This is a genomic window from Sorangium sp. So ce887 (genome assembly GCF_051521455.1).
Classification (GTDB): Bacteria; Myxococcota_A; Polyangia; order Polyangiales; family Polyangiaceae; genus Sorangium.
Map to the genome: position 1 here is coordinate 2,767,387 of NZ_CP150354.1, position 57,209 is coordinate 2,824,595.

A 57,209-nucleotide genomic window follows, 5' to 3' on the forward strand; every position below is an offset into this window, starting at 1 on the left:
CACTTGCGCTTCAAGGCGGCAGATGTGGCTGAGTTCCTCCGTGCATGGGGCTATTCGGTGCCCCGGGAGCTCGCCAAGGCGACCTCCAAGTCGATGATGGCCATCGGGACCAAGGACACGATGGCCCACGTGGCGCGATCCCTGGGGGAAGGCGTGCCCATCCGGCACGCGAGCCACCCGTACGACGCGCTGATCTTCGCGGGGGCGGACCCCGCGGACGTGTACATCGTCGACGTTCGGGCGGTGTCCAGCGACGTGGACGTCACGTCTCTCTTCGAGGCGCTCCACCGAGCGAACTCCCAGGGGACGTTCGTCGCCTTGTCGGACGAGCCGATCAATCTGCCCTCGTTCGTGGGCAGGATCGGCCGCAACGACGCGCAGCAGCTGAAGGCGTTCCTGATGCCCGAAGCGGCCGCGCAGCCCGGAGCGCCGCTCCAGGCGGCCGGCGGGGCCTCGGAAGAGCCGCCGCGGAGCCTGGTCGCAGGCGGGTCCTCGCGCTGAGCGAGGGCCCCGGCCGTCCTACGCCAGCAGGAGAGGCTCGGCGAGGACGGCCGCGGCCGGGGATAGGTGACCCGCCAAAGGACGCAGCACTGCAGAGCGACCCGCTGAGGACAGAATCCCCCCCTCCCGCAGCACAACCCGGGGCCGGTTGAGGGGTCGCTCGCAACCCCGCTGTTGAGTCCGCTCCTGCGCTTTCTGGATGAGCTGGAAACGAAGAGCTCGAGGAGCGCGGCTCCTCGAACGGAAGCGGCTCAGCTTCCGGCGATGGTCATGGCCGAGACCCGGAAGGTCGGAGATGACGTCGCCGTCCGGAGATCCAGGTCGCTTCCGACGGCGTCGATCCGCTGCAAGAGCTCGTCGAGGTTCAGCGAGATCGTGACCTCGCTAACTGGGTAAGATATCTCACCATTTTCGATCCAGAAGCCGGAGGCACCCCGGGAGAAGTCGCCGGTCACGGCGTTGAAGCCGAAGCCCATCATCTCGGTGACGTACAGCCCGCGCGGCGTGGAGCGCACGATCTCGTCCGCCGGCGTGGAGGTGGGCTGCAGGATGAAGTTCGAGGTGGAGGGGCCCACGCCGCCGCCGCCGCCGCGCGAGGCGCTGCCGGTCGAGGGGCGCTTGAGCTTCCGGGCGCTGTAGCTGTCGCAGAGATAGGTCTTCAGGATGCCTTGCTCGACCACGACGTTGCGCCTGGCCAGGAGGCCCTCGCCGTCGAACGGACGCGAGCCGGGAGCGCGCGGGATCAGGGGATCGTCGACGACCGTGATGAGATCGCTGGCGACGCGCGTCCCCTCGCGGCCGACGAGGTAGCTCGACTTGCGCCAGACCGAGCTGCCCATGATGCAGCTGCCGAGCAGCCCGAGCATCGAGCGGGCGACGTCCGGGTCGAAGACGACGGGCGCCTCGCAGGTCGCCACCTTGCGGGCGCCGAGCTTGCGCAGCGTCCGGCGGGCTGCCTCGCGGCCGACGGCGTCCGGGGCGTCCAGGTCCGCGAGGTGGCGCCGGCCGGTGAAGTAGAAGCCGCGGCGCTTCTTGTCGCCGTTGTCGTCGGCGATCGGAGAGACGACGAGCTGCGCGTACGAGCCGGCGATGCCGCCGCGGAACCCGCCGGACAGGACGAGGGCGTAGGCGCCCGCGCTCCGCGAGAACGTCGCGCCCTCGCTGTTCGTGATGCGGGGGTCGGCGTCGCGCGCGGCCTGCTCGCCCCGGCGCGCGATGTCGATGGCCTGCGCGGCCGTGACCTCGCCGCCCGAGGGATCATAGAGATCGAGCGCGGGGAAGTTGCCCTTGGCGATGAGCTCCGGATCGGCGGGGCCGGCGAACTCGTCCTCCTGCGAGATGTCGGCGAGCTCCAGCGCGTCCGCGACGAACCGATCGATGCCGCGGGGCGTGAGGTCGGAGGTCGAGGTCAGCGCGACGCGCTGCTTCTTGATGATCCGCATGCCGAGGCCCTTGTGGACGGCCTCCTCGACGAGCTCGGGCTCGCCGAGGCGCACCTTGGTGGTGAGCTCGGAGCCGGAGCGGGCGATCGCCTCCGCGACGTCGGCGCCGCCTTTCCTGGCGCGGGTCACCACCTGCTCGGCCAGCTCCGTCAGTTCTGCGATCTGCTGATCCATGCGGGCTCGTTCGGACATGGGGCGACAGGGTGGTGGAGCGCGGTGGCTCCGTCAACGCGGTGACGCGGCCGGCCGCGCCACCGCTGTGGCTCCGTCGACGCGGTGACGCGGCCGGCCGCGCCCGCGGGATGCGTCTCAGCCCGGCCGGTTGGAGCGGCCGCCCTTGCCGAGGCCGAGCCGGCGCTGCGGGCGCATCGAGGCAGGCCGGGGCGGATCGACCGCGGGCGCCGGCTCGCTCCGGACGGCGCGGGGGCTCGGGCCGAGGGGGGGCTCGGCCTTCTGCCCGCCGCCCGGCGGCTCGCGCCGGAGGAGGGCGCTCACGGTGACCGCGAATCCGGCGGCGAGCATGGTGTGCATCCAGAGGAGCGCGTAGCCGAGCGGACCGCCGGCGACCGGGTGGACGCCGAAGTCGCCCTCGACCTGCCGGTAGGTGCCGTCGATCCCGAGGCGCCGGGACAGGGCGACAACGGCGATCAGGGCGATCGCGAGCGGCGCGCCGGCGAAGATGGCCAGCGCACGGACCGATCGCTGCGCGGTCGGCCTGCCGCCGGCGCTCGCGGCGAAGCGCTGCGCGGCGGCGAACCCGGCGGGCACCGAGGCGACGTCGAGGAGGAGCAGCACGAGGTCGACGGCGGACGGGATCCGGCGGGTGTCGACGAGGTACGCGAAGCTCCAGTCGGGCGCGAAGACGAGGAAGTAGGCGCAGACCGGGGCGAAGACGAGGACGGCGAACAGGAAGACGAGGGCGAGCGGCCGATCGCGCGGACCGGGCGCGAGCCGAGCCTCCGCCGCGCGCCGCGCGCCTGGGCGGTGAGGGGCTGCAGCGCTGAACCAGGCGAGCAGCGCGCCGAGAGCAAAGCCGACGAGGGGAGCGACGAAGGCGGGCACGCGGCGCGGAAAGTAGTCCTGTCGCCCCCTCTTGCGCAAAGAGACTGGAAGATTTTAGTGAGGCCCGCATCCGAGGAGCACGCGCGCGCCGAGCTTCCGGAGGCGTACAGGCGCTCGCCCGGCCAGCCAGGGGGGGACGGGCGGGACGGGCGGACGGGGCGGAACGTTTGCCCTGGCCGCGCCGCCGCGCTAAGCGGCTGCGCACATGGAGCCGCGCCTCGTCCGGGAGATGCTTGAGCGCGTTCGAACCGGCGAGCTCGCCGTCGAGGAGGCGCTGGAGGCGCTCCGAGGCCTGCCTTTCCGGGACCTGGGCGTCGCGACCGTCGATCACCACCGCGCGCTCCGGCAGGGCGTGCCCGAGGTGATCTTCGGCGAAGGGAAGACGCCGGAGCAGATCGCTCTGATCGCCCAGGAGATCGCGGGGGCCGGGCAGAACGTGCTCGTGACCCGGGTCGACGCCGCGAAGGGCGCGGCGGTGGCGTTGCTCTTGCCGGCGTTTCGCTATGTTCCCCTGGCGCGGACCGGCAGCATCGAGGTCGCGCCCAGACCGAAGCGCGCCGCCGGACCGGTCGCGGTCGTGACCGCGGGCACGAGCGATCTCCCGGTCGCCGAGGAGGCCATCGAGACGCTGCATGCCGTGGGGCTCGAAGCGAAGCGGCTGTACGACGTCGGGGTCGCGGGGCTGCATCGCTTCCTCCATCGCCTCGAGGAGCTGCGCAAGGCGTCCGCCGTGATCGTGGTCGCGGGCATGGAGGGCGCGCTGCCGAGCGTGGTCGGCGGGCTCGTGGCCGCCCCGGTCGTCGCGGTCCCGACCTCGGTCGGCTACGGCGCGGCGCTGGGCGGCTTCACCGCGCTCTTCTCCATGCTCACGTCGTGCGCCTCCGGCGTCGCCGTGGTCAACATCGACAGCGGCTTCGGCGCGGCGATGGTGGTGCATCGCATGTTGCCGAAGGAGTGAGCGCGGAACGAGCGCGACCGCGGGAGCGCCGCGGAGCGCAGGCGCCCGGCGAACGGAGCAGGCGAGATATGGGACACGGGCACGATCACGGGCACGACCATGCGCACGGGCACGATCACGCGCACGGCCATGCGCACGGACACGACCCTGCGCACGAGCATGATCACGCGCACGGACACGACCCTGCGCACCAGCACGAGCACGAGCACGAGCACGACCCTGCGCACGAGCACGGGCATGATCACCCGCGCACGCCGCTCCTCGAGGAAGGCGCGGGTGCGGGCAAGATCTTGTTCTTCGACGCGTTCAGCGGGATCGCGGGCGACATGACCATCGCCGCGCTGCTCGATCTCGGGGTGCCGCTCCTCGTCATCGAGCGCGCCGTCGCGGCGCTGCCCATCGAGGGATTCCACCTGCACCGTGGGCATGCCCACCGGAGCGGCATCGTGGCGACCTCGTTCGACGTGCACGTCGAGACGCCGCAGCCGGAGCGCACCTACGGATCCATCGACGCCATGCTCGCCGCAGCGCCGCTCGATCCGCCCGTCGCCGCGCTGGCGCGCCGGATCTTCCGGCGCCTCGGCGAGGCGGAGGCCGCCGTGCACCGGATCCGCCTGGAAGACGTGCACTTCCATGAGGTCGGCGCCGTCGATGCGATCGTCGATATCGTGGGCGCCGCCGCGGCCATCGCGCACATCGGGGCGGAGGTCGTCGGATCGCCGCTGCCCATGGGGCGCGGGTTCGTCAAGGCGCGGCACGGGATCCTCCCGCTGCCTCCGCCTGCCGCGGTCGCTTGCCTCCGTGGCGTCCCGACCTACGGCGTGGAGCTCGACGCCGAGCTGGTCACGCCCACCGGCGCGGCCATCATCGCCGCGCTGGCGACCCGGTTCGAGCGCTGGCCGACGTTCGCGCCCGACCGGATCGGCTTCGGCGCCGGCCAGCGAGAGCTGCCGGACCGCCCCAACCTGCTGCGGGTCGTCCTGGGAACGCGCTCTGGCGGGGAAGAGAGCCTCGGCAGCGCATCGCACGTGATCATCGAGGCGAACGTCGACGACCTCACGGGCGAGGTGGCAGGGCACGCGATCGAGGCGCTGTTCGCGGCAGGCGCGCTCGACGCGTGGGCGGCGCCGATCACGATGAAGAAAGGGCGGCCCGCGCTGACGATCGCGGCGCTCGCCGCCGCCCCCCAGGCCGATGCGGTCGCGACGGCGCTGCTCCGCGAGACGACCAGCATCGGGCTCCGGAAGATCCCGGTCGCCCGCACGGAGCGGCCACGGCGGATCACGACCGTGAAGACCGCTTACGGCGCCATCCGGGTGAAGATCAGCGAGGGGCCGTTCGGCCCGCCGCAGATCAAGCCGGAGTTCGACGACTGCGCCGCTGCGGCGAAGACGCACGGCGTGCCAGTGCGCGAGGTCCTCTCGGCGGCGCTCGCGGCCGCCAAGGGGTGACGCCGCCGGCCGCCGACGCCGCGGCCAGGCGGCGGACGCCGCCGGCCACCGAGCGGTGACGCGCCGCGCTCGCCGGGCTGGACGCGCGCAGGAGCGCTCAGTCCGGGCGCTCGATCGGCAGCGCCTCGGCTTCCCACAAGAGGAAGCCGCCCTCGAGGAATGCGACGGGGACGCCCTCCTGGGCGAGCTTCGTCGCCACATCCTTCGACTTGTCGCCGGAACGACAGTAGAGGACCGGCGCGCCGGCCAGCATGTGGAGCTCGGCGAGCCGGCCCTCGATCTCGTCCATCGGGATGTGCACCGCGCCGGGGATGTGGGCGCGGCCGTACGCGGGGCCCTCGCGCGTGTCGACGGCGACCACCTGACCCTCGCGGATCAGCTGCGCCAGCTCGACCGCCCGGATGGCGCCCTCGGCGCGCGGGAGGAACGGATCGAGGAGCTCGCGGAGCTGCTTGCGGTTGAGGACGCCCTGCTCGGCGGCCACCGGGCGGCCCCGGTGGAAGACCATGAACGTCGGGACGGACTGGATGCGCAGCGTGGTGGCGATGCGCTTCGACCGGTCGATGTCGACCTTGACCACCTTGGCCTTGCCTTCGAGCTCGCGCGCGATGGCGTCGACCTCCGGCGCGACCGTTTTGCACGGCCCGCACCAGGTGGCGGTGAAATCGATGAGCACGGGCAACTCGCTGCGGAGCACCTCGCGCTCGAACTCCTGCTCGCTGATCTCGGGAACAGCCATGGCGGGCGAATTCATAGCGGGCCTTTCCATCGAGATCGAGTGGCGCGAGGCCCTCGCCGCCGAGATCGCGGAGATGAGGCCGATTTCGGCGAAATCTCGGCGCTACCTCGGCGCCATCTCGGCGCAGGGCGCCCCCGGACGGCGGCGCCGCGGCCGCGGGCGCTCCGTCCAGCTGCCCGCGCCCTCAGCGCGGCATCCGCGCGCGCACGGTGCGCGCGTCGACGGCGTCGCGCAGCGCGTCGGCGATGAGGTAGGAGCCGCCGACCGTCGCCAGGAGCAGCAGCCCGGGGAACACGAGCAGCCGGATCTCGCTCGGGTGCCGCGCCGCCTGGCCCAGCGTCTCCCCCCACGACGCCACGCGGGTGGGCGCGCCCATCCCGAGGAACGAGATCGCCGCCTCGAGCAGGACCACGGACGCCACGCCGAGCACGGAGCTCACGATCGTGGGGCCGAGCGCGTTCGGGAGGATGTGGCGGTAGAAGACGCGCAGCCGGGTGCTGCCGAGCGCGCGCGCGGCCATCACGTACTCCTCGCTCGACGCCCGCAGCACCTCGGCGCGCACGAGGCGCGCGATCTCCGCCCAGCGGACGAAGGCGACCGCGAGCACCAGCGACAGCGCGGAGGGCTCGCGCTCGATGGCGCGCACGATCGCGACGACGAGGATCACCGGGAAGGTGTCGACCGTCTCGACGAGGCGGACGAGGCCGTCGTTCCAGACGCCGCGCAGCGTGCCGGCGAGCCCGCCGAGCACGACGCCGAGGAACATGCCCACGAGCACCGCGCTGAGCGACAGGCCGAGCGCGGTGCGCGCGCCGTAGATCAGCCGCGCGGCGAGATCGCGGCTCTCGAAGTCCGTGCCGAGCGGGTGGTCGAGCGAGGGCGACGCGTTCGGGCCGGCGTCGGTGCGCTGCTCCGGGCCATAGCGGATGAGCGGCCAGATCGCGACGCCCACCTCGAAGCGCACCCGGAGCTCGGCCTCGGTGAGCGACTCGAGCTCCGCGGCCTCGGTGACCGCGGGCAGGATCTCGGTGCCGTCCGATCCGAACCGGGCGATCGGCGCAGGGGCGGCGAGGAGCTCGGCGAAGATAGCGAGCAGCGCGAGCACGCCGAGCAGGACGGTGCCCGCGGCGACCCGCTTGCTGCCGACCATCCGGCGGAGGAACGCCGCGGCGTGGGTCACGCCCCGCTCCTCCGCGAGAGCACCGCCGGGCCGAGCCGCGGATCGACGAGCACGTAGGCGAGATCGGTCGCGATCACGCCGAGCGCCGCGATGCCGGCGGCGCCGATGGAGATGGCCATGAGCCAGCTCACGTCGCGCGCCTGCACGGCGAGCAGGGTGAGCTCGCCGAGCCCGTGGAGCTCGAAGACGCGCTCCACGACGAAGGCGCCGCCGAGCGCCATCGGCGGCTCCAGCACGGCGAGCGTCACGACCGGGAGCACGGCGTTGCGCAGGCCGTGGACGGTGATGGCGCGCGCGGTGCCGGCGCCGCGCGCCCGCGCGGCCCGGATGAAGTCCTGCGTGAGGACGGCGACGAGCGCGGCGCGCTGCTGCCGCGTCGGCGCGGCGATGAGCGAGAGCGCGATGAGGCACGTCGGCAGGAGCAGCGACCGCGCGCCGCCCGCGAGCAGCGCGGCGGCCACGGCCACGACGGCGGTCGGGAGGACGGCGAGGATGAGCACGGCGGCCGCGATGGCGGAGTCGCTCCGCCGGCCGCGCGAGGCCGCGCTCAGCGCGCCGAGCGGGACGGCCACGGCGTAGGCAAGGGCGATCGCCCCGAACACGAGCGTGAGCGTGACCGGCGCGCGCCGCGCGAGCTCGTCGAGCACCGGCTCGCCGGTCGCCGCGACGCCGAGGCGGTGCGTGACCGCGCCGAGCGCCCACTTGCCGTACCGGGTCTCGAGCACCGTCGCCGCGAGCCGCGCCGGGCCGGAGAACACCTCGAAGTCGCTGCGGTACACGTTCCAGAAGGACTTCCACCGCGTGACGCACGCGCGGGCCTCCGCGAGGTCCTCGCCCGGGGCGATGCGGTCGTCGATCTCCGCGATGTGGGCCGCGACCTCGACGAGGGCGCGCGCCTGATCGAGCGTCGCCGCGTCGCGCGGCGGCTGGAGCGCGGCGATCACCGGCTGCAGGGCGAACGTGTCGAGCTCGAGCAGCTCGGAGGCGCGCGACGCGGAGCCGTAGCGGACCAGGCGCCGCACCGCGCTGCGGACCGACGCGCTCCGGAACTCGATGCCGCGGTCGTCCCAGAACCGCGTCCAGAAGGCGACGGCGTGCGCCGGGTCGGCGGCCTCTTCGGCGCGCGGCAGGCCCATCCGCGCCGCGACCGGCCCGAGCGCGAGGGCGACGCGGGTGCGCGGCTCGGGCGCGAGCGCGTCGAGCGGCAGGATGTGCGGCAGCGCGGCGCCGCCGAGGCGCCGCAGCTCTTCGGCCGCGGCGGCCGCGCCGTCGCCGCCGGCCGCGATGGCCTGCGCGGCCGCGAGGGCGCGCAGGCGCACGTCGCGCGGATCCAGGTTGATGAAGCGCGGGAGATCGAGGAAGCGCTCACGGCGGAGCCGCGCGAGCTCCGCGCTGGAGAGCGAGCTGGCGAGGAGCGGATCGTCCGTGGGATCCGGGACGAAGGAGAGCACCAAGAAGGTCAGCAGCGAGACGCCGACGAGGATGGGGAGCGTCCAGAGGAGCCGGCGGAGCGCGTGGCGGAGCATGTCTCTCGCGCGGGGGTCAGCGCAGGATGGCGTCGAGCAGGTCGATGCGCATCCCGAACTTGTAGGGGGAGGCCTTGACCACCTCCGTCTTCTGGCCGGAGATCGTCTCGTCGTTGCCCTCCAGGTAGCCGCCGGCGTTGATGCCGATGACCTTGCCCTGGCCGTTGAAGATGGGGCTCCCGCTCATGCCGCTCGTGCTGCGGGCGTCGTGCTGGATCAGCCAGGCGTCGGCCGCGGCCGCGGGCCGCCCGTTCGCGCCGGTGATCCGGCCGATGTTGGCGGCCAGGAAGGTGGCGACGGGGTTCGCGGCGTCCGTGAGGCGCTCGGGGAAGCCGATCAGGTACACGTCGTCGCCCGCGCCGGCCGCGGCGAGCTCCTCCCGGGCGGCGAGCTCCAGGACGGCGGCGGCGCGCCCGGCGATGGACACGATCCCGATGTCCGGGGTGAGCTGGTCCGCGATCTCGCGGTACAGGGGGTGTGGCCGCATGCTGGTCACGGCGAAGCTTACCTGGCCCCGGCCCTCGTTCTCGAGCGCCACGATCGCGCCGCCGCGGCGCTTGGCCGCGGAGATGCAGTGCGCGTTCGTCACGAGGACGGAGGGCCGCACCGCGAACGCCGTGCAGAACCCCTCGCGCCCCGAGGCGAGCATGAAGATCCCCTTTCTGACGCGGTCGTGGAGGTTGCGCCCGAAGTTCGCGTTCGAGGGGTGAAGCGTGCCGAGGCGCCGCTCGATCTCCTTGCGCCGCGGGTCCTCCGGCGGGAGGCGCGCGAGCTCGGCGCGGAGCTGGCCGATCTCGTCGTGGGAGGAGCGGTTATAGACGATGAGCCCGGCGAGGCTCGCGAGCGCGACCACGAGGAGCAGGGCGAGGACGTAGGTCGTGCGGCGCTGGCCGGCGGTCGCGGCGCGCACCTCCTTGTGGAGCATGGCGTTGATCTCGACGGTGCCGCGGGGCTTCGCGCGCCCCGTGGCCGCCGAGACGGCCGAGGAGATCATCATGGCGATCGTCCGCTCGCCGACCCGCCGGGTGCCGGCCGGCGGCGCGGCGGCGACGTGCCCGGAGTGGGCCGCGGCGGGCGCGGGGTAGCCCGCGCCCGGTGCCGGGGAGGCCGCGGTGGGCGCGGGATACGCAGCGGCGCGCGAGGGATAGCCCGCCGCGGGCGCGGGATAGCCGGTGGGCGCGGGGTACGCAGCGGGCGCGGGATGGCCGGTGGGCGCGGGGTACGCAGCGGGCGCGGGATACGCGGCGGGCGCGGGGTGAGGCGGCGGCGCGTGCGCATGCGGCGATCCCGGCGCGTGTCGCTCGACGAGATCGAGCCGCACCCGCGGGCCCTTCGTGCCGAAGGTGAGCTCATCGCCCGAGGCGATCGGGTGCCGCTTGATCCGTTGCCCGCCCGCGTAGGTCCCGTTGCGGCTGTCGAGGTCGTAGAGCACCCAGCCCGCAGCCTCGAGGCGCGCCTCGGCGTGGTGGCTGCTCGCGTCGCGATCGTGGTTCGGGTCGAACACGACGTCGTTGTCCGGCGCGCGACCGAAGCGCACGACGCGCCTGTCATGGAGCTCCACGGACCCGGCGTTGCGCCCGAACGTGTGCACGACGCGCAGCATCACGGCGCGGGGACCCCCTTCAGCAGATCGATGCGCATCCCGATCCGGAACGGCGAGCTCTGCGTCACCGTCGTCTTGCGCCCGTCGATCGTCACGTCGTTCTCGTCGTCGATGTGCGCCGCATGGATGCCGATCACGTGCCCGTACTGGTTGAAGATGGGGCTCCCGCTGTTGCCCCCGCGCGTGACCGCATCGTGCTGGATGAGGACGGCGCGGTCCGGCGTCGTCGCCTCCTCGTCGATGCCGGTCACCCGCCCGATGCGGCCCTCCAGGAACGTCGCCGAGGGGCTCAGCGGGTCCATCAGGCGACCGGGGAAGCCGAGGACGTAAGCGTCGTCGCCCGGCCCGATGGCCCGCAGCTCGGCGTCGTTCGCGAGCTTCACCGTGTGCGACGCCCTGCCGTCGATGCGGAGCAGGGCGACGTCCGGCGAGCCGGCCCCCGCCTGCCCGGGCTTGTACGCAGGGTGGGCCGACATCGCGACGATGCGGAGGCGGGTCTTCCCCATCGAGTCGTTCTGCGTGGCGATCGAGGTGCCGCCGCGCGCGCGGCAGTCGCGGACGCAGTGCGCGTTCGTGGCGAGCAGATCGGGCGCGATGGCGAAGGCCGAGCAGCAACCGCCGATGCGGTTGTCCACCTTGTAGCCCATCACGTAGAGCGCCAGCCGGTTCTGCTCGAAGATCGCGCGGCCCGAGAGCACCTGCTCCGGGATCTCGCCCGACGGCCGCGCCGCGGGCGCGACCCCGAGCCCGACGTCGCGCGCGAGCGCGTCGGCCGCCCGGCGCGACCGGTACGCGACCACGCCCGCCACCCCCACGGCGACGAGCGCCGCGGCGACGCCGAGCCCGAGGAGCAGGTTGTGGCGCGCCACCCGGCGCTGCGCCTCGTCCGCCTTGGCGCGCACGAGCGCGAGCGCCTTCTCCTCGCGCTGCATCGCCTGCACGACGGCATCCCTGATGATGCGCTGCGCGGTCTCCACGTCGACGCGGCCGTCCGCGTCCGATCGTCGCGGGGCGGGCCCTTCCTGCGGGGCGGCCGGAGTCGGCCGGCCACGCTTGTCGTTGCTGCGCAGCATCGCGGTGGGGGGCGCGCGCACGTGCGCTGCGCGCGCCCTAACGGAGCAGGTAGTAGCCGGCGATGGTAACGCACGCGACGGCGCTCACGATCATCAAGATCACGAGCCACTGCGGCGCGCCGTCGGTCGGGATCATGATCGGCTCGTCGCCCTGGACGGGCGCGCGGGCCTTGCGCTCCTCCAGCGCTTCGTCCGGGGGAAGCGCCGCGATGACGGGGTCGTAGTCGTCGCCGTCATCGCCCAGATCGCCGTCTGCGCCGGTCAGCCACGACTTCGGTGAGGGGGGGCGCTGCGAGATCTTCTTCTCATCGAGCTCTTTCACCTTGCGCGCCGGCTCGGACGCGACGGCGTTCTGGGCCAGGAGGTGCTCGGGCAGCGAGTACTTCTGGTAGCGGAGCTCCTCGATGTCCACGAGGTCCGCCTCGGCGAGCCCGTCGCCGTCGAACTTCGCGACGACCACCGTGATGTTGTCGTGGCCGCCGGCCTGGTTGGCCCGATCCGTCAGCACCTTGCAGGCCTCGATCGGATCGTCGACGGTCCGCAGCACCTCGCGGATCTCCTCGTTCCGCACCATGCCCGAGAGCCCGTCGGAGCAGAGCATCAGCGTGTCGCCCCGCTTGAGCTCCACGAAGGTGAGGTCGACCTGCACCGAGTCCGCCGTGCCGAGCGCCTGGAGGATGATGTTGTTGTGCTCGAACGTCTCGGCCTCCTCCTCGGTGAGCTGGCCGGCCTCGATGAGCTGGTTCACGAGCGACTGATCGCGCGTCACCTGCACGAGCCGATCGCCGCGCAGGACGTACGCGCGGCTGTCGCCGACCTGGCCGAGGAACAGGTGATCGTCCATGAGCGCGGCGATGGTCGAGGTGGTCCCCATCCCCCGCCGGGTCCGATCGAGCTTCGCCTCGCTGAAGATCCTGAGGCCCGCGGCCTCGATCGACTGCACGAGCCGCGCCGCGAGCTCGTCGTGGTTCTGCGGGGGGCCGCCGGCGCTCATCCGCTGGTAGATGATGTCGACCGCGAGCTGGCTCGCGACCTCGCCGGCCGCGGCGCCTCCCATGCCGTCGCACACGCCGAGCAGCGCGCCGCGCTCGCCGACCACCTGGTAGCGGTCCATCTCCATCAGGCCGCGGCTCGCCTTGGTGAGATCCGCGACGATGAAGTTGTCCTCGTTGTGCTCGCGGACCTGACCCACGTCGGTCCGGCCGAACAGCCGCAGCACGACCTCGGGTCGATGCGGCTCGGCCGGCGTTGCTGCCTCGCTGTCCATGTCGTCGGGGCGCTGCGCGCCCTCGGCCGGCCCGCCGCCCGCCGCCGCATCGCCCGCAAGGGGGCGCCCGGTCGAGCCGTCGCCGACGGCGGCCTCCACGGCGGGGGTCTCGTCGAGCGCGCCGTCGTTGCGCGACGCGGCGAGCGCCGGGGCCGCGCGGGCGGCCTGCGCCTGAACGGCGGCCGGCGGCGCGTCGGGGGTGGCCGCGTCCGCGAGGTCGTCCGACCTCGTCGCGCTTCCCTCCGCGTCGTCGTCGCGCAGCCCGCCGGCGGTGAGCCGCACCCGCGGCGGTGGAGGGAGCTTCCTCCCGACCTTGTCGGGGCTCGGGGCGCTGGGCGCTTTCATGGGTTTCACGGCGATGCCAGCCTTCTGCTCGCGCGCGGCGTTCACGGCCGAGCGCATTTTGGGCGGCGTGGGCGGCTTCCAGTTCACGGGCTTGCCTGCTTCCAGAGACCCCGCCTTGCCGGACTCGAGCGACGCGGCGCCGTGCGGGGAGTCACCAAGGGCCTTGCCCGTGTTGCTGCTCGAGTCGGTCCCTACCGACGCCGCGCTCGGGAGCCCCTCGACTTCCAGCGCCTCGGTCGGCGTTTCGCGGACGGTCTGGTCGCTCATCGGGAGAGATCCACGCGGAACAGGTGCTGCCCGATGCGCACGAAATCGCGATCCAGGAGGCTGACGTCCTCGCGTATGGCGACGTACGTCCCGTTCGACGACTCCAGGTCGGTGAGCGCGTACTCCCCCGTGGCCGGGTTCCTCCGGATGGCGGCGTGGCGTCGCGAGAGGAACGGATCGGCCGTGAACACGATGTCTCCCGTCTCCCGTCCGATCACCGTCTCATCCCGGTAGAGGTGGTACACGTCCCGCGTCACGCCCTCCACCGTCCGCTGGCAAAGTCTCGCCCGCCGGTGGATGGCGGGCGAGCCAAACAGCAACGTCCCATGCTGGATGGCATGGCCGAGGCCTCGCTCCCCGTCGTTCACGGTCTGAAACTGTAACACCTCGAGGCCCAGGAGGAGCAAGTCGCCGTCTCGAAGGGGGTGCGTCTTCCGGATGCGCAGGTAGATGCGGTTGACGCTGCCCAGGTCACGGAGAACCCAGGACCCGCTCTGCGGAATGAGCCTGGCGTGCCGCGGCGAGACGTACAGGTCGTCCTCGAGGACGATATCCCCCTCGCTGCGGCCGATGTCGATCTGCGGGCCGGAGAGGGAAAAACTTTTTCCCTCGGTCCCGTCTTCGACGATCACGATGAGCTTGCCCTCGGGGGCCCGGGTCGGCCGCGTGTCGGCCGGGACCCACGCCGGCGGGCGCACCGAATAGGACGCCCGCAGCGGAGCGAGCGGCGCCTGGGAGGGCGGCGGCGTGCTGCCCGTCTCGATCGGGCTCGGCCCGGCGGCGTCGCCCTGCGGCGGCCGCGGCGGGGCGCGCCCGACCTCCGGGACGGGCGAGGGCGCAGGCTGCGGGCGGTCGGCGGCGGCCCGGGACGGGCGCTCGGAGACCGGCCGCTCGCCGTCGAGCGGCGCCCCGCAGTACTTGCAGAACCGCGTGCCCGAAAGGCACTGGCCGTGGCAGCGCGCACACTCGATCGGCGGGGCCGGCGTCTGGCGCGACGACGCGATGTCGAGCACCGGCGAGCCGACGATCTTGTCGGGGGTGCTTCCGCTGGCCGCGGGAGGGGACAGCCGCGGGGGCGGCAGGGCGACGGGGGGCAGCGGAGGAGGCGCCGCTCGGCCCGGCGGCGAGGCGCTGGGGCCCTGCCGATGCGTGTCCCCGCCGCCGGGGCGCTCGTCGCGCGGCCCGAGCGGCGGCGCGGCTTCGGGCGGAGGCGCGTGCCGGAGCGCGGCGTCCTGGACCCCCCGCGCCGTCGTCCCTGTCTCCTCGAGCGGCGGGTGCGCCACGTACGGCGCGGCAGGGGAGAGCGCGGCGTCCGGCTCGTCGCCCCTCGCCCTCCTCGACGCGACGCTCGCCGGCTGCGGTGCGCCCGCCGGCGCGGCGCCGTCCTTCCGGTGGAGCGGCGCGCCGCACGTCACGCAGAAGCGGTAGCCCGGCGGGCTGTCCACGCCGCAGCTCGGGCAGGAGAGCCCCAGCAGCGCCTCGGTGATCGAGGGCGTCGCGATCATCGCGGGCGGCACCGGCGCGTCGCCCCGGTCCGTGATCCTCGGCCCTTGCAGCGCCGGCGCCATCTGGATGGCGCTGTCCAGCGCGCCCGCGGCCGGCGTCGCGGCGCCCTCGCGCGCCGGACGGGCGGTGATCTCCGCGCGGCCGTGCATCGCCGGCATCGCGGGCTCCGTCCTCGCCGAGCCGATCGGGCTGAACGAGAACACCGGCGCCTCCGGGCGAAGGCGCCCCGGGACGCCGCGGGCGCCCGGCGCCCGGGCGCTCGCGCGGGCGTCGTTCGCCGGCGGCGCGTCGCCCTGCGGGGGAGCCGACACGGCCGGGAGCGACACCTGCGGCAGGCCGCTCGGCGGCGTCGGCGGGGCGACGCGTGCCTCGCGCACCTTGAGCCGTCGGCCGCAATCCTGACAGAACGTCAGATCGCCCGCGTTGTCGCGACCGCACACATCGCAGATCACGCTGCCGAGGGGACCGCGGAGCGACGGTCGAGTCAAGTAGACGGTGCGTTCTCTCGAACGGCAGGGGAGCCGCTCAGCGCCGACCGAGCTCGGTCCGCACCTCGAGCAGGAGCTCGAAGCCCACGAACTGCGCGATGGCGGTGGCCCGCTCGTAGTTGGCCGTGTCCTTCCAGCCCGAGATCAGCACCGGCCGGTAGACGCAGCTGACGCCGAGGACGGCGCGGCGTGACACCTCCAGCTCGACGCCGACGCCGCTGAAGATGAGCGCGCCGCCCGTCTCGACGCCCCACTCGTTGCCGTAGACGATGCCGCCGATACCGGCGGAAAAATACGGGGCCGCTCGGTAGCCGATGTCCGGCAGGTACCTCATCTCGGCGCGCAGCTGCTGGAAGATGCCAAGCCGGTAGAGGTTGCTCGAGTCCATCTTGGTGAACTGGTAGGCGCCGCCGAAGTACCAGGGGCCCGGCGAGCGGTAGCCGCCGCGGATCGCGAGCCCGCCGCCGCTGCCCAGGATGCACGAGTACAGGGGCCCCGACCGCGGGCAGACGGCGCCGGGGTCGAGGCTGATCTCCGCCACGAGGGCGACGCCGTACTGCACGTACTCGACGTGCAGCGGCGGCGGCCGGGCGGCGAGCTCGACGCCCGGCTTGACGGGAGGCGGCAGCGGCTGCGCGGCGGCGGCCTCGTTCCCCTGCGCGGCGGCCTCGGTGGGCGTGCCGAGGCCGGCGTCGATCCTCTCGCCCGCGGCCTCGCCTGTGCTGGCGCCGGCGGGTACGTCCGGCGCGGCGCGGGGGAGGTCGCTCTCGGTCTTGCGATCCGGCGGCGCGGCCGTCGCTGTCAAGGACAGCAGGGCCCCTGCCGCGAGGGTCGCGGCCGGGAGCGCGCCGGGCGGAGGTCGTAAACGCACGAGCTGCTTGAGATACGCGAGAGATCTGCCGCCGGCAACGCCCCTCCGCGGCGCGGGCGACGGGGTCCGTGGGCGGCCGCCCGGCCCCGGGCCTCTCGACGGGCCGTCAGGCACGCCCCAGGAAAAGAGGGGACGGGAAGGGGAGGCGAGCGGTCTCTTGGAGCTCAACGCCATACGCCGCTTGACGGCGGCCGCGAGGGTCGCCTAAACGAAGCCACCTTCATGGAGATTCACCTCGACAAGCGTGCCGTAAAGCAGATCCGCCTCTCTGCGGCGGATGCCGTTGAGGAAGGCGACACCGAAGCGCTGCGCGAGGACGTCCTCGAAGCGTTCTCGGAGGAGCAGGTCGAAGAGATCGAGCGTCGTCTGGACAGCGGTGATTTTTTTGAGTTCTTGACCGACGTGCTCGACGAGTGGGGGGGCGACGACGTGGACGAGCTCTTCGAGCTCCTCGAGACGCAGCTCGGCGACATCGGCATCGATCTGAAGTCCGAGCCGCGCGAGGACGACGATGACGTCGACGAGGCCGAGGACGACGACCTCGCCGACGATGACGACGAGGAGGACGACGACGCCGAGCTCGAGCCCGCGGACGACGAGGAGGACTGAGCGCGGGCGGGCCGCCGCCACGGCGACACGCCGGGCGGCGCCCCCGCGTCAAGGGGCCTTTTCGCCGTCGAGCTCGCGGACGATGTAGTCCGCGCACGGGCGCTGCGCTGCCGGCAGCGACGGGCAGATCGCGTGTGCGCAACGCGCGTAGCGCGAGTCGGGGAGCTCCCGGGTGATCAACGCCGCGGTGGCGCACGCTTCCCTGGTCCGGCCCTCCTCGCGCCACAGCTTCGCCTCGGCCCAGAGCGCGTCGTCGCGCAGGATGGACGCGGGGTGGTTCGTGTAGAGCTTGCGCAGCTCGCGGCGCGCGGCCGCGCGATCGCCGAGCGCGTCGCGGTAGAGGCGCGCGATCTCCAGCTGCGCGTCGTCGAACTTCTCGCGGTCGTAGCTGCCGGTCACGGCGGACTCGCGCGGCGCGAGCATCTCCCTCAGGTAGCCGATGGCCTCCTCGGGGCGCCCGAGGGAGGCGGCGAGCTCCGCCGCGTGGAACAGCGCGTTGTCCGTCAGGTTGCCGGCGGGGTACGGGTGCGCGCGCGCGGTAGCGACGAGCGCGCGCAGCGCGCCCTCGCGATCGCCGCTGCGCTCGAGGAGCAGGCCCGTGTGGTAGGCGACGTCCTGATCGAGCGCTGTCCCGCGGAACGACGGGCCTTGTTGCCGCAGCCACGCGAGCGCGCCGCCCGCGCCGGCGCGCTCCTCCTCGCGCTGGATGAGCCGCTTCAGCGCGTTGCGCGCGAGCCCGTGCGACGGGTGTCGACGCGTCGCCGCGAGGAGCCTCGCGAAGCCCGCGTCGGTGTCGCCGTGCTCGATCGCGAGATCGGCGAGCTCGAACTCCGCGCGCACCGAGCGCGGCCCATGCGGCGAGTCGGCGAGCAGCCGCTCGTACGACGCGCGCGCCTCGCCCCAGGCCTCCGCGCGCTCGAAGGCGCGCGCTTGCATGAGCCGCGCCTCGTCGCGGTCCTTCACGCGCAGCGCGCGCGAGGCGGCGCCGTCGAACGAGCGGGCCGCCTCGTGGTAGCGCCCCGCGTGGTAGGCGCGCTCACCGGCGGCCAGCGCGGCGAGGTAGGCGTCGCCGCGCGCCGGCGCGCACGCGGGGCCGAGCAGCGCGGCGATCGCGAGGGCGAGCGCCGCGGCGGAGGCGTTCGCGGCGATGCGACGGCTCACGCGCGCACACCCGCGGCGCCGCGATCGCGCGGCGAAGACAGCACCTCGGCGAGCGCCTCGGCGAGGGCGCTCGCCGCGGGCGCGACCTGCTCGGGCGCGACGTCGAGGTGGGTCACGGCGCGGACGGTGCTCCTGCCCGTCGCCCCGACGAGCACGCCGCGCCGCCGCGCGGCGTCGACGAGCCGCTCGGCCGGGATCCCCGGCGCGTCGACGTAGAGGATGTTCGTCTCGGGCTCGTCGATCGTCGCGGGCGGCGCCTCTGCTCCGGCCGAGCGGGCGGCGCGGTGCGCCGCGTCGCGCATCGCCCGCGCGATGGCGCGCGCGGCCTCGTGGTCCTCGGCGATGCGGCCCTGGTGGTGCGCGAGCGCGTACAGGGCGGCGGCGGCGAGCACGCCGGCCTGCCGCATGCCGCCGCCGAGCATCTTCCGGAAGCGCAGCGCGGCGCGCGCCACGTCGGCGCCGCCGCACAGCGCGGAGCCGACCGGGGCGCCGAGCCCCTTCGAGAAGCACACGCTCACCGTGTCGAACGGCCGCGCGAGCTCGGCGACCGTCCGGCCGGAGGCGACCGCGGCGTTCCAGAGGCGCGCCCCGTCGAGGTGGAGCGCGAGCCCGTGCGCGCGCGCGACGGACGCGATGGCGACGACGTCGTCCTGCGGGAAGACCCGCCCGCCGGCGCGGTTGTGGGTGTTCTCGATCGCGACGACGCGCGTGCGCGGCAGGTAGTACTGCGGCGGCTTGATCGCGTCCTCGACGTCCGCCGCCTTGAACAGGCCGCCGCGCCCGGCGAAGACGAACTGCACGCCGCTCCAGGCGGGGGCGGCGCCGCTCTCGTAGAACGCGCAGTGCGCGCCCTCGCCCGCGATCACCTCGTCGCCGCGCTGCGTGTGGCAGAGCAGCGCGATCTGGTTGCCCATCGTCCCGCTCGGCACGAACAGCGCGGCTTCCTTGCCCGTCAGCTCCGCGACGCGCTCCTCGAGCCTGCGCACGGTGGGATCCTCCCGGTACACGTCGTCGCCGACCTCGGCCGCCGCCATGGCCGCGCGCATGGCCGCGGTCGGTCGGGTCACCGTGTCGGAGCGGAGATCGATCATCGCTTGCATCCTGAAACCTCGGCTGTCGGCCCGCGCCGACATGCTAGCACCGCGCCCTGCGCCCCTACGCGGGGCTCTGCGCCGCGAGCCTCGGGAAACGCTCGGCCATCCGCCACGCGATGCGCGTCGCCATCGCCATGATCGGCACCTGCGAGTTCACGCCGATGCTCGTGGGGAGGATGGAGCCGTCGGCCACGAAGAGCCCCGGCAGCTCGAAGCACTCGCCGTCCTGGTCGACGATCCCGCGCCGGGGATCGTTCGCCACCCGCGCGCTCCCGAGCGGGTGGAACGCCATGCACTCGATGCGGCGCGCGTCGATGGACGCGCGCTCGGCCGCGAGCGCGGCGTCCATCGACGTGATCGGCGGCTCGCCGATCATCGCGGTGTAGACCTCGCGCGCGCCGGCGGCGATCGCCATCTCGCTGAGGAGGGTGATCGAGCGGCGCAGCCGCGCGAGATCCCGCGGCGCCATCGCGTACGAGACGAGCGGCTCGCGGCCGGGGCCGGGGCGGACGCGGCCGCCGCCCTCGTCGTGGATCATGGCGCCGAAGACGGCGCAGCGCGGCAGCGCGCGGACCCGCCGCCGCAGCGCGGGCCCGACGCCGGGGAGGCCCGCTGCGAGCACGTTCACCGCCGAGTAGACGCCGACGAGCTTGATCCCCTCGGCGTCGAAGTGGTCGGAGTAGACGCTCTGGAGCGCGCCGTCCCAGCCGTTCAGCGCGTCGTCGAACCGCGCGACCACGCGCACCGCGGGGTGCAGCGTCACGTCGTTGCCGAGGGCGCCGCTCGCCTTGAAGGCGCCCGCCGTGCGGAGGAGCAGCGGCGTGTGCAGCGTGCCGCACGCCGCGACCACGGCCTTCGCGCGCACGCGGAACCGGCGCGGCGGAGCCCCCGGCTCGCCGCCGAGCAGCCTCCCCTCGACGCCGGCGGCGCGCCCGCGCTTCACGTCGATCCGCTCGACCAGCGCGTCGGCGACGACGCGCGCGCCGTGCGCGGTGGCTGACGGCAGGTAGGCGACGTCGACCGAGCGCTTCGCCCCGGCGGGGCAGGTGAAGTTGCACCGGCCGTTCCCCTCGCACGCGTCGCCGGTGTTGCGGCGGAGCGGGCGCATCGGGATGCCGAGCCGCTTCGCCCCCTCGACGAACCGAGCCGTCGACGCGGAGCGCATCGCCTCGGGGACCTCGCGGACGTCGAGCCGCTGCTCGACGCTCTCGTACGCCGCCTCGAGCGCTCGCTCCGACAGCTCGTCGAGGCCGAGGTCGCGCACCCACCGCGCGTGGACGCCGCCCGGGATGCGGAAGCAGACCCCGCCGGTCACCACCGACGAGCCGCCGACGGCGCGCCCCTGCGTGAGCGAGATGATCGGCGTCTGGCCCACGCCGAACGCCGTGACCATGCCGCCCTCGCGGAACAGCCGCCGCAGCGACTCGCTGGGCTTCCAGCGCTGGTAGTCGTCGGGGCGGTAGTAGGGGCCCTCCTCCAGCACGATGACGCGGCGCCCCGCCTCGGCGAGCAGCGCCGCGACGACGGCGCCGCCGGCGCCGGAGCCGACCACGACGACGTCGCACGGCTCGTCGAACCCCGCCGGCAGGTCGCGCCCGCGGACGATCGGCTCGCTCGACGCGATGGCGCCGGTCACGCGTCACCCCCTGCGCCGGACGTGGCGGCGGGCTGCGCGCGCGGGCCCTCGTCCGCCTCCCCGCGCGGCGCGGCGGGAGCGACCGCGGCCGGGCGGAGCCCGGGCAACCTGCGCCGCGCCGCGGTGCTCTCGCGATCGAGGCCCGTCAGCGCGAGCTCCGCGCCCTCCTCGAAGGCGGGGATGCACATGGGCACCTTGAAGGCGACGAGCAGCATCGCGAGGAGCCCGGAGCGGCTCGACTCCAGCGCCTCGAGGTAGGCGAGCCGCCGGCCGAGCGAGAGCCGGCTCATCCGGCCGAAGGCGCCGATCACGAAGAGCGGCAGCAGCTCGAGGCACGCGGCCAGCAGCGCGAAGCCGCGCCGCGTCTCGGGGCTGGCCTGCCCGAGGGAGAGATCCAGCGCCGCGACCGCGCGTTCGCACACCTCGGCGCCCGGCGGGGCGAGCTCGCCGCGCTCGTCCTCGTCGCAGAGCATCGCCTCGGCGGCGGACCACGCGACGCGGCGCGCCCAGGGCGAGAGCCCGCGCCCGGGGCGGTCCAGCCGATCGAACCCTCGCGCTGCACGTTCGCGCGCGCCCTCTCCCGCGTCCTCCTGCATGGCCGCGAGAGCCTAGCCCGGATCGACCCAGCGCCGAGATCCAAGGCGGCGCGCGTCGCAGCCGGGTGGTCTCGGGCGCTGGCCTCGGCCACGCAGAGGGGGCGCCCTTGAAGATCGGCCGCTGCTCGCCGCTGCGTTCGCGCGTCGTTGCAGAACGACATCCTGGCGGTCCGCGGGAGATGCGCGCCGCGCGCTCGCGTCGAGGCCCGGGCGCGTCGGGCCGGAGCGCGCTCCGCCGTCGCGCGCGCGGGCTCGCCGTTGCGGATCCGGTTCTGGTATTTAGCTGAACGGCCGGGGGAACACGGAGGAACGATGGCGGAGCGATCGCTGCAGCACCGGGATTCCGAGAGCAAGGACGACGAGACGCTGAAGAGAGAGGCGCGCGTGCACCTCGCGAGCGAGCCGGCGCTGCAGCTCGTGGCCGAGCTGATCGCACGGCTGCGCGAGCTCGATCTGCCGTGGTGGACGCCGGTCAAGCTGCGCGAGCGGTTCGGCGCGGTCGAGCGGATGGACTGGTTCCGCGAGCGGGGCGACGTTCGCCAGCAGATCACGACCTCCCTCACCGGCCTCTCGCCGCGGGCCGCCCGCCGCAAGACGCCGGACTTCCAGGGCGCGCTCATCGACTCCGTCATCGACGAGGGCGACATCACCCCGCGCGCGTTCGAGGCCGCGTTCGATCCGCGCGATCTCTCCGTGTACGGCCCGGCCGGGGGCTACTGGCAGTTCTTCCGCGAGTCGATGCCGTGGGATCAGGACACGCCGCAGCACCAGGAGATCGTCGCCTGGCTGCTCAAGGCGCTGCTCGCGGACCGGAGCCCGTTCGAGGGCATCGGCAGGACGCCGATCCTGACGCCGTGGGACGTGCGCACGGCGATCGACGGCCGGCTCTGGCAGACCCGGATCCCGCTCGAGGTCCGCGTCGCCATCGACAACGCGCGGCTCAACCAGGAGCGCGAGCGCCCGGGCGTGCCGTTCCACGCCGACGGCGAGCTCGCGATCGCCGGGCCGGACGTGATCGCCGCGAACATCCCGCCGCGCGAGATCCTCCCCGTGGTGCAGCTCGCGCAGAAGGCGATGCGCTTCGACACGCCGCGCGCCGCCACGCCGAGGGCGGCGCCGGCGGAGCTGTCGTCAGGCCGCAGCGGCGCGCCCGCCGCCGCGCCGGGCAGCGCGCCCGCGCCGGCAGCGCAGGCGGCCGGCGCTCCGGCGGCGTCGGTGTCGTCCGGCGGTGCGCCTGTGTCCAGGCCGGCGGCGTCGGCGCCCGTCTCGCCGGGCGGTGCGCCCCTGCCAGCGTTTGCGGCGTCGGCGCCGGCGGCGCCTGCCTCCGTCTTGTCCGGCGTCGCGTCGGATCTAGGCCAGGCCGCCAAGCTCCCCGCCGGCGCCGCTCCGGGCGGGGCCTCCTCCGAGGCGGCGAGCTCGCCGTCGGGAGGTCTCCCGCCCTCGGTGAGCAGCCCGCCGAGCGGCGCTCCCGCGGGCCCGAGGCCGGCCGGCAGCATCACGTCCCCGAGCGCGATCGTGGCGAAGCCGTCGGCTGCGGCGGGCGCCGCAGCGGCGTTCGTCTCGTCGCAGGTGGCCGAGCCGCCGCGCGGCAGGCTCCCGAGCGACCCGGGCACCTCGTCGGCGCGCCCGTCGACGCCGCCCGCGCCCCCCGCGCCCCGCGCATCGACGCCGCCCGCGCCCCCCGCGCCCCGTGCGTCGACGCCGCCTGCGCCCCCCGCGCCCCGCGCGTCGACGCCGCCCGCGCCGAGCTCCTCGCCGGCCGGGGTCGAGTCGCTCGACGACCTCGAAGAGGAGGACGGCGACGGAGCCGACGGTGCCGCGCCCGACAGCGAGCGCACGAATCCGTGGGCGGTCTCGGGCGACGAGAAGGCCAAGGCCGACCTGGACGACCTGGACGACATCGGCGAGGTGGAGCCGGCGAAGTAGAGCTGTCCGAGGGCGCGAAGCCGCCCGCGCGACACGACGCACCGCTCCGCCGCAGCACGGCGCGGCCGCAGCACGGCGCGCCGTGCCGCCCAGCGCCGAGCGCCGCGCGGCTGTCTTCATCTTTCTTCACGCGCGTTCCTGCACATTCTTCACACGCCCTGCGCAGCTTCGTCGTGGCTCGGGGCCGCGCGTCTGCGGCTCCGGTCACCTGCGGCCGGGGCCGCGCTCGCGTCCGGACGAACCGGGGCCGCGCGGACATGCCCCGTGCACGTATCGACAGCGGAGACGCTCACGGAGGGTACTCATCATGTTGGGATTCGTCGTTGGAACGGCCTGTCTGATCGGCCTGATCATGACCCTGAGGCGCGGCGGCCGGTACGATTGCGGCGGGCACTGGGGCGCGGGGCCGCGCTCCTTCGGTCGGCGTGGCTTCGGCGGCTTCGGCTTCCGCCGTCGCTTCTTCCTGTCGTTCCTCTTCGACCGGCTCGGCACCACGCCGTCGCAGGAGAAGGTCATCGTCTCGGCCGTCGACGAGCTCCGCGCCGCCGCGGACGCGCACCGCAGCGAGATCCGCAGCACGCGCGCGGACGTCGCGGCCGCGATGCGGAGCCCGAGCCTCGACGAGACGCGCCTCGGCGAGCTCTTCGCGCGGCACGACACCGCCATCGAGTCGCTGCGCAAGGCCGCGGTCGGCGCGCTCGGCAAGGTCCACGCCGTGCTCGAGGATCGCCAGCGCGAGCAGCTCGCGGATCTCATCGAGATCGGGCCGGCCGCCTTCCGCGACCTGTGGTCGTCCGGCAGGGCCGGTGGGCGCGGCCACCGCGCCGATCCCTACAGGACCCACGGCGACTGGGCGTGAAGGAGGAGACCATGATGCGACGCCAGATCACGATCACGCTGCTCGTCCTCGGCACCGTCTTCGGTTACGCCTCCGGCTTCTCCTCGCTGCGCTGCCGCGCAGAGGCCCGCCGAGACGCCTTCCAGCGTCACGTCGCGTCCCTGTGCGTGGACGCCGCGCGGGGGGCCGAGCGCTCCTCGTGGCGGAGCGCCGCGCCCGCGCGCCCCGGAGCGCCGGAGCCCGACACCGGCGCGGGCCGCTGAGCTATACACAAGGGAGGCGGCAGCCGCGCGCTGCCGCCCCTGCTCCCCGGGGTCCTCCATGGCGCTGCGGCTGCTGCTCATCGACGACGACACAAGGCTCCACGCCTTGCTCGCGAGCTACCTCGAGCAGAACGGGTTCACGGTGACCGTCGCGAGCGACGGCGCGCGAGGCCTCGCGGCGCTCGCCGCGGGCACCTTCGACGCCGTCCTCCTCGACGTGATGATGCCCGGCATGGACGGCATCGAGGTCGTGCGCCGCATCCGGCAGAAGAGCTCGATGCCGATCCTCATGCTCACCGCCCGCGGCGACGAGGCCGATCGCGTGGTCGGCCTCGAGATCGGCGCCGACGACTACATCGCGAAGCCGTTCAGCCCGCGCGAGCTGCTCGCGCGCCTCCGGGCCGTGCTCCGGCGCGCCACGCCCGACGCCGCCGGCGAGCGGATCGTGGCCGGCGACATCGCCATCGACGTGCCCGGCCGCGTGGTCAGCGTGGCGGGCAAGCCGACGGAGCTCACCGGCATCGAGTTCGACATCCTCGTGGCCCTCGCGCGGCGCGCCGGCCGCGTCGTCGCCCGCGACGCGCTCCTCGAGGAGGCCGGCCGCGGCGACGTCAACGTCGGCGGGCGGACCGTCGACGTGCACATCTCGCACTTGCGGCAGAAGCTCGCCGACGATCCCAGGTCGCCGAAGCTCATCAAGACCGTGCGCGGGGTCGGCTACGTGCTCGCCAAGGACCGCGCGTGATCCGCTACCGGTCCTGGCTGAGCGAGAACGGGCGGAAGGTCTCGATCGGCCGCTTCCTCAGCGCGCGGCTGCATCGCCGGATCTTCATGTGGTTCGGCGCGACCATCCTCATCACCGCGTTCGCCGCGTTCGCGACGGTCGGGGCCATCGATCGCGTCGGCAACTCCGGCTGGCGGCACGAGCACGCCCGCGCCCGAGCCTTCGTGGGCCACCAGTTCCAGCGGGTCTGGGCCGATCCCGTGGCCCGCGACGCCCTCGCCCGCGTGATCGCCGAGGATTTCGACACCGACCTCGAGCTCCGCGACGCGACGGGGCGGAGGCTCGCGCGGTACGGCCAGCCCTGCCGGGCGCAGACCCTTGTCGCGCCGGTCCGCGGCGAGGGCGGTCCGCTCGGCACCGTGCTCCTCTGCCCCGGGCGCGGCCGCTCCGGCGCGTCGCTCCGCCTCGCCCTGCCGCTGCTCGCCGTGGGCGTCGTCCTGTGGGGGGCCTCGGGCCTCATCTCGCGCCGCCTTGCCCGCCCGCTCGTCGATCTGGCCCACGTCGCCCACGAGATCGGCGCCGGCAAGCTGTCGAGCCGGGTCCGGCTCGACTGCCACGGCCAGGGCGAGGTCGGCGTGGTCGCCGAGGCGGTTAACGACATGGCTGGCCGCATCGAGCGCCAGGTCGCCGACCAGCGAGAGCTGCTCGCCGCCGTGTCGCACGAGCTCCGCACGCCGCTCGCCCGGATCCGCCTGCTCACCGAGCTGGCCCGCGGGAACGGCGGGCCGAGCGTGTCCGTGCTCGACGACCTCGATCGCGAGGTCATGGAGATCGACGCGCTCGTCGGCGATCTCCTGGCGAGCTCGCGCATCGATTTCGCGGCCCTCACCGTGTCGCGCCTCAACCCGGCCGAGACCGCGATCCGCGCGCTGGAGCGCGCCGGGCTGGACCCGACGCTGCTGGAGGTCGCCGAGGGGACGCCGGCGTTCGCGGCGGACGCGACGCTGCTGGCGCGCGCGCTCGCCAACCTGCTCGAGAACGCGCGCGCGCACGCAGGCGGGGCCGAGCGGCTGCGGGTCCGTCCCGGCGGTCCGAGCCGCGTGGTCTTCGAGGTCGAGGACCGCGGCCCCGGGTTCGCGGACGGGGAGGAGACGCGCATCTTCGAGCCGTTCTTCCGGCGCGAGCGGGTGCAGGGAAGCGAGAGCGGCGCCGAGCGCGGCTCGCTCGGCCTGGGCCTGGCGCTGTGCAAGCGCATCGCCGAGGCGCACGGGGGCCGCGCGTTCGCCGAGAGCCGCGAGGGCGGCGGGGCGCGCGTGGGCATCGAGCTCGCGCTGCGTCCGCCCGCCAGCGCCGCGCGCCTCGCCGGCCGCCCTCGCCGCGCCTAGCCCGATCGCGAGCGGACCGGGCCGGCGGGGGCGTTCCCGCTTGACCGCGCGATGGCGCGGGTGCGACGCTCCGTGAGCTCGCGACCATGCGTATCCTTCTCTGTGAAGATCAGGACGCGATCCGGCGCATGATCGAGGCGCTGGTCGGCGCGAGCGGCCATGAGGTCATCGGCGTCGGCACCGGCCGCGAGGCGATGGAGCGCGCCTTGACCGAGCCCTTCGACGTGATCCTGCTCGATCTGATGCTCCCCGGGAGCATGGACGGCTTCGAGGTCTGCGCGCGCCTCCGCGCGGACCCGGCCACCGCCAGCCTGCCGATCATCGTGATCAGCGCCCTCGACGACCGCGAGTCGCGCGCCCGCGCCGAGGAGCTCGGTGCGACCGCGTACTACGCGAAGCCGTTCCGGCCTCTCGAGCTCCTGGAGCACATCGGCGGGCTCAAGGCCGCGCGGCGGCGCTGACAGGCTGTCGGGCGGCTCCCCGCCGCGACGGCGGCTCCACGGCCGGCGCAAGAGCGTGCTGGAACGCGGCGCGGGTTTTGGCTACACCCGCGGTCATGCACACTCGGTGGCGCGGGGTTATGGCTTCGATGCTTGCGGCGGTCGCCCTGGCGGGGCTCGCGGGCTGCGAGGGGGACAAGGGCAAGGCGCAGGTCGCCGTCGATGCGGGCGCGCTCGACGCCGGCCCGGCGCTGCCGGTCGTCGGCGGCAAGCTCGGCGCAGCGCTCGCCGAGGCGGCGGCGCCGGGCGGCCCCGAGAAGCGGTCGCCGCCGGGCAGCGCGGCGGACGGCCCGCCGGAGAACGGCGTGTTCTCGCCGCAAGCAGCGCTCGCCGCGCTCCCGAAGGACGTGCCCTACAAGCTCGAGGTCATCGACGACGGCAGCGAGCCGCGGGCCAGGCTCGCCCCGAAGATCGACCCGAAATCCGAGCAAAAGCTCACCATCACGCTCGGGCTGCGCATGGGCGGGCCGCAGGGGATGCCGAACCTCGATTTCGGCGTGAGCCTCAAGGCGGAGAAGCCGGCGGACCCACCCAAGGACGGCGCGGCCGCGCCCGCGGCAGGCGCGGCGCCGACGAAGGTGACCGCGAAGGTCACGTCGGCGACGCTCGCGTCGATGTCCGTCGGCGGGCCGCCGAAGGAGCTCGCCGACGCGCTGGCGAAGCTGAAGGGCAGCTCGCTGCGCTACGATCTCTCGCCGGCGAACGTGGCCAGCAATCAGAGGCCCGAGCTGGCCAAGGACGCCGATCCCGGGCTCCAGCCGGTGCTCGCCGCCCTCGGGGAGGCCATCGCGCTCCTCACGCCGCCGCTGCCGGACAAGCCCGTCGGCGCGGGGGCCTACTGGATGGTCGCCGACCGCGTCGTGGTGTCGGGCGCGCAGCTGCCGGTGCTGCGGTACCGGGTCTTCAAGATCGAGAAGGTGGAGGGAGATCTCGTCTCGTTCAGCGTGGATACGCGCCAGTACGCGGAGGGGGCCGATCTCAAGCTGCCGGGCCCGAACGGCGAGGTCACGCTGACCATCGACCGGGTCGACTCCTCTGGAAAGGGCACGTTCACCTGGTCGCCGTCGAGCTACGCGCCGGGCACCGCCGACGCCTCGCAGCGGCTCCAGGCGCTCCTCGTGCCCCCCGGCGCCAGCGCCCAGCAGGCCGCCCAGCGCAGCGTGGCCCAGGTCGAGCTCACGGCGAAGTTCGCGACGCCGGCAGCGCAGTAGCCGCCGGCCCGCCGCGCAGGGGCGAGGGCGGCGAGCGTCCCGGTCGCCGCCCGTGGACCGTGGAGAGCCTGGCGACCGCGCCCTGCCCTGGAGCGGCGCGGCGGTGCCCGGGGGCGTTGGCTAATCCCGTGCATGAGCGCCCATGCGGGGAGGCGTGGCGGCTGTCCGACCCGGCTGGCAGAGGCGGGCGGGCAGGCGGCGCCACGGCGCAGGCGGCATGACCTACGGGTGCGGGCGGAACATGCACGGGTGCAGTCTCGAGGCCTACCTCGAGGAGCCGGGCCTCACCGAGGGACAGCGGAGGCGGCTGCGGCTGTTCCGCACGGTGGAGGACGCCGTGAGCGATCGCGTGGAGCAGCTGTGCACGTGCAGCGGGCTCGACGTGACCGACGCGGCGATCCTCGTCGTGTCTCCGGCGGCGCGCCGGCTGTTCTTCCGCAGCGCCGCGCCCGGCTGCGCGGAGCCGCCGGGCGCGAGCGTCATCGTCGGCCATCGCGCGCGGCTCCACGCGTTCCTGCACGCCGCGCTGCCGCCCGCGGACGAGGCGCCGCTCGACCCCTACGCCGACCTGCTCGCTCCATCCCCGCCCCAGTGCGTCCGCGTGCTCATCGTGGACGAGGACTCGCTCACGATCCTCAACTACGGCGCGTTCGTGGTGGTGAGCCTCGACCGCAGCGAGATGCCGACGGCGTAGCGACCGGCCCTCCGCGGCAGGTCAGAAGCGCACCGTGAGGCGGAGCGGGCCGAGGGCCGCGCGCGGCGAGGCCTGCCTGCGCGGGGCGCCGGCGGGGTCGCCATCGAGGACCAGCACGAGCACGCCGGCGCCCGCCGCGATGAGGCCGGCGCCCGCGACGAGGTCGCCCGCGAGCGCCTGGGCGCGCGCGGCGTCGGCGGTGTCCCCGTCCCGCGTCGGCGCGTCCGACGCGCTCGCGACGCCGAGGAGGCCGATCGCCACGCCGGCCGCGACGGTGGCCAGGCCGCCGGCGAGCAGCGCGATCGGCACGACGCGGACCGTCGCGGCGTCGGGCGTGGAGCGGAGCGCCGCGCCACCCGGCCGCGCGCTCGCCGAGGGCGCCCGCGGCCCGGCGGACGCGTCCAGCATGGCGGCGTCGCGCTCCAGGCTCATCACGATGACGACACGGCTCCCCGGCGCCGCGGCGACGGTCCGCTGCGCCTCGCGGTAACCCGGCGCGCGCGCGGTCACCGTGTGGTCCCCCGGGTTGAGCGGCCGCGGCCGATCGAGCGCCGCCACGGGCACGTCGACCCCGTCGATCTTCACCGCGAGGCCGGCGACGTCGTCCGGGGAGAACCTCAGATCGAGCGCTGCGATCTGGCGCTCGAGCTCCTGCACCGCCTGGCGCGCGAGCTTCTCGTACTCCTTCGTCGCTGGCGCGGACGGCTCGACAAGGAACGCGCGGAAGCTCTCCAGCGCCTCGACGAGCTGGCCGGTCTGCTGCTGAGCCACCCCGAGGCTGTAGAGCGTGATCGGCGCGCGCTTGATCGCGAGCGAGCGCTCGTACTGCTTCCGCGCCTCCTCCCAGCGGCCCTGCTTGGCGAACTCGGAGCCCTCGATGAAGATCTCGCGCGCGACCGCGACGTCGGCCGCGCTCTGCGCCGCGGCGGGCGCAGGCGCGGCGAGGAGCCCCGCCGCCGCGACGAGGAGCGCGAGGGGGCCCGCGAGCGCTCGCGTCCGCCGCGGCGTCACGGCCTGAACCGCTCCCCGTCGGCCACGAGCGAGAGCCCGTCGATCCCGGACCACAGGATGAGCTCGGTCCCCGTCCAGACCCCCACGCCGTAGCTGTGCTGCTTGGCCGCGGGCGACATGCTCGCGCCCCACCCTGCCATGGGATCGTACAGCTTCCCGTCCTTCCTGAACGTCGCGTCGCTCCGCCCGCCTGCGATGAGCGCGCGCGCGCCCGTCCACCCGGTCCAGCCGGTGCGCCGCTCGCTGCGGCTGCGCCGCGAGGGGGCGTCCTTGTTGTCGATGGCGAGCCAGGTGCCCGCCGCCGCGTCGTAGCTCGCGCCGTCGCTGAGGATGTCGTCGTCTTTGTCCTGGCCGCCCCAGACGAGCAGCCGGTTGCCCATCCAGACCGCGAACGCGTCGGCCCGCGGGCCCGGCGCGCCCGCGGTGGGCAGCGCTCGCCACACGTCCGTCGTGGGGTTGTAGGCGTACCCCTCGTTCGTGGTCGCCTCGCCGGCGCGCCCGCCGAACAGGTAGAGCTCCGTGCCCGACCAGGCCCACGCGACGCCGTCGCGCGCGGGGGCCGCGCCGGCGCTGGAGACCGGCGCCCACGCGTCGGCGACGGGGTCGTAGAGCGCGCCGCCGGCGGCGGGGGCGCCGCCCGCGGTGCCGCCCCAGATCAGGAGGCGCGTGCCGGTCCACACGGCGAACGGCGACCGCCGCGCGGTGGGGGCGTCCGTGGTGCTCATCGCGCGCCAGGTCCGCGCCACCGGGTCGTACGCGCCGCCGGTGGACAGGCCCGACGTGTTCGCGAACGTGCCGCCGCCCCACACGAGCACCCGGGAGCCCGTCCACGCCGCGCCGGCGACCACGCGGGCCGAGGGAGCGCCCTCGCCGCCCAGCGACGACCACGCGTCGCGCGCCGGATCGTAGAGCGCCCCGTCGTCCACGTCCCCGCTCGCCGTGCGGCCGCCCCACACGAAGAGCGCGTTCCCGATCCAGGTCGCCGCGGCCAGCTGCCGCGGCGCGGGCGCGCCGATCCTCGTCATGAGGACCCACGCGGGCGTGCACGCGCCGTCGCGGCACTCGCGCCCGCTCAGGCACGCGTTTCCGCACGCGCCGCAGTGCTCGGCCGAGCCCAGGCTGACGCACGCCCCGTCGCACGCCGCGAGGCCGCTGCCGCAGGGCGGGATGCAGGCGCCGCCCGAGCAGATCTCGTCGCCGCTGCAGTCGGCGCTTGTGCAGCACTGGCGGCACGCGACGAGGCTGCAGCACTGCTGTCCTTCGGCGCAGGCCGTGCTCCGGCACACCGTGCCGCCGTCGGCGCACACGTCCGCGGTGCAGCCGTCGCCATCGGAGCAGTCCGCGTCCGAGCAGCAGGCGCGGCAGTCTGCGCCGCAGTCGTGCGGCGTGAACCCCCCGCACGCGCACGCGCCGGCGGCGCACGCGGCGCCCGGCTTGCAGACGGTGCCGCACGCGCCGCAGTGCTGCGGATCCCTGGCGAGGTCGGACTCGCAGCCCGGGACGGCCGGATCGCAGTCGGCGAAGCCCGCGTCGCACGCCAGCGCGCCCGCCTCGCAGTGCTGGTGCGGCCCCGCGGCCACGCCGCACGCGCCGCAGTGCCTGGGGCTGGTCTGCATGTCGACGCACGAGAAGCCGCACGCGGCGAGGCCCGCGGCGCAGGTGGCCATGCACGCCGTGCCGTCGCAGAACGGCGTCTCCGGCGCGCACTGCGCGCCGCACGCGCCGCAGGTCGCCGGGTCGGCCGCGGGCGACTCGCAGCCGGGCAGGCCGTCGCAGTCGAGGAGCCCGTTCGCGCAGGCGCAGCCGCCGCCCGCGTCGCAGGTCATGCCGTCCGCGCAGGTGTCGCCGCAGGCCCTGCAGCGCTCGCTCGTGCCGAGCGTCGACTCGCAGCCGTCATCGGGCGAACCGTTGCAGTCGTCGTACCCCGGCTGGCACCCGCACACGCCCGCCTGGCACTCCATGCTCGGCCCGCAGGTGATGCCGCAGCCGCCGCAGTTCGCGGGGTTCGACGAGCCGTCGGTCTCGCACCCCGTGTCGTCGCGCTCGTCGCAGTCGAGGAGCGGCGGCGCGCAGGCGCACTGCCCCTCGTCGCAGATCGCGCCCGAAGGGCAACGGAAGGAGCAACCGCCGCAGCGCTCGGGATCGCTGGTGAGGTCGACCTCGCAGCCGTTGGTGACGATGTTCCCGTCGCAGTTGTCGAAGCCGAAGACGCACTCGGACGAGCAGTGGCCGCCCACGCACAGCGTGTGCAGGCACGGCGCGCCGCAGGCGCCGCAGTTCGTCGGATCGTTCAGCACGCTGGTGCACGACCCGCCGCAGCACGACTCCCCGGCGCCGCAGGCGTTGCCGCAGGCGCCGCAGTGCTCTCCGTCCTGGCTCAGGTCGACGCACGCGCCGCCGCAGCAGGCGTCCGCCGCGCAGCCCGGCGCGCACGCGCCGCCGTTCGGGGTCTCGGCGCCGCCCTCGGGCGGCTTGTCGGAGAGGGCGCTCTCCGCGAGCAGCGAGCAGGCGCCGGTGAGCACGGCCAGCGCGAGCAGCAGCGGCCAGCGCGCGCCGAGCGTGGGCTCGCGATGTCGCGTCTCGCGCGCGGGTCTCACCTCCGGCGGCATCGCGGCTTCAGAAGTTCGGCCGAGCCGGGACCGGCAGGGCAGCGCCAGGGGTCTTCGAGCTCGTCCGCGGGACCGCGCTCCGTCGCGCGCCCGGGTTCCGGGGAACCGCCGCGGGCTCCCGCTCGGCGGCGCCGCTGTCCGCGGGCCCGCGGCGCGGCTCGCCGATTGAGGGCAGCGCTTTGGCCGAGCGCTCCGGCCCGGCGTTGCCCTGGCTCCCGGCGCCCTGCCCGGGCAGCGGCGCGGCCGCGGCGGGCGCGGACGGGTCGCGCGGCGCGGCGGGCGGCGCCGCCGGGGGCGGCGCGGCGCCGGCGTCCCGCGCGGTCTCGGTGCGCAGGGCGAACAGCGCGAGGCCGAGCGTCACGAGCGCCGCGACCGCCGCCAGCGCGAGGACGGCGGCGCGTCGCCGGCCGCCGCCCGCGCGCGCGCTCTCCTCGCGCACGGCCGTCTCCACGTCCGCGCCGCTCCTCGACGACGCGCGCGCGGGCGGCCGCTCGGACAGGCGCCGCTGGCCGCCGTCGCTCAGCCAGTGGACGGCGATCGACGTCCCGGCCACGTCCTCCTCGACCCCGTGCTCGGTCGCCCACCGCGCGAGCGCCACGCCCATGTCGCGCATGGTTCGCCATCGCTCCGGGCGCTCCTTCGCGAGCCCGCGCTCGATGATGCCCCACAGCGTCGCGTCGCCGACCCCGAGCTCGGTGATCGGCACCGGATCCTTGACGAGGATCGCCGCCACGAGCTCGTGGTAGTTGCCGCCGAGGAACGGCCTCTGGCCCGTGATCGTCTCGTAGAGCACCACGGAGAAGGCCCAGATGTCCGTCTGCCCGTCGACGTCGGTGATGCCGCGCGCCTGCTCGGGCGACATGTAGTCGGGGCTGCCGAGCACCGTGCCCGCCTTGGTCACGTCGCCGCCCGCGGTCTCGCTCCACACCTTGGCGATGCCGAAGTCGACGATCTTGGGGGTGACGTCCCCGCGATCGTTCTTCACGAGGAAGATGTTCTCGGGCTTGAGATCGCGGTGGACGATCTTGCGGTCGTGCGCCGCGGCGAGGGCGCTCGCGATCGGCAGCAGGATGCGGAGCGCGGCCGCGGGCGAGAAGCGCTTCCTGCGCTCGATCGCCTCGACCAGCTGCTCGCCGCGGAGGACCTCCATCACGATGTACGGATCGAGGTGATCGGACTCCCCGAAGTCGAGCACCCGGACGATCGAGGGGTGATCGATCCGCGCCGCGGCGCGCGCCTCCTGCTGGAGGCGGAGCGTCGCCTCGGTGGAGGTGACCTCGCGCCGGATGAACTTGAGCGCGACGTCGATGTTCAGCACGTCGTTGTGGGCCAGCCACACCATCCCCATGCCGCCCTCGCCGAGGACGTAGCGCAGCCGGTACTTGCCGCCGATCACGTCGCCCTCGCGGTAGGTCCGCCGCGTCGACCGCCCCGGGCCGGGCGACGGCGCGCTGGCTTGCCGGAGCGACGACAGGAGCGCCAGATCGAGCGACTCCGGGTCGCCCGAGTCGGGAGCGCTGCCGCGCGGGAAGGCCGCAGAGGAAGGGGAGGAGCGGCTCGCGCCCTCAGCCCGCAGCGTCGAGCCCGTCGATGGTGCGGGCGCGGAGGTTGAGCGCGGCGACATGGAGCGAGGGTATTCTAACTTTGCTGGCCTCCCACAGCCATGGTCTCGCGCTGACCGCGCGCGCAGAGCAGCGCGCGGTCAGCGCAGGGGAGCGCGGTCAGCGCCGGCGCGCGCCCCCCCCGCCGGGAGCCCACACGTCGTGCAACGTGCGACGAGCTGAGACAGGGCGATGGCCGGATTTATGCTCCACGAGGATCTTTACCCGCGGGCCGATGCGCACCGTGAGCGGGCCCACGTGCTCGTGTACGTCGCCGTCGCACACATAGCGGACCACACCGGAGCGGGCCTCGAGCACCGCGCGCCGGGCGATCTTCTCGAACGTGTGTGCCTCGCCCATCGGCTGCGCTCGCCAGATATCGCGCAGCTTCCTGACGAAGCCGAGCGCGGAGGTGTGGATGCCCAGCATGTGGAAGCTCTCGGGGCGCTCGTCGTAGCGGTGGAACGGGCGGAACCCGAGGCCGATCTGGTCGACGGTGCCGGCGGCGACGGCGAGGTAATCGCGCTCCGGGAAGGCCGTGCCGTCCTCGAAGTGGACGCGGCCCTCCCAGCGCGCGGCGACCTGGGTGTCGGTCTTGAGGAGCACGGCGGCGCTCGCGCGGGCGAGGACCTTCGCGGCCCAGAGCGCGCTCCGCTCCTCGCTGCGGTTGTACTCGGCGATGAACCCGTGGACGCAGCCGGTGCCGAAGATGAAGCCGTAGTGGGCGCCGATGTGCATCACATGGCGCTCGATCCAGCGCAGCGGGTGCCGGCCGCGGTCGGTGTAGCGGGCGATGAGCCCGGCGAGCAGGCCGTCGGGGCGCCCGCGGGGGACGCCGACGGCGTTGGCCACGGTGTTCATCGTCCCGCCGCGCAGGAAGGCGATCGGCGGCAGCGGCTCGTCCTCGTAGACGTCGAGGAAGCCGGTGATGGTGACGTGGTTCGTGCCGTCGCCCCCCGAGATGCCGAGCACGTCGATGGAGAGCTTCCTGAAGTCCTCCGCGATCCGGGCGAGGTCCTCGCGGGTGCGCGCGGTGCGGACCACGCCGTGGTCGCCGAGCGTGCGCGCGAGCCGGACGGCCGCGCGGGGATCGCCCTGGTTCTGGCGCGAGCGGGGGTTGATGATGACGCCGATGCCGCCCATCTAGCGCCGGCCTCGCGGCGTCTTCCACCGCGGCTTGAGGTGGACCCGCATGACGTCCGCCATCAGGCCGAGGTGGGCGCAGTGGTCGGGCTTGTCGTCGCCGGTGTACCCGCGGAGGTGGAAGTCTCCGCGATCGTAGCGCCGGATCATGTCGAGGCCGAGCACGTCGCGGCGGGAGGAGCCCCTCGGCTTGCCCCGCAGCTGCTGCACGACGAAGCTCGCCGTCTCCTCGGTCGACGCGTAGCCGGGCGGCAGGATGGAGGAGTGGCTCATGAACATGAACGCCTCGCCCGCCGCGGCGCGCCGGGCGAACGCGATGAACGGCTCGAGCTGCGCGACCTTGAGCTTGCGCTGCTGCTCGTCGGCGTACCCCGCGTGCAGCGAGTCGAGCAGCACGAGCGCGTCGACCCGCTTGCCGGCCTTCTGGCGCAGGATCTGCTCGATGGCGCCATAGCCCGCGCTCCACGCCGAGAGGCCGAGCTTCCGGATGTAGACCTTCTTCTTGCCGGTCTTCTTCGCCACCGCGCGCTCGATGCTGTCGAGCAGGTGCTCGAAGACGTAGGGCGCCGAGAACGTGCTCGAGTACGCGCCCGAGCCGATCCCCAGATCGATGCCGACGAGGACGGCGCCGTCGGCCGTCTTCACGAACTCCTTGCGGAGCGCCTCGTGGCCGTGGAAGTGGATGAGGACGTCGAAGCCGCCGCGCTTCGTGACCCCGCCCCGGTGCGGCATGATCATCTGCCCGATCGAGGGCGCGCGGGACCACCGGTCGTAGACGCCCCAGCCCGGATCGGGCGTCATGCACGGGTTGATGTCGCCGCGGCGCTTCTTCGAGGGGGCGGAGAGGCTGCTCGTGGCCCCCGGCCTGTCGCGCCGCGCCGGGCTGCGCTCGACGCGCTGGTCTGCGCCGCCCGCGCTGGAGGGCGGGGTGCCTGCGCCGGCTCCGTCCGCCGCCGGCGCCCCGTCGGCGTGCAGCGGCGGCGCGCCGTCGGCCGGCGGAGGGCTGTCGGTCGGCGCCGGGCTGCCGGCCTGCGTTGCGCTGTCGGCCTGCGGTGCGCTGTCAGCCTGCGGGGCGGGGGCCTGCGGGGCGGCCTGCGCGGCGGGCGGGGGCTCCGGCGGCGCGCCGGGCTGCCCGGCGGCCGGGTCCTGCGCCGCTGCAGGGGGCGCGGCGAGCCACCAGGTGGCGGCGAGCAGCGAGAGGAGCGCCCATCGCCCGGGGGGCCTGCGGGCCTGCAGAGGATGTCTCATGTCGGGAGGGCCTCCATTCCATGAAACGGCGTGCGGATCGAGCGCTCGGTGCACCGGCGCCGCCGCGGCGCTGTCCTCCGCGACGGCGCGCGGGCGTTCAGCGACGGGGCAGGGGGCAGGCGGGGCGCCCTGCGCGAGTGGGCGTCACCCCGGCGGCGGCTTCCCCTGGAGGAAGGCGGCGCCCGCGTCGGCGGCGGCGAGGATGCGCTCCTCGGCCTGCGAGGCGAGCTTCTCGACCGCCGCGGCGGCGTCGGCGGGGGGCAGCGAGCGGAGGAACTGGATGAACTCCGGCTCGAGGCCGGGCTTCACGCCGCTCAGGACGAGCACGATCGGGATGGCCGGCTTCTCGACCTCGGCGAGCTCGGTGGCGCGGGCGCGCCAGCGGCTCGCCCCGACGGCGAGGCGGAAGGCCCACTGCGCGCCGAGGCCGATGAGGAGGCCGGCCATGACGCCCGCGACGAAGAGATCGGCGTCCTTGGGGGCGAGGAGCGCGGCGGAGAGCCCGCCGATGGCCGCGCCGATCACGATGCCGGGCTCGCCGCTGTTGTACGCGGCCGCGGTCTTCAGGATCTCGGCGGCCTGCATGCCCGGGCGCCCGCTGCGCACGGCGTCGCGCAGCGGCAGCAGCGTCGCGAGGCGGCGCATCGAGGCGGCGCGCACGCCGAGGTAGCTGATGAGCAGGGCGCAGACGGTCAGCCCGACGCCGACGCTCACCGCCACGCGCCGGGAGAAGACGCCCTGGGGGAGCGGCTCGCGGACCACCGCGGTGGTCGCGCGCTCCCGGTCGCGCTCGGCGGTCGCCTTGTAGGCGGCCTCGGCGTCCTTCGTGGCCTGCGCGACCTTGTCGGCGGGGATGTCGGCGAGGAGCGAGAGCAGCTGCTTCGCCGCCTCGAACTGCTCGGCCTCCTCGGCGGCCGGCGGCGTGATCGCGGCCGCCTTGGCGATGGCGTCCCAGCCGGGGATCGCGCTCACCCGCGCCCCGAGGAGCGCCTCGGTCGCCTCGCGGCAGCCCGCCAGCGTCTTGACCTGCTTGTGGAGCGGCTGGGCGGAGGCCCACGCGCCCTGCTTGTCCGGCTCCTTGGGCTTGGGCGGCGGCGGGGTGTTGCGCTGCGCGCGCGTCCTCGTGACCGGCGGCGGCGCCGGGGGCTCCTCGCCCGGGGCGGGCATGCGCGCGGATTTCGCGGCCTTCTTGAACAGGTCGATCTCGACGATGAGCTTCTCGCCGGCGAGGGCGCACGCGCGCGCGGGGGCGAGGCGGGCCTCGGATTCCTCTGCCTGCCGCCGCGCGCCCGGGTCCAGGACGAGCCTGCCGTCCACGGTCACGAGCCGGAGGACCGCCATGGCGATGCACAGGACGAGGATGGCCGAGGCGATGAAGGTGGCGCGGACCTCCTCGCGCCGGGTGTACTCGTTCACGCTCGCTCCCTCGGAAAGACCGGAGATGGGCAGGTCGGCGCGAGGGCGACCGCGCGGCCGGCCCGCCACGGAGCGCCGCGATCGGCGTCGCGGCCGTCACGGCAGGGGGACACCGAAGGAGCGCAAGCCCGTCGCATGCTGATCACCGTTAAACCAGATGCCGGACCGATACCACAGCGTCGCTCGCAATGGGGTCCGCGGCTTCCCCTCGCGTCGGCGTCCGCGCGGCCCGGCGCGGTGGTCTGCGTTCCCGAGCGCCCTGGAACTTGCTCAGCCCCGGGGCGCCTCGTGTAAGGGTGCGCAGAAGGCGCGGAGAAGGCGTGGAGGCAGTCGTCACATCCCACAAGTCCGTCGAGCCCGCTGTCGTCGCGCTGCCCGAGCAGGGAGCGGAGGCCGCGAGGCGCGGCGCCCCCGCGGGGGCGCCCGGTGCGGCGGGGGAGCCCGGCGTGGCGGTGGCGTGCGGAGCCCCGGCCGCGCGGGGAGCGAGCCGGGGCCTGTGGATCTCGTCGACCTACTTCGCCGAGGGCCTGCCCTACGCGATCGCGCACAAGGTGGCGGGGGAGTTCTTCACGGCGGCGGGGGCGAGCCTTCCGATCATCGGCCTCGTGTCGCTCTACGGGCTCCCGTGGAACCTCAAGTTCCTCTGGAGCCCGCTGATCGACCTCCACGGCAGCCCGCGGCGCTGGCTCCTGGGGGCCGAGATCGCGCTCGCGGTGATCCTCCTCGGGCTCGCCGCGACGGCGGACAGCGGCGCGCTCTGGCTCGTCGCCGCGCTGTTCGGGCTGGTCGCCATCGCCGCGGCGACGCACGACATCGCGGTCGACGGCTTCTATCTGCAGGCGCTCGACAAGGACGCGCAGGCTGGCTTTTCCGGGTTGCGGGTCGGAGCGTACCGGCTCGCGCTGCTCGCGGGCGCGCTGCTGGTCGCGTTCGCGGGCTGGGCGTCCTTCGGCGCGTCGTTCGCGGTCGCGGCGGCCGGGCTCGTGCTGCTCGCGGGCGCCCACGCGGTGGGGTTGCCGCGCCCGGCGGCTGCGGCGGCGCCCGGAGCTGCGGCGGCGCCCGGAGCTGCGGCGGCGCCTGGAGCCGCCGGGCTGCGGCGGTATGTCGAGCCGTTCCGGGTGTTCCTGCGGCAGCCCCGGATCGCGTCGAGCCTGGCGTTCATCCTCTGCTACCGGGCGGGGGACGCGCTCATGTTCGCGATGTCGTCGCCGCTGCTGAAGAGCCTCGGCCTCGACACGGCGGCGCGCGGCAACGTGGGCGGGATCGGGACGGTCGCCTCGATCGCCGGCGCGACCCTCGGCGGTGTGCTCATCAAGCGGTGGGGGCTCGCGCGCACCATCTTCCCCATCGCGCTCGTGCAGAGCCTCGCGATCCTGCTCTACGTCGCGCTCTCGTGGTCGCGGCCGACGCTCCCGTGGATCATCGCGCTCGTCACGCTCGAGCAGCTCGCCGCCGGCGTCGGTACGGCGGTGCTCGTCGTGTTCCTGATGCGGCGCTGCGTGGACGGGTACAAGTCGTCGCACTTCGCGATCGGCTCGGCGCTCATGTCGGTCTCCGCGACCTTCGCCGGCAGCGTGAGCGGCTACCTGGCCGCCGGCGTGGGGTTCACGGCGTTCTTCGCGATCGCCTTCGCGGCGTCGATCCCGGGGGTCGTCCTGTCGCGCTGGGTGCCGCGGGACTAGCGCGTGACGGCCGCGCGCGCCGCCTCGCACCGCTTCCCTTCCGCTTCCGCTTCCGCGGTGCACCCGTTGTCCGTGACAACTTGACAACCGCGCCCTTGCCGGGCGCGCCTCACCGTCCGTGCTCCCGCCCGCTTGCATCCCGGGCCCAGCCGGCTCAACCCTCGCCCCATGCAGAACCGCGCGCGACACCTGCCGCTCCCGCGCTTCGCCCGGCCGCTCCTGGCAGCCGCGGCCGCGGCCCTCTCCCTTTCCGGCCCGAAGACCGCACCGGCAGCGCCTCCCGAGGCCACGCCCTCGCCCCCGAAGGCCGCACCCGCGGCGGCCCCGAAGGCCGCGCCGGAAGCGCCGCCCGCCGCCTCTCCGCCGCCCAAGCTCGACGTCCCGTTCACGAAGTACGCCCTCAAGAACGGCCTCACCGTGATCCTGCACGAGGACCACGCGCTGCCGATGGTCGCCCTCAACCTCATGGTCAAGGTCGGCTCGCGCTTCGAGGAGCCGGGGCGCACCGGCTTCGCGCACCTGTTCGAGCACCTCATGTTCATGGGCACGCGCCGCGTCCCCACGAAGCAGTTCGACGCGTGGATGGAGGCCGAGGGCGGCTCGAACAACGCGTGGACCAGCGAGGACCGGACCGCTTACCACGAGGTGGCGCCGGCCCACGCGCTGCCCCTCCTGCTCTGGCTCGAGGCCGACAGGTTCGCGTCCCTCGCGGACAGCATGGATGCCCCCAAGCTCAACGCGCAGCGCGACGTCGTGAGGAACGAGCGCCGCCAGACCAGCGAGAACGAGCCCTACGGCAAGGTCGGCCTCCTCCTGCCCTCGCTGATGTACCCGAAGGGACACCCCTACCACCACCCGGTGATCGGCTCGCACGAGGACCTCCAGGCCGCGACGGTCGACGACGTGACGGCGTTCTTCCGGCGATGGTACGTGCCGAACAACGTCTCCCTTGTCGTGGCCGGCGACTTCGATCCGCAGAAGGCGCGCGACACCATCGAGCGGTACTTCGGCGGCATCCCGGGGCAGCCGGTCCCCGCGGCGCCCACGCCGCCGCCCGTGAAGCTGAGCGGCGTCGTGCGGCAGACGATCGAGGACAACGTGAACCTCCCCAAGGTGGTCATGGCCTGGCACAGCCCCGCGCGCTTCGCGCCGGGCGACGCCGAGCTCGACCTCCTCGCCACGGCGCTCGAGCAGGGCAAGGCGAGCCGCCTCTACAAGGCCCTCGTCTACGACAAGGCGCTCGCCCAGGAGGTGAGCGCCCTGCAGAGCTCCGGCGATCTCGGCTCGACGTTCACCGTCGAGGCGATCGCGCGGCCGGGCGTGCCGCTCGACAAGCTCGAGGCCGCCATCGACGCCGAGCTCGCCCGGGTGCGCGACGAAAGGCTGAGCCGCGAGGAGCTCGACCGGGCCAGGAACCAGTACGAGACCGCCTTCGTGACGGCGCTCGAGTCGGTCGCCGGCCGGGCCTCGATGCTCAACCGGTACGAGACGTGGACGGGCCAGCCCGGGTTCGTGGAGCAGGACCTGAAGCGCTACCGCGACGCGACCGCGGCGTCGCTGCAGGCGGTCGCGAAGAGCACGCTCGACCCGGACGCGCGGGTGATCCTGCGGGTCGTGCCGAAGGGCAGCGACGAGACGAAGAAGGCGGTGACGAAATGAGAGCGAGGAACGCAGGCGCGATGATCGCGCTGCTCGCCGCGGCGGCCGGCTGCGAGCCGAAGGCCCCGGCGCAGTCCCCGGCCCGGGCAGAGGCGCCGCGGCCCAGCGCCCCGGCCACGGCCGCCCAGCCCGCGGACCCGATCGGGCCCAGGCCGGAGCTGCCCAGGCCGCAGCCGTTCACGCCGCCGGCGCCCGTGGTGCTCGACGGGCCGAACGGCGCGAAGGTGTGGCTGCTCGAGCGCCACACGCTGCCGATCGTGTCGGTGTCCGTCGCCGTCGCGTCGGGATCGGCGGACGATCCGAAGGGCGCGGCGGGCCTCGCCCACATCACGGCCAGCATGCTCGACGAGGGCGCAGGGCAGCGCAGCGCGGTGGAGCTCTCCAGCGCGATCAACGACCTCGGCGCGACGCTCTCGGTCGGGGCGCGCGCCGACGGGAGCCTCGCGACCCTCTCCGTGCTGAAGAAGAACTTCGGCAAGGCGTTCACGCTCCTCGCCGACGTCGTCGCGCGCCCGCGCTTCGAGGCGAAGGAGTGGAAGCGCGTCAGCGAGCTCTGGCAGAACGACCTGAGGAAGCGCGGCGACGACCCGACGCGGGTCTCGGCGCTCGTCTCGACGGCCGCGCTCTACGGGCCGGGCACGCCATACGGGCACCCCGTCGAGGGCCTGCTCGCGGACGCCAGGTCGATCGGGCTCCCGGCCGTCGAGGCGTTCTACAAGACGGCGTGGCGCCCCGATCGCGCGGTGATCACGGTGGTCGGCGACATCACCCGGGACGAGGTGATGCAGGCGATCTCGCGCGACCTCGGGACCTGGTCCGCCAAGGGCGCCGCGCCGGCCGCCAAGGGCGCCGCGCCGGCCGGCACCGCGCAGGCCGCGCCGGCCTGGAAGCCGCCGCGCCTCGTGCTCGTCGACCGCCCGGGGGCGCCGCAGTCGGTGATCGGGGTCGTGCGGGAGGGGGTCGCCGCGAGCGATCCGCGGCGGCCGCTGCTCCAGCTGATCAACACCGCGCTCGGCGGCTCGTTCACGTCGCGCTTGAACCAGAACCTGCGCGAGGATCACGGCTGGTCCTACGGCGCCGCGTCGGCGTTCAGCGAGACGAAGCAGCAGGGCGTCTTCGTGGCCCGGGCGTCCGTGGTCACCGAGGCGACCGGACCCGCCCTGAAGGAGATGCTCGCCGAGCTTGCCAAGATGGCAGACTCCGGGCTGACCCGGGACGAGCTGGCGAAGGTGCAGGCGCACGACCGCGCGGATCTCGTCTCCGCCTACGAGACGGCGAACCGCACCGCCCAGCGCCTCGGGACGCTGGCGCGGCTCCAGCTGCCCGAGACGTTCGACGGCGCCGCGAGCGAGGCGCGGCAGAAGGCGACGCTCGCCGGCCTCGCGGAGCTGGCGAGGGCGGTGGATCCGAAGGCGGCGACCCTCGTGGTCGTGGGCCCGCGGCAGGAGATCCTGCCGCAGCTCCAGGCGATCGGCCTCGGCGAGCCGGAGGCGTGGGACGTCGAGGGGCAGCCGATCCAGCCGAAGAAGGCGCCCTGAGCGGCGCGCGCTCCTCCCGCCGCGCCGGCAGCGGGAGGAGCGGCCGCCGTCGCAGCGCCCTCAGGGCGAGGTCGGCTCGAAGTCGAGCGGGTTGCTCGGCGCGCCCTCGTGCAGGATGCCGTCGCCGAACCAGTAGACGTAACGAGGCTCCTGAGCGCCGTCGAGGTAGGCCTCCAGCCGGACGATGGCGCCCTCGGTCGTGGTGAACGTCATCGCGTCGATGTCCGAGCCGGTCTCGGCGTGGAGGTACGCGATGCCCTCGTCGACGAGGCGCGTCGCGTCCGTCTTCTCGAGGTCGGTCCCCACGATGTCGAACAGCTCGGACGACGTGTCCACCGAGGCGTAGAGGTCGAAGCTGCAGACGACCTTGGAGCTGTTTGTGTCGCAGGTCGTCCAGAGCTTCCACGTCCCGCCGGCCGCGTACTCGACGAAGATGCCGACGCCCTCGCCCGGCTCGCTGCTCAGGACGGCGTCCGTGTCGATGGCCACGAGCCTCGGCTCGTCCGTGGGCGGCGGAGGGGCATTGTTGTCCTCGTCGTCCTCATCGTCCCAGTCGTCGTGCTGGTGGTGGTCGTCGTGGCGGCCGTCCTCGTCGACGACGATGCAGCCGGCCGACGCGAGGGGCGTGGCGACGAGAAGGAACGACCACAGCCCCAGTGAACGATGCTTCACGAAGTCAGCGAAAAACGTCATCGGATCTGCTCCTGCCCGTGGACATCGCAAGACGTGGACCAAGCGCTACCTCGACCGCGGGCGAGACGGCGCCGGCGCCGCCCTGCCCGGGGCCGGGCCCGACGGGATGTGGATCCTGGGGCGCGGGGACGACGGCGCGCTCGGGAAGGCGCGCGGCTTGGCAGCCGGCGCGCTCTGCTGCGGCGCCGGAATCACCTGCGGCCGTTGCGCCGGCGCCGACCGGTGCGGGACGGCGCGCGGCGTGGACGGCGTGGTGTCGACGCGCGGCGCGGGCGGCGCGGTGTGGACGCGCGGCGCGGGCGGCGCGGTGTGGACGCGCGGCGCCGGGACCCCCCGCGGCACTGCGGCGGGGGCGGGCGACGGGGGCGCGACGGTCGCCCGCGACGCGCGCTGCGGCGCGCTCGCGCCGGCGCGGGGCAGGGCGCCTCCATCGGAGAAGCCCCGCGGCCGAAAGCCGGGCCTGGCGACGGGGGCCGGAGCGCCGCCGTCGTGCGCCCTCGGGGTGCGCAGCGAGGGCGCCGCGCGCCGGTCGCCCGCCGGCGCAGAGGGCGCCAGGAGGGGGCGGCGCGACGGCGGGGGCGCGAGGCGCGCGCTCGGCGCCGCGCTCTTGCGCGCATAGGCGAGGGCGCGAGGATCCGCCTTGGCGCGGTGCCTCGGCGCGGACGACGAGGGGACGCCGGCCTCGGCGAGCGAGGGCGACGCCGGGCGATAGCTGCCAGGGCGGATCCCGTGGGACGGGCTCGAGTGCCCCGCACCCCGCCTGCCGTCCGGGCGGACGCCGTCGCGCCCGGTCCGGCTCACGGTCGGCCGCGCCGGCCTGTAGGTGTGCGAGTGCGCGGCGATGCGCCGGACGATCTCGCGATCGCGGACGACGTGCCGGTGGACGTGGTGGTGGAACACGTGCGTCGTCGGGCAGAAGACGTACGCCGCCGGGGGCACGGTCCACAGCGACAGCGCGACGCCGCTGCTCCAGTAATACGTGGGCGGCATCGGAGCCCAGCCGACGTAGCCGTAGTCGCCGACGCGCCAGACCACCCACGCCGGGGCGTAGACGCGCCCCGGGATCCACGACCAGCCGTGGGCGGAGATCCAGACCCAGCGGCCGTAGTGGAAGGGGATGTGACCCCACGCATAGTCGCTGACCCACATCCACTCGCCGTCGTCGGTCAGCTCCCAGCGACCCGCGGTCTGGTAGGGCGCGAAATCCGGGCCGACCACGACCGCGGAAGGCACCCAGACCCTGCCGTAGCTCGGGTCGTCGACCCAGGTGCCGTACGGGGCGAGCGGCTCCTGGAACTCGACAAGGACGCTCGGGTCGGTGTCCTCGTATGCGTCCACCGCGATCTCTGCGCTCACGCCGACCTCGGCCTGGACCGGCTGGGTCTCGACGGGCTGTGAAGGCGCGGTCTCACCGGCGGCGGCGGGCTCGTCGGTCGTGTAGCCCTGCGGCAGGCCCTGGGCGGCGGCGCTCGACGGCGCGGCGATCAGCGCGACGAGCAGCGTGGCGAGCAGCGGCAGCGCGCCTCCGAGCCGGCGGAGCCGGGCCCTGAAGATGCCCGACGCCGCAGGCGCAGGGCGCGTAGGGGAAGCGGACGGGGGGAGAGGCATCGGGTGCATGATGGGTCCTTCTCGAAGGGGATGCCAGGCAGAGGTCGGGCTGGCCTCGGGCGTCCTCGGACCTCTTCAGACGTCCTCCCGCGCGGGAACAATCACTGCGCCGTGCAAGCCTCGTTCCGGAGCTCGGCGCCGGCGTTCGTTCCACGCGGCGCGGCGCGGCGCGCCACACCACAGGGGGTCGCGCGCGGCGCGCCATCGCGTCCGCTGCCTCACTCGAGATCGCTGTCGTCGAGCGCCGGCGCCGCCTCGCCCGAGGGCGGAGGCTCTCGCGCGGGCAGCGCCTTCGGCAGGAGCGACAGCCGCGCGTGCGCGTCGGCCAGCTTGCGGTCGGCCTCGCGCAGGCGCCGGTTCAGCACCCGGATCACGGCGTCGGCGATCTCGGCCGTCTCCCGCACCGCCTCGTGGAAATCCTCGGCGGAGACCCGGAGCAGCTCCGCGTCCTCGGTGACCACGGCGGTCGAGCCCCGCGGCTCGCTGTCGAACAGCGACATCTCGCCGAAGACGTCGTTCGCGCCGAGGCGCGCGATCTCGCGGCTGTCCAGGGTGAGGCTCACCTCGCCCGAGATGATCGAGTAGAGCGCGCCGCCCGGCTCGCCCTGGCGGAAGATGACGTCGCCCCGGACCAGCGAGACCACGAGCGAGCCGCGCGCCAGCGCCACGAGATCGTCGCCGGCCACGCGGGAGAAAAGCGGGACACGCTGGAGGAAAAGGACCTTCTCGATGGTTGTGTACATCTCGTCCTGGGGCTCGATACCGGTGCCGCCGGTGACCGCCCAGTATCGTGCGTAACGGGCCACGGCGGGGTCGTCATCGGCCCGCAGCGCGACAAGGCGCTCGCGGGCGCCGGGCGGCGACGTGACGGCGATCGCGATGGCGGCGGCCTCGCGGACGAGCGGGTCGGGGTCGTGGGTCGCGGCGAGCGCGTCTCCGGCCGCGCCGGCGATGGCGTTCCGGGCGACGGCGTCGAGCGCGAGCGCGGCGCTGTAGGGCTCGCCGCGCGCGAGCTCGCAGCGGACCCAGGCGACGGTGCCGGCCTCCGGCGGCATGGGCCTCCGGGGGAACGCGACCGAGAGCTCGAGCAGGCGCTCGACGAGGGAGACGAGGCGCTCGCGCAGCCGGCGGTCGAGGAGCGACTCCAGCACCTCGAAGGCGTTGGCCCGCAGCGCGGGATCGGGGCCGAAGACGTGGGTGCGCACCAGGGCGACGACCTCGCGCGGGTAGGCGAGCTCGCACAGCCGGAGCACGCGGATGAGCCCCTTCCGCAGCCGGCGGAGCAGGTGCTGATCGAGCAGCGGGCCCGCGACGCGGGGGCGCACCGCGATGTACGCCTCGCGCATGCGCACGTGCTCGACCGTCTCGTCGTCGATGCAGGCGCGGATGGTCCGGAGGGGCACCGGCGGCGCGCGCAGCGCGAGGCGCAGGCGCGAGGCCGACGCGAGCACCTTCTGGCGGAGGGCCTCGTTCGGGTGGTCGATCTGGGCGAGCAGCGCGTCGAGGGCGTCGTGGCTGGAGAGCCGCGCGAGCACCCGCGGGATCGCGAGCCGCGCGGCGCGCGGGGTGCCGTCGTCGCCGAGGCGCGCCGCGAGCTCGGCAATGGCGTCGTCACCGAGCGCCTCGATGGCCCGGGCCGCGGCCGGCGCGAGGGCGCGCTCGGCGAGCGCGTCGGCGAGCAGGGGGAGCAGGCGCGGATCGGCGACGCTCGACGAGGACCGCACGGCCGCGCGGCGCACCGCGGGGTCGGGGTCGGCGATGAGCCGCGCGAGCGCGCGCTGGAGCGACGCGTGGCCGACCAGGCCGAGGATGCGGGCGGCGGCGAGGCGGTCGCGGGGGGAGGGGCTGTCGAGCAGGGCGCGCAGCCGCGGCGCGCCCTCGAGCATGCCGTCGAGGCCGCAGTAGCGCAGGAGCGCGGCGATCGCGGCGGCCCGGAGCTCCTCGTCGCCGTGCGCGCCCGCGGAGGCGCGCCGGGGCGCGCCGCTCTCCCGCGCGAGCGCGAGCAGCTCGTCGTGGGCGTCCTCCCGCAGCTGCGCGGCGAGCGCGTCGACGGCGGCGACGCGGACCGTGGTGTTCCTGTCGCGGATCGCCGCGCGCGCGATCTCGGCGCCCGCGTCGTGCGCGAGCTCGGCCCCGAGGCGCACCGCGAGCGCGCGCACCCTGGCCGAGCCGTGGCGCGCGAGCGCGGGCACGGCCTCGCGCACGACGGTGGGGTCGAGCTGCCGGAGCTGGTCGACGGCGAACAGCACCTGCGTCACGGCGCGGCTGTAGAGCGCCTCCTTGAGGACCGCGCGCGTCTGGGGCCCGTAGACGACGCTGTCCGGCGCGATCTGGCGGCGCATCAAGGTGCGGCGCATGGCGTCGAAGTAGCCGCGCCGCACGAGCGGGAGGAGGGCCATGATGGCGACGCAGAGCGGCAGGGAGTAGAGGCCGAGGAGCGCGGCCTCCTCGACGAGCGCGGGGCCTGTCGCGGCGGTGGGCGCGACGGCGAGCAGGATCAGCGCGCCGAGGCCGTAGCCGAGGGGCTTGGCGATCACGGAGACGAGCGTCCGCACCCGCTCCCGGAGCGCCGGCGGGAACGGGAAGAAGAGCAGCTGCATCGTCGCGTCGTGGATCGTGAACTGGAGCGCGTTGTCGCTCAGCTTGAGGATGGAGCCGAAGGCGAGGGAGGGGCTCGCGATCAGCGCGACGGTGCTGGCGGTGAACGCGGCCGGCATGGCGAGCAGCCCGCCGAGCACGCCGTGGCGCCGGAGGACCCTGGGCGTCGCCACGAGCTGCATGAGCAGGCCGAGCACGCCGACGGCGCCGTAGAGGAACCCCATGAACCGTGCGAGCTCGTCGCGGCCGGGGTAGGCGGTGAGGGCGATCGCCTTGAACTGGTAGTCGCCGATCGTGAGGACGGTGAAGAGGAGGAGGGTGACGAGCGCGACGGTGAGGGCGTAGCGCGATCGCCACACGTCCATGCGGGGGAGGTGGGCCTGGATGAGCTCCTCGTCGACGGACGGGGGCCGCTCCAGGGGGTGCCGCCGCGCGAGCGCCGTGGTGAGCGAGGCCATGCCGAGGAGCGCGGCGATGAGCACGAAGATCAGGTTCTCGGTGCCGATCCACGTGACGATGCCGCCGGTCGCGAAGCCGCAGACGACGGTGCCGACGACGCGCCCGCTGCCGATCAGGCCGAAGAGGCGCTTGGCGCTGCGCGGGTCGTGCAGGTCCTGGGCGACGGCCCAGACGAGGACGGCGGTGAAGTTCGCGATGATCTCGGACCAGATGTAGAAGACGAGGTAGGCGGCGCGCACCTCCTGGCCGATGAAGACGCGCAGCAGCGCGAACGTGGCCGCGCCGAACAGGGCGAAGGCGACGCACAGGCGGGCGCGCGGCAGGCGGCGGGCGATGCGGTCGTAGGCGAGCGCGGCGACCGCGGAGGCGGCGCCGTATACGATCCACATCGGCGCGATCCAGGTGACCGGGAACCTGGTGAGGAAGAGCGCGTCGCGCGCCGAGCGGCCGACCACGAAGATGAGGGCGGCGAGGAAGAGCAGGCAAAAGAGCAGCGCGGTCCGGTGCAGCTCGACGCGGGTGAGGGTGACGCCGAGGACGGCGGTGTCGGTGTCCGGCGCGGCGCCGGTCGGATGCAGCCGGCTGGGCCGGTTCGAGGTCGGGCGCACCGACGGGACGGACCCGGGCGCAGGTGCGCCGTCCGGGCGCGCGCTGAGCTGTCCGGTGCGCGTCATCTCCGGAGCGGCGGCGCGCTCCTTCGCGCTCGGCTCCCGGGGGGCGGTGTCGGTCGGATCCACTTGCCTCAAACTAGCCGAGCTCTCGCGAGGCGCGCGTGCTGCATGCCACGCGGCGCGTCCGGCGGCGCGGCGCGGCGCGCCGGTCCGCTCGCCCCGGCGCGCCGCGGCGCCGCTGCCAACTTGTCAGGAACGGACAGCGAGGAGGGCCAGCTCGTCATTTCGCGCGTCTCCGACGTGGGCTCCGCGTGCGCCTGCGGCGCGGGCATCTGCGGGCGCCCCCGGTGCTTCCGGGAGCGCCGGAGGCGGGCCTCGAACGCGGCTCCGACTGGGGCAGAGGCGCCGGTTTCGCCGCGGCTCCGGGGGCTGTGCGGGGCATTTGCGGCGTGGTACGAGCTGTGCTGAAAGGACGCGCCCATGGACACGACAAGGTATCTCGTGCGGCCCCGGCCGCGAGGGCGGCGGCACCTCCCCCGGCTGTGTGCGGCGGCGCTCGCGGCGGCGGCGCTCGCCGGAGGCGCGCGCCGGGCCGATGCGACGGTGACCATCAGCGCCGACGTGGACCGCACCGGGATCGAGCGCGACAGCTCGGAGAACCCGCTGTGGATCAGCCGCGAGGACTGCCTGACGGACAACGATCTGCACTTCACGGTCACGCTGAGCGGCTTCTCGGCCAGCCAGACGCTCGCCGTCTGGATCAGCGAGTCGCAGGACTGCACGCTCTACTCGAACCGCGATACGGGCACGCGATGCCGGCCGGTCTGGGCCGAGTCCAACCTGGATGACACGATGGAGATCACGCTGTCGGCGAGGGCGATCGCGGAGGCGCTCGGCGCCGAGGAGTGCGAGAGCACGAGGACCAGCACCGGCGCGGTGCCGATCGCCATGTACTTCATGCGGTTCGAGTCGCTGGACCAGGACGGGCCGGATCACGCGAAGTGGGAGACCACCAAGATGGATCTCCAGGGCCCGATCCCGCCGACGGACGTCGAGGCGCACCCCGGCGAGGGTCGTCTCCTCGTCGACTTCAAGCAGAACGAGGACGAGGACGTGGAGGGCTACTATCTCTACTGCGAGGGGGAGGGGCAGTCCTCTGCCGACGCGAGCGGGGCGGGGGGCGATGGCGGCGCCGGGGCGACCGGCGGAGGCGACGGCGGCGCCGGGGCGGCCGGCGGAGAGAGCGGGGGCGGAGCGGCGGGAGACGGCAGCTCCGGATGCCAGGGGGCGAGCCTGGTCCCGGGCGAGGTCCCGGACACCGCAAAGCGATGCGGCAAGGTGGGGCGGGCCAACCGTGGCGAGGCGGTGAACCTCGATAACGGCAAGTCGTACGTCGTCGGCGTCGCGGCCTATGACCTCGTGGGCAATGCCGGACCGCTGTCGGAGCTGTCCTGTGCGACACCGGTCGACGTCGACGGGTTCTTCGAGAAGTACCGGGAGGCCGGTGGGCAAGCGGGTGGGGGCTTCTGCAGCGTCGAGGGGCCGGTCGGGGCGGCCCGGTGGGGCTCGGTGCCGCTCGGCGCGGTCGTGGCCGGCGCGGCGCTCGGTTTGTGGCGCAGGAGCCGTCGGCGGCGCGCGCGTTCCATCACGCAGGAGAGCGAATGAACTGTCATCTCCGTCATCTGGCGGCTGCGTGCCTCGCCGGCAGCGCGGCGCTCCTCGTCGTCTCCGCGGCCGGCGCACAGTCGACCCGGAGCGACTGGCGGCAGCACGATCGGTCGAGGATCCAGCGGGAGGAGCGCTATGGCTCGCCGCAGAGCTTCGCGTTCGAGCTCCGCTTTGCCCCGTACTCTCCGGAGGTCGACGAGGAGCTCTCCGGCGCGGGCCCCTTCGAGGGGACCTTCGGCGACGGCTCGCAGTTCTATTTCGGGATGGAGCTCGACTGGCTGCCGCTGCGGATCCCGTACGTCGGTGTGATCGGCCCGGGGTTCGGCTGGGGGTACACGTCGGCGTCGGCGAAGGCGTTCCAGGCGGGCACCGACACGAGGGCCGAGGCGGAGGAGACGTCGTTCACCATCATGCCGATGCACCTTTCGGCCGTTCTCCGCGCCGACGAGCTGATGCGCAAGACGGGCGTTCCGATCGTGCCCTATGCGAAGGCGGGCCTCGGCATGGGCCTCTGGTACACGTCGTCGGGCCCTGGCACGGCGGAGGTCGATGGCGTCCGGGGCGAGGGCATCAGCTGGGGCACGCACCTCGCGCTCGGCGCGATGCTCGCGCTCAACTGGATGGACCGCCGCTCGTCGTCCCAGCTCGACGTGACGACGGGCATCAACCACACCTACCTTTTCGGCGAGTGGATGTACGCGAACCTCGACGGGCTCGGCTCGAGCCCGCAGATGCACGTCGGCACCTCGACGTGGATCCTGGGGCTGGCCCTCGACATGTGAGACGCCGCTCCCGTCGCCGGCGCGGGAGAGCGCGGCGCCGGGCGCCCGCTCACGGTGGCTCGCTCACGGTGCGCCGTCTTCGAGCGGGGCGGCGCCGTCGTCCTCCTCGATGACCGTCGTTCCCCGCGGCCGACTCGTTGTCGGGCGGCGCGGGGGGCTGTCGCTCTCGAAGGTCTTGACGGTCTCCGGAGAAGGCGGTCCGAAGATGGGCATGGCGAGCTCGCGCGCGGTGCCCTCGCGCTCGTAGGCGATCTTGAGCTCGCTCGCGCTGGCCAGGGCGCGGTAGGCCGCGAACAGGTCGTCCGGGCGCTCCAGCGCCTTGCCGTTCACCTGGGTGACGACGTCGCCGGGCTTGAGCTCGACGTTGCTCCAGTCCGCGGGCAGCGCGAGGATCTTCCAGCCGATGAACGCGCCGGCCCGGACGACCTCCTCGACCGGGACGCGCCGCAGGATCCAGGGCGGCCCCTGCAGCAGCACCCGGTCGACGTCGGCGCGGGCGAGCTGCCCGGCGGGCGCCGCCTGCTTGGCCGGGGCCGCGCCCGTCGTTCGCGGCGCCGGAGCCGCCGCCGGAGCGGCCGCCTGCTGCCCGCCGCACCCAGCGAGGACGGACAAGGAGAGACATGCGCCGAGCATGAGCCTTCCGCGCGTCGACATCGGCGGGACTATGCGCGGGGGACCCCGGGGGGCCAAGTAAGCTGCAGGCGCGGCGAGGGCGATGGGAGGCGAGCGGCAGACCAGGGGAGCGGCCTGGCCGGGGCACGTCGGGCTCGCGAGGGGGGGACGGAGATCGTCGGAGAGGGTCGGGGAGGCGGGATTTGAACCCGCGACAACGAGCACCCAAAGCTCGTGCACTACCGGACTGTGCGACTCCCCGGGCGGAGCGTCCGCGAGCGGGACCATAGACGAGGTGTCCTGCCTGGGCAAGACGGCTCGCTGCGGCGGTCGGGCGCTCGTGGCCGGCGAGGCGCGGGACGCGCGGCTTTCGTGCGGTTTTTCAGGTGCGGTACCGCGCGAAAGGCGCTGGAATGAGGGCGCCGCATGAGCGAGAGGCTGCCATCGCTGTCGTCGCTGTCGGTCCATCACCTGGCCGTGGTCGTGCGCGACCTGGAGCGGGCCGAGGTGTTCTACGCGGGCGTCCTCGGGCTGCCGGTGGTGCGGCGCTGGACGGACGAGGCCGGGGCGCCGCGGTCGGTGTGGCTCGGGCTCGGGGGCGGCGCTTTTCTGGCCGTGGAGCGGGCCGCGGCCGCCGGGCCGACGCGTTCGGACGAGGCGCCGGGCTGGCACTGCGTCGCCCTGGGGATCGCCCCGTCCGAGCGGGAGGCGTGGCGCCGCCGGCTGACCGCGGGGGGCGTGGCCGTCGAGCGGGAGAGCGCCTACACGATGTACGCGCGCGATCCCGAGGGGAACCTCGTGGCGCTCAGCCACTACCCGCACCCGCAGGGGCCGCAGGTGGGAGCGGGCTGATGGCGTGCCGGAGCGGAGGGGAGGGCCGGCGCGCCGGGCCCGCGGGCTCATGCGGAGCGGGCGGCGAGGCCTGCGGGCTCATGCGGAGCGGGCGGCGGGGCCCGCATGTGCAGTGCGTGTGGAGCGCCGTGATGGGAAGGTGGAAGATCGGGCGGCGAGCCAGGCTGCTGGAAGCTGCTCGAGGGCAAGCGCGTCGAAGGGGAACGATCGAGCCGGAGGTTTCAAGATGCCGCGTTCAACGTCCGATTCCGTGTCGCCTGATGTTCCTGTGTCGCTCGCGCTCCCCTTCGGGGCGATCGGGCTTGTGGGAGGCTGGCTCACGGCTGACAGGTTCCTTCTGCCGGACCGCTCGTTCCATTGGTTGCTCGCGGGCGTGACGCCGGTCGTCGCGGGGCTGCTGGGCCACTACCTGACGGGGCGGATCGGCGGCGCGGGGAGCGGCGGCGCGGTAGGGGCCGACGGCCCGGGATGGGCAAATGGCCCGGGATGGGCGAATGGCCCGGGATGGGCGAATGGCCCGGGTTGGGCGAACGGCCCGGGTTGGGCGGACGGCCCGGGACGGTGGACCCGGCGGGGGCCGATCGTGGCGAGCCTGCTCGTGCTGTGGGCCATCGTGGTGGCCGGCGTCGTGAACGGCATGACCGTCGGGCTCGTGCTGGGGCCGGCAGGGATGATCCTCGGTGCGCCGTTCGGTGCGGTGTGCTCGCTGCCGTTCGTTCCGGCGCTCGCGGTGGTGCTGCTCGCAGCGAACCGCGTCGGGAGGGCGCGAGCAGGCTCGATCGTGGCGCGGGCCGATCGGCGCGCGGTGTGGTCCGCGACGGCGGCGGTGATCGCGGTGGCCGTGCTGATGACGCCGGTGCTCTTCGAGAGGCCGGCGGCGCCCGAGGTGGGGCGCTTCGTGGCGGCGCTGGGGATCGCCGTGGTGGGGGCGCTGTTCGTGGTCGACGCGGTGGCCCTGGCGAAGGTGCTGACGCTGCCGCGGCGGCAGATGGGGGCGGGGGAGGCGGGAGACGGCGGGGTGGACGAGGTCGAGGGGGCGGCGATGATGGAGGCGAGGGGGGAGAAGATCGACCTCGGCCTCGGGGACGAGGTGCAGGTCGAGGTGGTGCGGCCGACCCACGCCTACCGGGGGGCGCCGCAGATCGCCCGGGTGGTGCGGGGGAGCCGAGAGCGCGCCGCGGGGGCGCTGCGGGCAGGACTGGCGCGGGGTGGGATCGCGCTGGCGATCGGGGCGGCGCTCTGGGGCGGGCCGTGGACGTGATCGAGGAGGCGGGAGGGCGGGAAGGCGGGGCGGCGGAGGGGGAGAGCGGAGCGGGAGGAGCGGAGGCGGGAGAGCGGGCTGAACGAGACGTGGCCGGGGATCGGGCTTGATGCGTGAGGCGAGGTGTGCGAGGGTCCGGCCCCCGTAGCGGCTGTTGCCCCTGCCCCCGTAGCTCAGTGGATAGAGCAGCGGTTTCCTAAACCGAAGGTCGCAAGTTCAATTCTTGCCGGGGGTGCTCGAAATCCCGAGGGATTTTGGCTCCGCACCAGATGGCCGAGCAGGCTGCGGGCAGGTGGCTCCGCGGCCTCGATCGCCTGGTGCGTGTCGCGGACCGCAGCGAGCAGCGCCGACGCGGCGAGGTGGCGGTCAGCGCGCGGTAGCCGGAGCTTCGTGGACTGCCGGAGGGACCACGAACGAACGCGCCAGCCGGCCGCGAGCGAGGATGCGCGCTGGGGTTGGAGATCCGTGCCTGCGCGGCTGGCGGGAACCGTGGTGCAACTCGGGGACGGGGCTGGCCGCACCGGGAGGGCGCTGCCGTGGTGCTGGAATAATTCAATTGGGCGGCTCTCGAGAGGCTCCGGTTTGAGTTTCAACTCTGGCCGGCGGCTCTCGAGAGGCTCCGGTTTGAGTTTCAACTCTGGCCGGTGATAGCGCGCGACCTCACCCGCTGATCCAGCGCGCTGCCAGTCAGGCGGTCAGCACTTCCTGCCCGAGGAGGCGAACAGCAGGTCGGTCACCACGCCCGTGGTGGCCGGCTCGGCGTCTGGAGCCGAACCGTTGCCATGCGTCCCTGTGCCGCCTGCTCGTAACCGCCCGGCCAAGGGCATCGCGACCGTCCGCGTGGCGCCGGTTACCTGTCCCCCTCGCGACGAAGGAGAAAGCGATGGCGACGAGGCGAAGGTGGAGTGAGCCGACCGGGTGGAGCGATGGGAGCGGAGCGGGTTGAGCGCCGAGAAGTTCGCGCGGCGGGAGGGGTACAAGCCGAATCAGCTGTACTGGTCGCGCTGGAAGCTGCGCGCTGGCCCTCTTGACCGAGACGGCTGAGGAGTTCTTCGCGCGCCGAGACTTCTTCGTCGTCCCTCGAGAATCGGTTCCCGAAGATGTCCAAGCCGGTCCCGAAGATGTCCAGGCCAGCGCCAAGTTCCGTGCGCTCTGCCGCGTCTCGGCGCGAGCGATGATGAAGGCGGTCTCCTGATCGGCGTCCCTCACTGATACCCGACGATCCGGTGGGGGACGTAGGGCTCCTCGAGGGAGGCGACCTCCTCGGCGCTCAGCTTGACCGATAGCGCGGCCACGGCGTCGTCTAGGTGGGAGCTTCTGGTCGCGCCGACGATCGGCGCCGTGACGGGGGACTTCTGGAGAAGCCAGGCCAGGCCGATCTGCGCCCGGGGGACACCGCGGCGGGCGGCAAGGTCGGCCAGCCGCTCGACGATGGGTCGGTCGGCCTCGGCGGACGCGTCGTACTTCTGGTGGAGCACCTGGTCGCTCTGTTCTCGGGCGGTCGTCTCGCTCCAGTCGCGGGTCAGCCGTCCGCCCGCGAGGGGGCTGTAGGGGATGACGCCGATCCCCTCCTCCTGACACAGGGGCAGCATCTCCCGTTCCTCCTCCCGGTAGATCAGGTTGAGGTGGTTCTGCATCGAGACGAACCGGGTCCAGCCGTGGCGGTCGGCGGCGTTCAGCGCCTTGAGGAACTGGTAGGCCCGCATGGCCGAGGCGCCGAGATAGCGGACCTTGCCGGCCCTCACGACGTCGTGGAGGGCTTCCATGGTCTCTTCGATGGATGTACCGTAGTCCCAGCGGTGGATCTGGTAGAGATCGATGTAGTCGGTCCCGAGCCGCTTGAGGCTCTTGTCCACCTCGCTGAGGATGGCCTTGCGGGACAGGCCGGCGCCGTTAGGGCCTTCGTGCATCCGGCCGTGGACCTTGGTGGCCAGTACGATCTGGTCACGGCGGGCCAAGTCCTTCAGGGCCCGACCGACAAATTCCTCGCTGGTGCCGGCGCTGTAGACGTTGGCAGTGTCAAAAAAGTTGATCCCCAGGTCGAGTGCCTGTCGTATCACCTTCCGGGATTCTTCTTCGCTGAGGACCCATTGGTGGAATCCCGGCTGGGGAACGCCGAAACCCATGCAGCCCAAGCAGATCCTCGACACATCCAGTCCGGTCCGGCCCAGCTTTACGTACTCCATCGGAATCCTCCTCAGGGCAGTCTACCACGGTTCGGAACGAGGGCTTCCAGCCCTGTCGCATCGAAGGCGAGCTGCATCTGCCCGGGGTCGACGTGCTCGGCCTTCTGGCCGAAGATGTGCCGGCGAAGCCGCTCCAGCTCGATGCTGGCGAGCTCGTAGAGCCTGCGGTGCTCGTCCCGCTCGTGGGCAGCGCGCGCGAGCTCGTCCTTGAGCTCACGAATCTGCTCCTCGATCGGCTTGCTCACGGCGCGGTAAGTACTCGTGAGCTCCTGCGTTTTGAAGGGGTTTGTCGAGGAAAGTTACTGCCTCTCACGGGAATGCATCCATGGGTGCTACCCGCGAGAAGGCAGAGCCGTCAAGTAGGATCAGGGGGCTGGAGGCGGTGCAGTCTCGGCGAGCCGGACCTCTCGCCGCAACTTCGAAGGCGAAAGCGCGATGCCTTCAAGTATCTTCGCGAGCTCGGCGGCGTCGATGACGACGCTTGTGGCTCCCGGAGTGACGGCACAGCGCTGTTTCTCTTCTTCAACCGGGCACCGGACGTGTACCGTCCTCTCGCGGTGCGCGGCCTCGACGACCTCCAGGGCCCGGGCGCCGCGTCGCCGTCTCTCGTCACCTCGCCATTCTCGCTGCCTCCTCGGCCACCGCCTTGCGGAGCGGCGCGGTGTCGGGCGCGAAGCGAATCCTCGCGCCCCCGGGGATTAGCTCCACCTTGCTTACAGGGCACGCCAGACAACAAATAAGCCTACACGGACAGTCATGGGCGCCATCGCGGCCCGCGGATCGAGCATGCAGACTTGCCATCTCTTGGGCCCGCCGGCGGATCTCCGCCACGCGCTCGCTCAAGGCCGCTCCCGGGAGCAGCTCCGCGTCTCGGCGCAGCGTGAACTCGAGCGCAGCGCCGTCAGAAGTCTCCACATAGGTCACCTGTGTGCCCGCGACCCGCAGCGGAGATACCTCGTCGAGCCTTCGTTCTATGCTCGCGCGATCCACCTCCGCCCGCTCCGGCGTCGCGGGATCCGCCGTCCGGCCGCCTTGGCACCCGACGAGGACCACGGC

General features: G+C 74.1%; 47 protein-coding genes and 2 tRNA genes (2 of these 49 only partly in view). 21 read left to right on the plus strand and 28 right to left on the minus strand.

Annotated elements, in window-relative coordinates; translation table 11 throughout:
- Positions 1-501 carry the 3' portion of a helix-turn-helix domain-containing protein gene (locus WMF36_RS10560; protein ID WP_437581887.1) on the plus strand. It extends 126 nt beyond the left edge of the window, so only the last 501 of its 627 coding nucleotides appear in the window; its start codon lies off the left edge, out of view; the stop codon is at positions 499-501.
- 251 nt (positions 502-752) lie between these two features.
- Here WMF36_RS10560 and WMF36_RS10565 read toward each other — a convergent pair whose 3' ends face one another.
- On the minus strand, positions 753-2,117 hold the full coding sequence (locus WMF36_RS10565; RefSeq protein ID WP_437579481.1) for a TldD/PmbA family protein: 1,365 nt from the start codon (positions 2,115-2,117) through the stop codon (positions 753-755).
- 135 nt (positions 2,118-2,252) lie between these two features.
- Complete coding sequence (locus WMF36_RS10570) at positions 2,253-3,005, minus strand: hypothetical protein (protein ID WP_437579482.1); 753 nt, start codon at positions 3,003-3,005, stop codon at positions 2,253-2,255.
- A 205-nt stretch (positions 3,006-3,210) separates the two neighbouring features.
- Here WMF36_RS10570 and larB point away from each other — a divergent pair, with 205 nt between their 5' ends.
- Together larB and larC are read left to right on the plus strand one after the other, a co-directional pair.
- Entirely contained in the window at positions 3,211-3,963 is a 753-nt protein-coding gene (gene larB / locus WMF36_RS10575) for a nickel pincer cofactor biosynthesis protein LarB (RefSeq protein WP_437579483.1), read from the plus strand.
- A gap of 68 nt (positions 3,964-4,031) precedes the next feature.
- Positions 4,032-5,414, plus strand: coding sequence for a nickel pincer cofactor biosynthesis protein LarC (gene larC / locus WMF36_RS10580; RefSeq protein WP_437579484.1), 1,383 nt, complete (start codon positions 4,032-4,034; stop codon positions 5,412-5,414).
- Positions 5,415-5,511: 97 nt separating this feature from the next.
- Here larC and trxA read toward each other — a convergent pair whose 3' ends face one another.
- The 8 genes from trxA to WMF36_RS10620 form a co-directional block, all read right to left on the minus strand.
- Positions 5,512-6,153: a thioredoxin gene (gene trxA / locus WMF36_RS10585; protein ID WP_437489287.1), complete on the minus strand. Its 642-nt coding sequence runs from the start codon at positions 6,151-6,153 to the stop codon at positions 5,512-5,514.
- 184 nt (positions 6,154-6,337) lie between these two features.
- Positions 6,338-7,333, minus strand: coding sequence for an ABC transporter permease (locus tag WMF36_RS10590; protein ID WP_437579485.1), 996 nt, complete (start codon positions 7,331-7,333; stop codon positions 6,338-6,340).
- Positions 7,330-8,859 (minus strand): ABC transporter permease, encoded by a 1,530-nt coding sequence (locus WMF36_RS10595; RefSeq protein ID WP_437579486.1) that lies wholly within the window; start codon positions 8,857-8,859, stop codon positions 7,330-7,332. The genes WMF36_RS10590 and WMF36_RS10595 overlap by 4 nt, the downstream gene beginning before the upstream one ends.
- Before the next feature lie 16 nt (positions 8,860-8,875).
- Positions 8,876-10,462: a trypsin-like peptidase domain-containing protein gene (locus tag WMF36_RS10600; protein WP_437581888.1), complete on the minus strand. Its 1,587-nt coding sequence runs from the start codon at positions 10,460-10,462 to the stop codon at positions 8,876-8,878.
- Positions 10,462-11,556, minus strand: coding sequence for a S1 family peptidase (locus WMF36_RS10605; protein ID WP_437579487.1), 1,095 nt, complete (start codon positions 11,554-11,556; stop codon positions 10,462-10,464). Before WMF36_RS10605 ends, WMF36_RS10600 begins: the two co-directional genes overlap by 1 nt.
- 16 nt (positions 11,557-11,572) lie before the next feature.
- Positions 11,573-13,414 (minus strand): Stp1/IreP family PP2C-type Ser/Thr phosphatase, encoded by a 1,842-nt coding sequence (locus WMF36_RS10610; RefSeq protein ID WP_437579488.1) that lies wholly within the window; start codon positions 13,412-13,414, stop codon positions 11,573-11,575.
- A complete protein-coding gene (locus WMF36_RS10615; protein ID WP_437579489.1) occupies positions 13,411-15,372 on the minus strand; it encodes an FHA domain-containing protein in 1,962 nt (653 codons plus the stop codon). Before WMF36_RS10615 ends, WMF36_RS10610 begins: the two co-directional genes overlap by 4 nt.
- Positions 15,373-15,445: 73 nt before the next feature.
- A complete protein-coding gene (locus tag WMF36_RS10620; RefSeq protein ID WP_437579490.1) occupies positions 15,446-16,279 on the minus strand; it encodes a hypothetical protein in 834 nt (277 codons plus the stop codon).
- Positions 16,280-16,501: 222 nt separating this feature from the next.
- On the opposite strand from WMF36_RS10620, the gene WMF36_RS10625 reads away from it, so the two are divergent.
- On the plus strand, positions 16,502-16,888 hold the full coding sequence (locus tag WMF36_RS10625; protein ID WP_437579491.1) for a hypothetical protein: 387 nt from the start codon (positions 16,502-16,504) through the stop codon (positions 16,886-16,888).
- A gap of 48 nt (positions 16,889-16,936) precedes the next feature.
- On the opposite strand, the gene WMF36_RS10630 is transcribed toward WMF36_RS10625, so the two are convergent.
- From WMF36_RS10630 to WMF36_RS10645, 4 genes are read right to left on the minus strand one after another with little or no spacing between them, the layout of a single operon-like run.
- On the minus strand, positions 16,937-18,049 hold the full coding sequence (locus tag WMF36_RS10630; protein WP_437579492.1) for a tetratricopeptide repeat protein: 1,113 nt from the start codon (positions 18,047-18,049) through the stop codon (positions 16,937-16,939).
- The gene (ltaE, locus tag WMF36_RS10635; RefSeq protein ID WP_437579493.1) at positions 18,046-19,149 is read right to left on the minus strand and encodes a low-specificity L-threonine aldolase; all 1,104 of its coding nucleotides are present in this window, start codon (positions 19,147-19,149) and stop codon (positions 18,046-18,048) included. The genes WMF36_RS10630 and ltaE overlap by 4 nt, the downstream gene beginning before the upstream one ends.
- 55 nt (positions 19,150-19,204) lie before the next feature.
- A complete protein-coding gene (locus WMF36_RS10640; RefSeq protein WP_437579494.1) occupies positions 19,205-20,779 on the minus strand; it encodes a GMC family oxidoreductase N-terminal domain-containing protein in 1,575 nt (524 codons plus the stop codon).
- Positions 20,776-21,375, minus strand: a complete 600-nt coding sequence (locus WMF36_RS10645; RefSeq protein WP_437579495.1) for a hypothetical protein — start codon at positions 21,373-21,375, stop codon at positions 20,776-20,778. The genes WMF36_RS10640 and WMF36_RS10645 overlap by 4 nt, the downstream gene beginning before the upstream one ends.
- Positions 21,376-21,687: 312 nt before the next feature.
- On the opposite strand from WMF36_RS10645, the gene WMF36_RS10650 reads away from it, so the two are divergent.
- From WMF36_RS10650 to WMF36_RS10685, 8 genes are all read left to right on the plus strand, one after another.
- Complete coding sequence (locus tag WMF36_RS10650; protein WP_437579496.1) at positions 21,688-23,301, plus strand: hypothetical protein; 1,614 nt, start codon at positions 21,688-21,690, stop codon at positions 23,299-23,301.
- A 307-nt stretch (positions 23,302-23,608) separates the two neighbouring features.
- Entirely contained in the window at positions 23,609-24,160 is a 552-nt protein-coding gene (locus WMF36_RS10655) for a Spy/CpxP family protein refolding chaperone (RefSeq protein WP_437579497.1), read from the plus strand.
- A gap of 11 nt (positions 24,161-24,171) precedes the next feature.
- On the plus strand, positions 24,172-24,402 hold the full coding sequence (locus tag WMF36_RS10660) for a hypothetical protein (protein WP_437489325.1): 231 nt from the start codon (positions 24,172-24,174) through the stop codon (positions 24,400-24,402).
- A gap of 58 nt (positions 24,403-24,460) precedes the next feature.
- On the plus strand, positions 24,461-25,147 hold the full coding sequence (locus WMF36_RS10665) for a response regulator (protein ID WP_437489327.1): 687 nt from the start codon (positions 24,461-24,463) through the stop codon (positions 25,145-25,147).
- On the plus strand, positions 25,144-26,511 hold the full coding sequence (locus WMF36_RS10670; RefSeq protein ID WP_437579498.1) for an ATP-binding protein: 1,368 nt from the start codon (positions 25,144-25,146) through the stop codon (positions 26,509-26,511). The genes WMF36_RS10665 and WMF36_RS10670 overlap by 4 nt, the downstream gene beginning before the upstream one ends.
- An 86-nt stretch (positions 26,512-26,597) precedes the next feature.
- A complete protein-coding gene (locus WMF36_RS10675; RefSeq protein ID WP_437579499.1) occupies positions 26,598-26,972 on the plus strand; it encodes a response regulator in 375 nt (124 codons plus the stop codon).
- A gap of 119 nt (positions 26,973-27,091) precedes the next feature.
- Positions 27,092-28,222, plus strand: a complete 1,131-nt coding sequence (locus WMF36_RS10680; protein WP_437579500.1) for a hypothetical protein — start codon at positions 27,092-27,094, stop codon at positions 28,220-28,222.
- Between the two features lie 241 nt (positions 28,223-28,463).
- The gene (locus WMF36_RS10685) at positions 28,464-28,916 is read left to right on the plus strand and encodes a hypothetical protein (protein ID WP_437579501.1); all 453 of its coding nucleotides are present in this window, start codon (positions 28,464-28,466) and stop codon (positions 28,914-28,916) included.
- 21 nt (positions 28,917-28,937) lie between these two features.
- On the opposite strand, the gene WMF36_RS10690 is transcribed toward WMF36_RS10685, so the two are convergent.
- From WMF36_RS10690 to WMF36_RS10715, 6 genes are all read right to left on the minus strand, one after another.
- Positions 28,938-29,927, minus strand: a complete 990-nt coding sequence (locus tag WMF36_RS10690; RefSeq protein WP_437579502.1) for a hypothetical protein — start codon at positions 29,925-29,927, stop codon at positions 28,938-28,940.
- Complete coding sequence (locus tag WMF36_RS10695) at positions 29,924-32,524, minus strand: Kelch repeat-containing protein (RefSeq protein ID WP_437579503.1); 2,601 nt, start codon at positions 32,522-32,524, stop codon at positions 29,924-29,926. The genes WMF36_RS10690 and WMF36_RS10695 overlap by 4 nt, the downstream gene beginning before the upstream one ends.
- 19 nt (positions 32,525-32,543) lie before the next feature.
- Complete coding sequence (locus tag WMF36_RS10700) at positions 32,544-34,160, minus strand: serine/threonine-protein kinase (RefSeq protein WP_437579504.1); 1,617 nt, start codon at positions 34,158-34,160, stop codon at positions 32,544-32,546.
- Positions 34,161-34,257: 97 nt separating this feature from the next.
- Positions 34,258-35,280: a diacylglycerol/lipid kinase family protein gene (locus WMF36_RS10705; protein ID WP_437579505.1), complete on the minus strand. Its 1,023-nt coding sequence runs from the start codon at positions 35,278-35,280 to the stop codon at positions 34,258-34,260.
- Positions 35,281-36,528: a hypothetical protein gene (locus WMF36_RS10710; protein ID WP_437579506.1), complete on the minus strand. Its 1,248-nt coding sequence runs from the start codon at positions 36,526-36,528 to the stop codon at positions 35,281-35,283. It lies immediately after the preceding gene.
- Positions 36,529-36,672: 144 nt separating this feature from the next.
- A complete protein-coding gene (locus WMF36_RS10715; RefSeq protein WP_437579507.1) occupies positions 36,673-37,944 on the minus strand; it encodes a hypothetical protein in 1,272 nt (423 codons plus the stop codon).
- A 320-nt stretch (positions 37,945-38,264) separates the two neighbouring features.
- Between WMF36_RS10715 and WMF36_RS10720 the strand changes: the two genes are divergently transcribed.
- From WMF36_RS10720 to WMF36_RS10730, 3 genes are all read left to right on the plus strand, one after another.
- Complete coding sequence (locus WMF36_RS10720) at positions 38,265-39,626, plus strand: MFS transporter (RefSeq protein ID WP_437579508.1); 1,362 nt, start codon at positions 38,265-38,267, stop codon at positions 39,624-39,626.
- A 168-nt stretch (positions 39,627-39,794) separates the two neighbouring features.
- Entirely contained in the window at positions 39,795-41,285 is a 1,491-nt protein-coding gene (locus WMF36_RS10725; protein WP_437579509.1) for a M16 family metallopeptidase, read from the plus strand.
- Positions 41,282-42,823 carry a M16 family metallopeptidase gene (locus tag WMF36_RS10730; protein WP_437579510.1) on the plus strand — a complete coding sequence of 514 codons (1,542 nt, stop codon included), beginning with the start codon at positions 41,282-41,284 and terminating at the stop codon, positions 42,821-42,823. Before WMF36_RS10725 ends, WMF36_RS10730 begins: the two co-directional genes overlap by 4 nt.
- A 60-nt stretch (positions 42,824-42,883) precedes the next feature.
- On the opposite strand, the gene WMF36_RS10735 is transcribed toward WMF36_RS10730, so the two are convergent.
- The 3 genes from WMF36_RS10735 to WMF36_RS10745 form a co-directional block, all read right to left on the minus strand.
- On the minus strand, positions 42,884-43,516 hold the full coding sequence (locus WMF36_RS10735; RefSeq protein ID WP_437579511.1) for a hypothetical protein: 633 nt from the start codon (positions 43,514-43,516) through the stop codon (positions 42,884-42,886).
- Between the two features lie 45 nt (positions 43,517-43,561).
- Positions 43,562-45,133, minus strand: coding sequence for a DUF6600 domain-containing protein (locus WMF36_RS10740; RefSeq protein ID WP_437579512.1), 1,572 nt, complete (start codon positions 45,131-45,133; stop codon positions 43,562-43,564).
- A gap of 209 nt (positions 45,134-45,342) precedes the next feature.
- The gene (locus tag WMF36_RS10745) at positions 45,343-48,918 is read right to left on the minus strand and encodes an Npt1/Npt2 family nucleotide transporter (RefSeq protein ID WP_437579513.1); all 3,576 of its coding nucleotides are present in this window, start codon (positions 48,916-48,918) and stop codon (positions 45,343-45,345) included.
- A 354-nt stretch (positions 48,919-49,272) separates the two neighbouring features.
- Here WMF36_RS10745 and WMF36_RS10750 point away from each other — a divergent pair, with 354 nt between their 5' ends.
- Both WMF36_RS10750 and WMF36_RS10755 read left to right on the plus strand, forming a co-directional pair.
- The gene (locus tag WMF36_RS10750; protein WP_437579514.1) at positions 49,273-50,457 is read left to right on the plus strand and encodes a hypothetical protein; all 1,185 of its coding nucleotides are present in this window, start codon (positions 49,273-49,275) and stop codon (positions 50,455-50,457) included.
- Positions 50,454-51,242, plus strand: a complete 789-nt coding sequence (locus tag WMF36_RS10755; RefSeq protein WP_437579515.1) for an MXAN_2562 family outer membrane beta-barrel protein — start codon at positions 50,454-50,456, stop codon at positions 51,240-51,242. The genes WMF36_RS10750 and WMF36_RS10755 overlap by 4 nt, the downstream gene beginning before the upstream one ends.
- Before the next feature lie 63 nt (positions 51,243-51,305).
- On the opposite strand, the gene WMF36_RS10760 is transcribed toward WMF36_RS10755, so the two are convergent.
- Together WMF36_RS10760 and WMF36_RS10765 are read right to left on the minus strand one after the other, a co-directional pair.
- Positions 51,306-51,854, minus strand: coding sequence for a serine protease (locus WMF36_RS10760; RefSeq protein ID WP_437579516.1), 549 nt, complete (start codon positions 51,852-51,854; stop codon positions 51,306-51,308).
- 188 nt (positions 51,855-52,042) lie between these two features.
- A tRNA-Pro gene (locus WMF36_RS10765) sits at positions 52,043-52,116 on the minus strand.
- A gap of 164 nt (positions 52,117-52,280) precedes the next feature.
- Between WMF36_RS10765 and WMF36_RS10770 the strand changes: the two genes are divergently transcribed.
- From WMF36_RS10770 to WMF36_RS10785, 4 genes are all read left to right on the plus strand, one after another.
- A complete protein-coding gene (locus tag WMF36_RS10770; RefSeq protein WP_437579517.1) occupies positions 52,281-52,706 on the plus strand; it encodes a VOC family protein in 426 nt (141 codons plus the stop codon).
- 250 nt (positions 52,707-52,956) lie between these two features.
- Positions 52,957-53,967 (plus strand): hypothetical protein, encoded by a 1,011-nt coding sequence (locus WMF36_RS10775; RefSeq protein WP_437579518.1) that lies wholly within the window; start codon positions 52,957-52,959, stop codon positions 53,965-53,967.
- Positions 53,968-54,129: 162 nt separating this feature from the next.
- Positions 54,130-54,202: transfer RNA gene (locus WMF36_RS10780), tRNA-Arg, on the plus strand.
- 683 nt (positions 54,203-54,885) lie between these two features.
- Entirely contained in the window at positions 54,886-55,011 is a 126-nt protein-coding gene (locus WMF36_RS10785; RefSeq protein WP_437579519.1) for a hypothetical protein, read from the plus strand.
- 161 nt (positions 55,012-55,172) lie between these two features.
- Here the strand turns inward: WMF36_RS10785 and WMF36_RS10790 are convergent, their stop codons facing one another.
- The 3 genes from WMF36_RS10790 to WMF36_RS10800 form a co-directional block, all read right to left on the minus strand.
- On the minus strand, positions 55,173-56,153 hold the full coding sequence (locus WMF36_RS10790; protein WP_437579520.1) for an aldo/keto reductase: 981 nt from the start codon (positions 56,151-56,153) through the stop codon (positions 55,173-55,175).
- Positions 56,154-56,164: 11 nt separating this feature from the next.
- A complete protein-coding gene (locus WMF36_RS10795) occupies positions 56,165-56,398 on the minus strand; it encodes a hypothetical protein (RefSeq protein ID WP_437579521.1) in 234 nt (77 codons plus the stop codon).
- A gap of 364 nt (positions 56,399-56,762) precedes the next feature.
- Positions 56,763-57,209, minus strand: partial view of a hypothetical protein gene (locus WMF36_RS10800; protein ID WP_437579522.1) — the 3' portion only. The gene runs 54 nt beyond the window's last position; 447 of the gene's 501 nt are visible here — the last part of the coding sequence; the start codon falls outside the window, past its right edge; its stop codon occupies positions 56,763-56,765.

Excerpts from the sequence above, each read along its gene's own strand:
- WMF36_RS10565 (WP_437579481.1), bottom strand. The coding sequence starts at position 2,117 with ATGGATCAGCAGATCGCAGAACTGACGGAGCTGGCCGAGCAGGTGGTG.
- larB (WP_437579483.1), top strand. The coding sequence starts at position 3,211 with ATGGAGCCGCGCCTCGTCCGGGAGATGCTTGAGCGCGTTCGAACCGGC.
- larC (WP_437579484.1), top strand. The coding sequence starts at position 4,032 with ATGGGACACGGGCACGATCACGGGCACGACCATGCGCACGGGCACGAT.
- trxA (WP_437489287.1), bottom strand. The coding sequence starts at position 6,153 with ATGGCTGTTCCCGAGATCAGCGAGCAGGAGTTCGAGCGCGAGGTGCTC.
- WMF36_RS10595 (WP_437579486.1), bottom strand. The coding sequence starts at position 8,859 with ATGCTCCGCCACGCGCTCCGCCGGCTCCTCTGGACGCTCCCCATCCTC.
- WMF36_RS10600 (WP_437581888.1), bottom strand. The coding sequence starts at position 10,462 with ATGCTGCGCGTCGTGCACACGTTCGGGCGCAACGCCGGGTCCGTGGAG.
- WMF36_RS10610 (WP_437579488.1), bottom strand. The coding sequence starts at position 13,414 with ATGAGCGACCAGACCGTCCGCGAAACGCCGACCGAGGCGCTGGAAGTC.
- WMF36_RS10625 (WP_437579491.1), top strand. The coding sequence starts at position 16,502 with ATGGAGATTCACCTCGACAAGCGTGCCGTAAAGCAGATCCGCCTCTCT.
- ltaE (WP_437579493.1), bottom strand. The coding sequence starts at position 19,149 with ATGCAAGCGATGATCGATCTCCGCTCCGACACGGTGACCCGACCGACC.
- WMF36_RS10645 (WP_437579495.1), bottom strand. The coding sequence starts at position 21,375 with ATGCAGGAGGACGCGGGAGAGGGCGCGCGCGAACGTGCAGCGCGAGGG.
- WMF36_RS10650 (WP_437579496.1), top strand. The coding sequence starts at position 21,688 with ATGGCGGAGCGATCGCTGCAGCACCGGGATTCCGAGAGCAAGGACGAC.
- WMF36_RS10655 (WP_437579497.1), top strand. The coding sequence starts at position 23,609 with ATGTTGGGATTCGTCGTTGGAACGGCCTGTCTGATCGGCCTGATCATG.
- WMF36_RS10660 (WP_437489325.1), top strand. The coding sequence starts at position 24,172 with ATGATGCGACGCCAGATCACGATCACGCTGCTCGTCCTCGGCACCGTC.
- WMF36_RS10665 (WP_437489327.1), top strand. The coding sequence starts at position 24,461 with ATGGCGCTGCGGCTGCTGCTCATCGACGACGACACAAGGCTCCACGCC.
- WMF36_RS10675 (WP_437579499.1), top strand. The coding sequence starts at position 26,598 with ATGCGTATCCTTCTCTGTGAAGATCAGGACGCGATCCGGCGCATGATC.
- WMF36_RS10680 (WP_437579500.1), top strand. The coding sequence starts at position 27,092 with ATGGCTTCGATGCTTGCGGCGGTCGCCCTGGCGGGGCTCGCGGGCTGC.
- WMF36_RS10685 (WP_437579501.1), top strand. The coding sequence starts at position 28,464 with ATGCACGGGTGCAGTCTCGAGGCCTACCTCGAGGAGCCGGGCCTCACC.
- WMF36_RS10700 (WP_437579504.1), bottom strand. The coding sequence starts at position 34,160 with ATGTCGCCGCGCTCAACCTCCGCGCCCGCACCATCGACGGGCTCGACG.
- WMF36_RS10705 (WP_437579505.1), bottom strand. The coding sequence starts at position 35,280 with ATGGGCGGCATCGGCGTCATCATCAACCCCCGCTCGCGCCAGAACCAG.
- WMF36_RS10710 (WP_437579506.1), bottom strand. The coding sequence starts at position 36,528 with ATGAGACATCCTCTGCAGGCCCGCAGGCCCCCCGGGCGATGGGCGCTC.
- WMF36_RS10725 (WP_437579509.1), top strand. The coding sequence starts at position 39,795 with ATGCAGAACCGCGCGCGACACCTGCCGCTCCCGCGCTTCGCCCGGCCG.
- WMF36_RS10730 (WP_437579510.1), top strand. The coding sequence starts at position 41,282 with ATGAGAGCGAGGAACGCAGGCGCGATGATCGCGCTGCTCGCCGCGGCG.
- WMF36_RS10735 (WP_437579511.1), bottom strand. The coding sequence starts at position 43,516 with ATGACGTTTTTCGCTGACTTCGTGAAGCATCGTTCACTGGGGCTGTGG.
- WMF36_RS10740 (WP_437579512.1), bottom strand. The coding sequence starts at position 45,133 with ATGCACCCGATGCCTCTCCCCCCGTCCGCTTCCCCTACGCGCCCTGCG.
- WMF36_RS10750 (WP_437579514.1), top strand. The coding sequence starts at position 49,273 with ATGGACACGACAAGGTATCTCGTGCGGCCCCGGCCGCGAGGGCGGCGG.
- WMF36_RS10755 (WP_437579515.1), top strand. The coding sequence starts at position 50,454 with ATGAACTGTCATCTCCGTCATCTGGCGGCTGCGTGCCTCGCCGGCAGC.
- WMF36_RS10770 (WP_437579517.1), top strand. The coding sequence starts at position 52,281 with ATGAGCGAGAGGCTGCCATCGCTGTCGTCGCTGTCGGTCCATCACCTG.
- WMF36_RS10790 (WP_437579520.1), bottom strand. The coding sequence starts at position 56,153 with ATGGAGTACGTAAAGCTGGGCCGGACCGGACTGGATGTGTCGAGGATC.